The sequence below is a fragment of the Pseudomonas sp. JAI115 genome, from assembly GCF_014200835.1.
Lineage (GTDB): Bacteria > Pseudomonadota > Gammaproteobacteria > Pseudomonadales > Pseudomonadaceae > Aquipseudomonas > Aquipseudomonas putida_A.
Window position 1 is genome coordinate 1 of record NZ_JACHCY010000022.1, and the last position, 56,614, is coordinate 56,614.

Sequence of the window (56,614 nt, forward strand, 5' to 3'; positions counted from 1 at the left end):
CTTCAACAACTTCAACCACTTGCGCTTCCGATCTCTCGTTAGCGGGAGGCGAATTCTACAGCGTTACACGCCGCTGTCAACACCTCTTTTTCTCCACTTTCGACCGAGAAGATCGAACCGTCAAAAGAGCCAAACATCACCGCTCTTTCAACTCCCTCCAGGCTTCGATTAACTGAAGCAAGCCGCTGCCGAAAACTGCGTAACTCATTGAATTTCAAGAAGTTTTCCGTTTCGACTGCGCCGGAAGTGGGGCGAATTATAGACCTCCTGAATCTGCCGTCAACCGTTAATTTCAGTTTTATTGCAAAACCTGCTTTTTAGTCAGCAAACGCGGGATTCGACGCGCTATGGCAGGCACCCGCAGCAGCAAAAGCGCCGCCCCCACAAAGGCATAGATCGCCCACTCCTTGAGATCAGCACGCACGATCCACAACATATGAAGCAATCCCAGCCCCAGAATCACGTAGACCAACCGATGCAGTTTCTTCCAGCGCACACCTAAATGACGCTGGCTGTAGCGATTAGAGGTTACTGCCAACGCCAACAACCCGAGAAAACCCAGTGTGCCGACAATAATGTATGGCCGCTTACGCAACTCCACGCCCAACTGCGACCAGTCGAAGCCGAGGATAAACGCCATATAGCTGAACAAATGCAGAACCACATAGGCAAAACACCAAAGTCCCAACTGACGGCGCACAGCAATCCAGCCCGCCCACCCCGTCAATTTCTGCAACGGCGTCATGCTCAATGTAATCAACAGCAATACCAACGTCCCCAGCCCCAATCGATCAACCAGGACTTTGCCAGGATCCGGCCCGAGCAAATCGGCGAACGCTTGATAAAACCAGAGCAATGGCCAAATCGCCGCAGCGATAAAAACGCCTACACGCCAGAACGGATATCGCATCAGTAGTTCTTCCGCAGATCGAGCCCTGTATATAAAGAAGCGACTTCATCCGCGTAGCCGTTGAACATCTGCGTATCACGCACATTCGGCTTGAACAGACTGTTCGGTAGACGCCGCTCCCGCGCCTGAGTCCAGCGCGGGTGATCGACCGACGGATTCACATTGGCATAAAAACCGTATTCATCTGCCGCGATGCTCTGCCAAGTGGTCTTGGGCTGCTCGCTGACCAGACTGATCCGCACAATGGACTTCACACTTTTGAAGCCGTACTTCCACGGCACCACCAGACGCAACGGCGCACCGTTCTGATTCGGTAATTCGCGCCCATACATGCCAACCGCCAGAATCGCCAATGGATTCATCGCCTCGTCCAGACGCAGGCCTTCTACATATGGCCAGTCGATCAGGGCGAAACCTGAGCGCTGACCCGGCATGCTTTTGGGATCCTGCAGAGTCTCAAAGCGAATGTATTTGGCCTTAGAGGTCGGTTCGACCTGCTTGAGCAACGCAGAGATCGGAAAGCCAATCCACGGGATGACCATCGACCACGCCTCAACACAGCGAAGGCGATAGATACGCTCCTCCAACTGGTACGGCTTCATGAGGTCTTCCAGCGCGTAACGCCCTGGCTTACCCACCTCCCCGTCCACGACCACGCTCCACGGCTCGGTTTTCAGCGAACCGGCATTGGCCGCCGGATCACCCTTGTCGGTGCCGAACTCATAGAAGTTGTTGTAATGGGTCGCGTCTTTATAAGGCGTGATCGCCTCATCCTTGACGTTGACGGCGCCCCACTTGGTAGAAGGGAGCTTATCGGCAAACCAGGCAGGCGCTTTGCCCGGCTCGACATCGGCATAACGCGCCGCGTCTTCAGCGCTGGCCCAACGCGGCAGGCTGCTCACGGCGATACCGGCAGCGGTAGCTCCGAGCAATTGGCGACGAGAAAGATAAATGGATTCAGGCGTGACATCCAACTCATGGCAGTCGGACGCTTTGGGGATTTTGATCAGCATGGCAACTCCGCAGTTTTGGAGGACAGATGCACCCATAGACTGCGGAGTATGCGGGAAATTACATCATTCGGCGTTTTTGTGACGACGAAGACGCAACAGGTATTGCACAGGGCCGGAAGCGGCGTAACCGAGGAACACCAGCAGTAGAATTCGCGGTGGATCGCTGAACACCACGGCGAACACCAGCACCACGGCGAGGATCGCCACGAACGGCACGCGCCCCTTCAAGTCCAGCTCCTTGAAGCTGTTGTACTTGATGTTGCTGACCATCAGCATGCCGGCAGCCGCCACCATCAAGGCGACCAGGAACGACATCTTCGAACCCTGAATGCCGTAATCGCTGAACGCCCAGACGATACCCGCCACCACGCCTGCGGCCGCCGGGCTGGCCAGACCAATGAAATAGCGCTTGTCCGCAGTTCCGACCTGGGTATTGAAACGCGCCAGACGCAATGCTGCACCGGCGACATAGATGAAGGCGACCATCCAGCCGACCTTGCCCATGTCGCCCAATGCCCAGCCAAAGGCCAGCAGCGCCGGCGCTACACCGAACGCGACCATGTCCGACAACGAGTCATATTCGGCGCCGAAGGCACTTTGCGTATTGGTCATGCGCGCTACACGGCCATCAAGACCATCGAGCACCATGGCCACAAAAATCGCGATCGCGGCGAAGGCGAAATACTTGCTCGCATTCGCAGAGTCACCGGCGCTCAAGGCAGCCTGGGCACTCATCGAGTTGATGATGGAATAAAACCCTGCGAACAGGTTCGCAGTGGTGAACAGATTCGGCAGCAGATAGATACCACGATGCCGGACTTTACGACCTTCTGCGTCGTGCCCTTCCTCGACATGTTCATCGATGGGCAGCAGGCTTTCGGCGTCAGAAGCCTGGTTCGGCTCTTCGGGACGTTCGCTCATGGACATTACCTTGCAACGGTTTGGAAAGTTTCGACAGGTGCCTGTGACGACGGTTCGGCCACAAACGATGCAGCTTTATACCAGAACCATCGGTTTCAAACGAAAAAACGCGGCCGAGGCCGCGTTTTTCGTACAAGGATGACGACTTAGTTTTTGGCTTTGTCGACGATCTTGTTGGCACCGATCCACGGCATCATGGAGCGCAGTTGCTCGCCGATGATTTCGATACCGTGAGCGGCGTTGTTACGACGCTTGGCGGTCATCGAAGGGTAGCCGGTCGCGCCTTCGCTGATGAACATTTTGGCGTATTCGCCGTCCTGAATACGTTTCAGGGCGTTGCGCATGGCCTGACGGGATTCGGCGTTGATCACTTCCGGACCGGTCACGTACTCGCCGTATTCGGCGTTGTTGGAGATCGAGTAGTTCATGTTGGCGATACCGCCTTCGTACATGAGGTCAACGATCAGCTTCAGTTCGTGCAGGCATTCGAAGTAGGCCATTTCCGGCGCGTAGCCAGCTTCAACCAGAGTTTCGAAACCGGCTTTCACCAGCTCAACGGTACCGCCGCACAGTACGGCTTGTTCGCCGAACAGGTCGGTTTCGGTCTCGTCCTTGAAGGTGGTTTCGATGATGCCGGTGCGACCGCCACCCACGCCAGCTGCGTAGGACAGTGCAACGTTTTTGGCGTTGCCCGAAGCGTCCTGGTAGATCGCGATCAGGTCAGGGATACCGCCGCCCTTCACGAACTCGGAACGCACGGTGTGACCCGGCGCTTTCGGCGCGATCATGATCACGTCGAGGTCGGCACGCGGAACAACCTGGTTGTAGTGGATCGCGAAACCGTGGGAGAAGGCCAGGGTGGCGCCTTTCTTGATGTTCGGCTCGATTTCGTTCTTGTACAGCTGGGACTGGAATTCGTCCGGGGTCAGGATCATGACCAGGTCGGCGCCGGCAACAGCGGCGGCCACGTCGGTCACTTTCAGGCCGTGAGCTTCGGCTTTGGCAACGGTAGCCGAACCTTTACGCAGACCGACGGTTACGTCGACACCGGAATCTTTCAGGTTGCACGCTTGGGCGTGGCCCTGGGAACCGTAACCGATGATGGCAACTTTCTTGCCCTGGATGATCGACAGGTCGCAGTCTTTATCGTAGAAAACTTTCATGAATTTCCCCTATATATCCAGGCCGTTCAGGCCATTCGCTAATTTGGTTTAGATGCTGAGTACTTTGTCGCCGCGGGCAATGCCGGTCACGCCGCTACGGACGGTTTCCAGAATCGATGCGGTGCCGATGGACTGAATGAAGCTGTCGAGCTTGTCGCTGGTACCGGTCAGTTGAACGGTATACACGCTGGCGCTGACGTCGACGATCTGTCCACGGTAAATATCGGTGGTGCGTTTGATCTCGGCGCGCTGGGCGCCAGTGGCCTTGACCTTGACCAGCATCAGCTCGCGCTCGATGTGAGCGCTTTCCGACAGGTCCACCAGCTTGACCACTTCGATCAGCTTGTTCAGGTTTTTGGTGATCTGCTCGATGATTTCATCGTGGCCGACAGTGGTCAGCGTCAGACGCGACAGCGTCGGGTCTTCGGTTGGCGCCACCGTCAGGCTTTCAATGTTGTAGTTGCGCTGCGAGAACAGGCCGACTACGCGAGACAAAGCGCCGGGTTCGTTTTCCAGAAGCAGGGAAATAATGTGCCGCATGATTAAGTACGCTCCGTCTTGCTCAGCCACATATCGCGCATGGAGCCGTCTTTGATCTGCATCGGATAGACGTGCTCGCTGGTATCGACCGAAATATCGATCACCACCAGACGATCTTTCATGGCGAACGCCTCTTCCATCTTCGACTTCAAATCCTTCGAATCGGTGATGCGCACGCCGACGTGACCGTAGGCTTCAGCCAGTTTGACGAAGTCAGGCAGCGACTCCATATAAGAGTGCGAGTGACGGCTGCCGTAGCTCATGTCCTGCCACTGACGAACCATCCCCAGAACACCGTTGTTCAGGATGACGATTTTCACCGGCAAGCCATATTGCAGGCAGGTCGACAGCTCCTGGATGTTCATCTGGATGCTGCCTTCGCCAGTGACGCACGCAACGTCGTCATCCGGGAAGCTCAACTTGATGCCCATGGCCGCCGGGAAACCGAAGCCCATGGTGCCCAGGCCACCGGAGTTGATCCAGCGGTTCGGCTTGTTGAACGTGTAGTACTGCGCCGCGAACATCTGGTGCTGGCCCACGTCGGAAGTGATGAAGGCATCGCCCTTGGTCACTTCGCACAGGGTCTCGATCACGGTCTGCGGCTTGATCAGGCTGCCGTCGCCCTTTTCATAAGGGAACAAGCCGCGATCACCGCGCCACTCATCGACTTGCTTCCACCAACTGGCAACGGACTCCTTGTTCGGGGTCTCGCCGATTTCCTTGAGGATCGCGACCATTTCGGTCAGGACGCTCTCCACCGGGCCAACGATTGGCACGTCGGCCTTGATAGTCTTGGAGATCGAAGCCGGGTCGATGTCGATGTGGATGATCTTGGCGTTCGGGCAGAACTTCGCCGCGCCGTTGATCACACGGTCATCGAAACGCGCGCCGACAGCCAGGATCACGTCGGCATGGTGCATCGCCAGGTTGGCGGTGTAGCTGCCGTGCATGCCGAGCATGCCGATGAACTGCCGGTCGGTGCCAGGGAAACCGCCCAGGCCCATCAAGGTGTTGGTCACTGGCAGGTTGAGCATTTTCGCCAGTTCGGTCAGCGGTGCGGAACCGTTGCCGAGGATCACGCCGCCACCGGAATAGAGCACTGGGCGTTTGGCCGCCAGGAGCATTTCTGCCGCCTTGCGGATTTGCCCGGAGTGGCCGCGGACGGCCGGGCTGTAGGAACGCAGCTTGGCTTTTTTCGGGAAGATGTATTCGAACTTCTCGGCCGGGTTGGTCATGTCTTTCGGGATATCGACCACGACCGGGCCCGGACGACCGGATTGCGCCAGGTAGAAGGCCTTCTTCATGACTTCCGGGATTTCCGAGGCGTGCTTGATCATGAAGCTGTGCTTCACGATCGGCCGGGAGATACCGATCATGTCGGTTTCCTGGAACGCGTCGGTGCCGACCATGGTGCTTGGCACCTGACCGGAAATGATCACCATTGGAATCGAATCCATATAGGCGGTGGCGATTCCGGTGATGGCGTTTGTGGCGCCAGGACCTGATGTCACCAATACCACGCCGGCTTTACCGGTGGCACGGGCGTAGCCGTCAGCCATATGGGTAGCCGCTTGTTCGTGACGAACCAGGATGTGGGTCACTTCCGGTTCTTTGAACAGGGCATCGTAAACATGCAGGAGAGCACCACCCGGGTACCCGTAGATATATTTGACGCCTTCGTCACGCAAGAAGCGGACGAGCATCTCACCGCCAGATAAAAGCTCCACGTTGTTCACCTCTAAAACGCCAGAATACCGTCCACACAAAAGGGGCGGGTCTTAATAGGTTTACTTCTCGGCAGAGCATGAGCGACGGTGGTCGCCGACTACGTCAGCACTGACTGAGCAAGTATTGGGATCGTCCCAAGTGTTGCGGGCCTTTCCCACCCAGCGCGAGGTAACGCGTTGCGGGTGTAACAGGTCGACGCGGATATGCGCCTCATGATCTACCGAGTGGGTCTGCTTCTGGCAGTCCCTCTACAGCGGACTTTGGATTCTTCTGTTTCGCCCTCTCCAAGTCAAGCCGTCAATGTGCTTAATTGTGGGTAAGCACATGAGAACGCAAGAAAAAACCTGAAAACAGCTACTCTGTTAGCGTCAATTGCGCAATTTTGCCAAGGAATCAGCATGCGAACGCTTCTGTTAACTCTGCTGATCGGCCTCAGCCCCTGGTGCTCGGCCGCTCAGATCTACAAATGGGTAGATGCCCAGGGCGTCACGCACTTCGATGCGCAGCCACCGCAAGGGCTGCCGGCGACGACTGTGCAGACGCCCTCCTCGCCCCCAACGAAACCTGCCGCCATGCCTGGCAGTGGTGCGCTGGGCGATCAGAAAGCCATCGACGACAAGGTGAAGAAACAGGTGGCAGAGCAGCAGGCGCAGCTCAAGGCATTTTGCGAACAGGCACGGACGAACCTGGCGCAATTGCAGAACAATCCGCGTTTGAGGGAAGAAGTAGATGGGCAATTGCGGCGACTGGATGATGCGCAGCGTCAGGAGCGCATTGTCGAAGCGCAGAAGCAGATTGCGCAGAACTGCGAATAGACACCTGTAGGAGCTGCCGCAGGCTCGGGCCGCGATCGGACGATCTTTTGACCTTGCTTCCAAGAGCAGATCAAAAGATCGCAGCCTGCGGCAGCTCCTACAGGGAGATCGGCACTAGCGCGAGGCGGTAATCAGCAGGTCGAACTCTTTGAGCAGCACCTGCAGCTGTCGATCCTTGCCCTGCAGATTACGCTGGGCAAAGACCATTTCGGCCATTTCCTGAATGCCCGAGGCATTGGGCAACGGCAGATCCTGCTCAAGGATCATCTTCATCCGTGGCAGGAAGATCCACTGCAGCCATTGCTCGAAATCCAGCGTGTCGACCGAAAACGGCTCCACACTGCTCAAAGCCTCGGGGGACGGCTGGACCTCGTCCCACCAACCCTGCGCGCGCAGTTCACGCTCGATCAGCAGCAACTGATCGGCGATTTTCGGGAAACGGGAATCCATCACAGCGAAACCTTGGCCTTCTGACGAGCCAGCGCTGCGCCGGCGGAATCGCCTTGTTTCTCACGGGACTGCGCGATGATCTCCCATAGGTTGGCCTGCAAGTCCGGACGACCGTTGGCCATGGTCAGTGCACGACGGGCGAACTGCTCGGCCTGTGGCGCATCACCTTGAGCCATGCGTACTTGCGCCAGACGATAGAGCACTTGCGGCTCACGCGGGGCAACGCGTTGAGCGCGCTCCAGACTGGAAGACGCACCGTTGAGGTCGCCACCGGCCTGCTGCTGTTGCGCAGTGGTCAGCAAGGCGAGCACCGGGCCATCGAGCTGTTCGTCCGCCGACAGACCACCGCCACTGCTGGCCGAAGGAATCCCGCTTGGCGTTGAAGGCATGCTGTAGCTGCCGGAGTTGATCGGTGCCGACTCGACCGGCGACGGGTTGTACGGCCCTGCGGTGATTCCGCCGGAAGCCGGGCCCGGCACGATCGGCGAGGAGCTGATCGGCGCCGATGTTGTGGCGCCACCACCCGGCACCATCACCACCACGCCGGTATCGCCTTGCGGGATGGCCTGGGATTGCGCCTGGCCCTGGACTGGGCGTTTGACCGTCGTCTTGCGGAAACCGCCGTTGGCCGACAGCCGTTCGCTGTTGGACACGGCTGTGCCGGCGTCCACCACCGGGATCGAACCACGCTGTACGGTAGAGCAGCCACTGAGCAAAGCCACGGCAGTCACCGCCGGAATCAACCACTTGTTCACTTGAAACCCTCTTTGCTTAATTCATCCAGCCCTTGACCCAATCCATCACCGACTCCGGCGAGGCAGGCGTTTCGCTTGCACACGCGGCGCCGGGTGGCGGTTCGCTGCCGCGAATATACGGCATCTGCACCGCCCCCGGACAGTTGGCATCGGAGCCTTGCCCGGTACGCGAATCGACCCACGCCTGCACGACGTTGTCCGGCTGTGGCATGTCCAGCGGCAGCGGATCGGCCTTGCGCATGAAACTGGTCCAGACCTGCAATGCACCGGTCGCCCCGGTGAACGGGGTCTTGCCGTTGTCGTCGCGACCCAGCCAGACCACGGCCAGCAGATCCTGACTGAAACCGGCGAACCAGCTGTCACGCGAATCGTTACTGGTACCGGTCTTGCCGGCCAGCGTCAGGGTCTTGGGCAGCACGTTATAAACCGAGCTGCCGGTACCTTCACGCATCACCCGCTGCATGGCGTTCTGGATCAGGTAGATGGACGCCGGATCGAAACGCTGCTCGATCTGGAACGGATAACGCTTGAGCGGCTCGCCCTCGGCGGTCAGCACACTGCGAATCCCGCGCATCGGCGTATTGAAACCACCGTTGGCGAGGGTCTGATACATGGTCGCCACTTCGATCGGGGTCATGCCGCCAGCACCCAGCAACATCGACGGGAACGCCGGGAATTCCCGGGTCACGCCCAGACGCGCAAGGGTCTTGAGCACATTCGGCACACCGACTTCCAGACCCAGGCGCGAGGTCGACAGGTTGTACGAATGCGCCAGCCCTTGATAGAGGAAGACTGTGCCGTGGGAGCGACGGTCGTAGTTCTGTGGCTTCCACACCTGGCCGTCCGCGCCTTTGATCGACAGCGGATCATCCGACAGCCAACTGGTCAGCGTGTAACGGCTCGGTTTTTCCAGTGCGGTCAGATACACCGCTGGCTTGACCAGGGAACCGATCGGCCGCACGGCGTCCAGCGCCCGGTTGAAACCGGCATAACTGGCCTGACGACTACCGATCATCGCCTGCACTTCGCCGGTTTCCGGGTTGGTCACGACCATCGCCGCTTCCACGTCATCGGAGCCCTTGCGTCCAGCCAAGCGTTTAAAGGTGTCATTCACCGACGCTTCGGCCTTCATCTGCAGAATCGGGTCGAAACTGGTGAAGATCCGCAAGCCTTCTTCGGTCAAGTCCTCGTCGCGATAGTCTTCGCGCAACTGGCGTTTGACCAGATCGATAAAGCCCGGGAACGAGCTGTCGGCAAGCTTGCCGCGCGTGGTCACGCCCAAGGGCATTTTCTTCGCCGCTTCAACCTGTTCGGCAGTCGCCACGCCTTGCTGCTCAAGCACGTCGAGCACCAGGTTACGCCGTTCCAGCGCACGCTCGGGATTGCGGCGCGGGTTGTAGTAGGACGGACCTTTGACCATGCCGACCAGCAGCGCGACCTGATGCAGCTTCAGCTCGGAGAGTGGCTGACCGAAGAAGAACTGACTGGCCAGACCAAAGCCGTGCACGGCACGCTGACCGTCCTGGCCGACAAAGACTTCATTGAGGTAGGCCTCAAGGATTTCCTTTTTGTCGTAGTGCAGCTCCAGCAGCATCGCCATCATCGCTTCAGTGAGCTTACGGCTCAGGCTGCGCTCGTTGGTCAGGTAGAAGTTCTTCACCAGTTGCTGGGTCAGCGTACTGCCGCCCTGGGTCATCTTGCCGCCAGAGGTGTTGACCCAGATCGCCCGGGCAATCGATTTCGGCGACACGCCCCAGTGGCTGTAATAGTCCCGGTCTTCCACCGCGATCAAAGTATCGAGCAGGTACGGCGGCACCTGATCGAGCTTGATCAGGATGCGGTCTTCAAGGTTTTTCGGGTAAATGCCGCCGATCATCAGCGGCTCAAGCCGCACCACGGACAATTTACCGCCGTTGAGCCCGGAGAGCTCGGCCACATAGTCGCCAGAGAAACGCACGCGTACTGGCTGGGCTTTTTCCAGGCCTTCATAGAACTGGAAGCCGCGGGTATTCAGATCAACGGTATTGCCGTTGACGGCGGCAGCGCCGGGGCCATTGCTCACGGCTTCGCGGCGATAGCCCAGGGCATCGAGTTCGGTGAGGAAATCGTCCTTGCTCAGCTTTTGTCCGACGAACAGCTCAAGCGGACGCGCGTATACCTTGGCCGGGATGGTCCAGCGCTTGCCGGAGAACTTCTCCTGCACCACGGCATCGAGGTAAACGGCGAAGCCGGCCAGCACCACAAGGCCGACCAGACTGAGTTTAATGGCCCAGCTCAACCACGGGCTGAGGCCCTTGGAGACTGGTTTTTTCTTGGTACGGGGGGATCGAGTTCGAGTCATGGCGGCGGATTATACGCACTTTATTCATACTCAACAGGAGCGCTCCGAGGTTTGCGTCAGGCTGGCGAGCGGCCATAATGGCGACCTCGAATTTCCCAGTCTCTGAAGGATCGCCCGTGAGCCAGTCCCTGATCGCTGCCCTGCAAAACCCGGCCCTCTACCCGCACCCCGTCGAAGGGTTCCAGGTCATCGAAACCCATATCTCGTGGGTGATCCTCACCGGCCCGTTTGCTTATAAAGTGAAGAAGCCAGTGAATTTCGGCTTCCTTGACTTCACCGGCCTCGAATCCCGCGCTCATTTCTGTGCTGAAGAGCTGCGCCTGAACAAGCGTCTGACCGACGATTTGTATCTGGACGTGTTGCCAGTGACCGGCAGCGTTGATGCGCCACAACTGGGTGGCGACGGCCCGGTGATCGAATATGTGCTGAAGATGCGTCAATTCCCGCAGACCGGCCTGCTCAGCACCCTGCAAGCCAACGGTGAGCTGACCACCCAGCACATTGATGAAATGGCCGAGCAGATCGCCAAATTCCACCTCAGTGCGCCAAAAGTCCCGGCCGAGCACGACGCCGGTACCCCGGACAGCGTGATGGCCCCGGTGCGCCAGAACTTCGAGCAGATCCTGCCGTTCCTCAGCGACAAAAACGATCTGCTGCAACTCGAAGCCCTGCAAGCCTGGGCCGAAAGCAGCTTCGATCGTCTCAAGGCACTGTTCAGCCAGCGCAAGGCCGAGGGTTTCACTCGCGAATGCCACGGTGACATCCACCTGGGCAACGCCACTGTCATCAATGGCAAAGTGGTGATCTTCGACTGCATCGAGTTCAACGAACCGTTCCGCTTCACTGACGTCTGGGCCGACACCGGTTTCCTGGCGATGGACCTGGAAGACCGTGGCCTGAAATCCCTGGCCCGCCGCTTCATCAGCCAGTACCTGGAGCTGACCGGCGACTATCAAGGCTTGGAAGTGCTGAACTTCTATAAAGCCTACCGCGCACTGGTTCGCGCCAAAGTCGCGCTGTTCAGCATGCCGGCGGATGCCACACCAGTGCAGCGCGCAACCACCCTGCGCCAGTACCGCAACTACGCCAACCTGGCGGAAAGCTACAGCACCATTCCTTCGCGCTTCATGGCCATCACCCACGGCGTATCGGCTGTCGGCAAGAGCCACGTGGCGATGCGTCTGGTCGAAGCGCTGGGCGCGATTCGCCTGCGTTCCGACGTTGAGCGCAAGCGCCTGTTCGGCGAGCAAACCGTAGCCAACGACGTGCAGGCCGGGATTTACAGCGCCGACGCCAGCGTTGCCACCTATGCCCGCCTGCATGAGATTGCCGGAGTGATCCTGCACGCCGGTTTCCCGGTGGTGATCGATGCGACCTACCTCAAGCGCGAGCAACGCGACAACGCCGCTCAAGTGGCCGAGGCCACCGGCACGCCGTTCCTGATTCTCGACTGCAACGCACCGCAAGCCGTGATCGAGAGCTGGCTGGCGATTCGTCAGGCTGACAAGAAAGATCCTTCCGACGCCACGCTGGCGGTCATCGAGGCCCAGCAGGCCAGCCGCGAAGCGCTGACGCCAGAAGAAATTCTGCGCAGCAAACGCGTACAGACCAATGAAAGCGGGACCCTCGACACCGTAGTCGCACAGATCCGCCAGCGCCTGCCAGGCCTGTAAGAAACTATTTCGGCCGTGAAGCCCCCGCTTGCTTCACGGCCGTCAAATAGTGGCACTATACTGGCGTCATAAAACCAACAGGTGATGTGACATGAGCCAGCCGAAACTTCTCGACACCCCGCTTTATGCCCTGCTGCACAAAGACGACATCGCAGGCTTCAACAAAGAACGCCCGAACGACGGCCCGATCGACATGGTCGGTGGCGACTTCCGTGGTCTCGACTTGCGTGAACTGAACGCCGATGGCGTGGATTTCCGGGACGCCTACTTCCGCTCTGCCGATTTGCGTGGCATCGACTTCCGTAATGCATCACTCGAAGGCGCGAGCCTGGCCCATGCGCAGATTTCCGGCGCGTACTTCCCGCCGGAACTGAGTGCGGACGAGATCCTGATGTCGATGAATTTCGGCACCCGCCTGCGCTATCGTACTCGCTGATAATTTTTATCTTTCTCTGACCCGACGCCTTTCCCCTGTGGGAGCGGGCTTGCTCGCGAAGGCGTAGTGTCAGTCGATACATCTGTTGGCTGAAAGCCCCCCTTCTCGAGCAAGCCCGCTCCCACATTATCTAAGAGTTTCTTCCCTCCTTTCTGCGTTTACAGCCCCTTTCTTAGTAGCGTTTGCGTCTAATCCGACCAAACAACCACGCTTTTCCTACTGATGGCTACACTCCTGAGAAGATCGCCCACGCACCATTCGGCCGTCGCAAGGAGGCTTGATGAATGATGAACTGCAACACCTGAAGAATCTTGGCAAGACGTCGGCGCAGTGGCTGCATGCCGTGGGCATCCACAGCGCCTCGGACTTGCGTCGCCTGGGGGCGGTGGACGCCTATCGGGCCGTGCGTACCCGCGGGTTTCGCGCATCAAAGGTGTTGTTGTACGCGATCGAAGGGGCGCTGATGGATGTGCACTGGAACGACATCCCGGCCGAACGCAAAGACGCCTTGAACAAGCAGCTCGAAGCCATCTCCTCGCGTCACAAGAACTGAACAGGCGCTGACGGCCATGTATTTGCTCGGGGAACAATCGGCACCGGTCGATGCACTGATCAATCGTTTGCAGAGCTTGCCCGCGCGCTGGCTGGAAGGCCTTGCGCCGTGCGGGCGAGCCTTTGAGCCAGAAGTCTCTGACGACCTGATGGCGCAGCTCCCACACGATCAGCTGTTTCTGCTGACAGAAGGCGTGATCCACGGCTACATCGGCGGCCGTGCGTTGTTTTACTGGCAGGAAGGTGATCTGCTCGGTCTACAGCAAGGTGACGCCTGGGCCGATTGCCGACTGCGCAGCGAAGGGCCATCGCGCTTGTTGCCCTATCGGCGAACCGAACTGTTCCAGCATTTGTATGCCGAACCGGGCCGGGCCGAGCAATGGCTTGAGTATCTGCTGGGGCAGATGGCGCTGCTGGCTCACGCGGTGGCCGAACTGAAGCCACGGGAGTTTCGCAGCACCAATGGCTTCAAACGGGTCGAGAGTGGTGAGGTGTTGATCCGGCAGGGCGATGCCGCTGATCACGTCTTCGTGATCATTGAGGGGCATGCCGAAGCGTTTGTTGATGGGCACAAGGTCGGCGAAGTGCCCAAGGACGAGATTTTCGGCGCCATGGCGGTGTTCACCGGTGAACCGCGCAATGCCACTGTCATCGCTCACGAGCCAAGCACGGTGATGCTGATTCCAGGCGAGCAGTTTCTGAGCATGACCCGCAACAATCCGAAGATTGCCCACAGCCTGATTGAGAGCATGGCCCGGCGTATTGGCCAGCTCAATCAGCAGATCACGCAACTGAGCGCGGTGAAAGCTGCGCGTTAAGTCCCTTGTTTCCGGGACATTCCGGCCATTTGCACGACTAAATCAAGCAAATGGAAAAACAGTGGTTGACTCGCTAATGAGAATCGCTATGATTATCACAACTGGTCGCGAGATCAGTCGATATTCTGAAAAGCCCTTGGTTCGGACTCTCAGATTATCTCCTCATCAGGCTAATCACGGTTATTTGACCCGGTTTTTACCGGGTCTTTTTTTGCCTGTGGAAAAGTCATTGGCCAAATTGTTTGCGCATCTGTGCGCAGTAATCCTGCGCGGGCGTGGCCGGGGTGTACCAGACGTAATCGGCCATCGCCACAGTAACCTCGGCGCCCTGCTCGGCCAGCATCAGCACCGTTGGCGCTTGGGCTACGCCCAGATCCAGAACATGCAGCGGCACGCCAGCATCCTTGCGCGCATGCCAGGCACCCGCCAGCAGCAAGGCTGGCGTCGGCGCTGCCAGCAAACGTTCAGCCATGCGTCGATCACGCTGTTGCTGAACCGCGAGCATCGCCGGCATCTGCGATTTGGGCAGCAAGCCGCAATGTGAATCGCTGATCTGCTCAAGCAGCGCGGACTTCACCGATGCCGCATTGCTGCGAACTCCAATCAGGGCTGGCGACTGACGATAGAACGCGCGGATTTCACTGTCGTCCAGATTGGCCGCCAACAGTGGATAGCCTTGCGTGAGGGCGAACCGAACAATCGGTCCATAGAGATTCCAGTCCCAGCCATCCTGCCAGGCCAGTGCGGCGGGAAGATCAGTGGGGGGCGTTGCTGCGCGGCGAACTTGATCAACTTTCGGCTGTTGATTCCGCGTAAGCATCTCAAGCAGCAGACTGCCCTGAGGGCGCTGTTCCCCAAGCGCTTGCAGCAACCATAACTGCACGGCGTGGTGATCGGCATTGTCATGCTGTTCGCCGATGATCAGTTGGTGCGGCTTGGCCAGATGCGTCAGCAGTTCCTGAGCCGTCAACACCTGGCCGCTGTGCAGATCGCGAATCTCACCGCTGACCGGTGGCGGCGCAGCAACATGCTGACACCCCGCAAGCCACAATACGGCTACCAACCAGATCCCGCGCATAGCATCACCTCGATAGAAATCAGCGGGCGATGATCAGCGGATGCCCACGCTCCGGGTGCGGCTGCACCAATACCTCGAGACCGAACACAGCCTTGAGCGAGTCCGGTCGCAAGACTTGCTGCGGCGTATCCAGCGCCACCGGGCGCCCGCCTTCGAGCAGCAATACCCGATCACAATAGCGCGCCGCCAGATTCAGATCATGCAGGATGACCAGCACCGCCGCGCCACGATCGGCAAATTCGCGCACCGTTTGCAACGTGGTGTGTTGATGCAAGGGATCGAGCATCGAGGTCGGCTCATCCAGCAACAAGGTTTGCCCGACCTGCCCCGGCCATAACTGCGCCAGCACCCGCGCCAGATGGACACGCTGGCGCTCGCCGCCTGACAATGCCAGATAACTGCGCCCGCTCAGATGCCCGGCATCCGCAGCGGCCAGCGCTGCCGCAACGATCTCGTCGTCGCGCGCCCGACCGCTCTGATAAGGCAGACGGCCCATGCCGACCACTTCTTCCACGCGAAAGGCAAAATCCAGCGTCGACACCTGCGGCAACACCGCCAGGCGCTGAGCGCGCTGCGTACCTGTCCAGTGACTCAGCACCTTGTCGTCGAGCAACACCTCACCGTCACTGGCCGTCAGCTCACCGCACAAGGCACCGAGCAAGGTGCTTTTGCCGGCACCGTTCGGTCCGAGCACACCCAACACCTCACCGGGTTCAAGCTGCAGGGTGACGTCGCTGAGGACGGTCTTGCGTCCGCGACGGATGTGCAGATTGTGCGCACGCAGCATCAGGCACGACCTCGCAGCAACAGGTAGAGGAAGAACGGCGCGCCGATAAACGCCGTGACGATACCGATCGGCAACTCCGCCGGCGCCAGCGCCAGCCGCGCCACCAGATCCGCCAGCAACAACAGGCTCGCACCCGCCAGTACCGACGCTGGCAGCAACACCCGGTGATCGGGCCCGGCCAATAAACGCACCAGATGGGGCACCACCAGCCCGACGAAACCGATCATCCCGGCTGCCGCTACCGCCGCGCCAACACCCAGCGCAGTGCAAAACACCAATTCGCGCTTGAGCCGCTCGACATCGATCCCCAGGTGCCCGGCTTCGGACTCCCCGAGCAACAACGCATTCAGCGCCTTGGCACGCCGCGGCAACCACAGCGCGACGCCAGCGCTGATAATCAGCAACGGCCACAAACGCGCGTAACTGGCGCCATTGAGGCTGCCCAGATTCCAGAAAGTCAGCGTACGCAAAGTCGCGTCATCTGCCAGATAGGTGAACAACCCGACTGCCGAGCTGGCCAGCGCCGTCAGGGCAATCCCTGCCAGCAGCATGGTCGCGACATTGGTCTGGCCGTTGCGTCGCCCGAGTCGATAGACCAGCGCCGTCACCCCCAGCCCACCGAGAAATGCGCACGCCGATAACAGATACGGCCCAAACCACTCCGGCAAACCGCCAAAAAACGAACCGCCGACGATCGCAATCGCCGCCCCGAGTGCCGCGCCGCTGGACACCCCGACCAACCCGGGATCGGCCAGCGGATTGCGAAACAGGCCCTGCATCGCCACACCCGACAGTGCCAGCACACCGCCGACGGCCAGACCGAGCAAGGTCCGCGGCAGACGGATCTGCCCGAGGATCAGCTCGGCCTGCTCCAGACCGTCCGGCGCCAACGGCACACCGACCATGCGCAATGCAGCGCGTAACGTATCGAACAGCGGCAGGCTCACCGGCCCCAGCGCCAACGACAGCCAGATGGCCAGCAAACACAGAAGCGCCAGGCCGATAAACAGGCTTCGTGGTTTGACCAGTACGGTCATTGGCCGCTCGCGGTCGGGTAGATGCCGTCAGACAAATCCTTCAGTGCCGCCGGTAAACGCGGCCCGAGCCCGCCGACCAGCAGCGTCGGATCCAGCTCCAGCACCCGTCCGGCCTTGGCCGCGCGGCTTGAATTGAGAATGGGGTTTTCCTTGAACAGCGCAGCTTTCGCCGCCTCGCCGGTCAACGCCCGATCAGCGAACACCAGCACTTCAGGATCGAGCCCGGCCAGCGACTCCACGGAGAACGGCTTGTAACCGGTATGCGTCGCCAGGTTATGTCCGCCGGCCCGTTGCAGCAGCCAGTCGGCGGCAGTGTCCTTGCCGGCAATCAATGGCTTGCCGCCGGCATGCCCGATCAGCACCAGCACACCGGGCGCTTTATGTTTGGTCTGCAACTCGGCGACTCGGGCTTTCTGCGCGGTTAGCTGCTGTTGATAACTTTCCAGCAACTGCGCCGCCTGGGCTTGCGCGCCGAGCAACTGCCCCAGATGCGTGACGTTTTTTTCCAGGGTCGGCAGATCCGGCTGTGCCGAGAACAGTTCGACCCGCACCTTCGCGCTCTTCACCTGGGCGATGACCGGCGGCGGGCCCATTTCCTCGCTGCCGATGAGGATGTCCGGGCGCAGACTGAGAATGCCTTCTGCCGAGAGACTGCGTTGATAGCCGATGCTGGGCAGCTTCTTCAGCGATTGCGGATGCTGGCTGGTGGTGTCGACGCCGACCAGTTTAGATTCGCCACCCAATGCACTCACCCACTCCGAAAGCGCCCCACCGGCGCTGACCCAACGTTGTGGCAAATCGGCAGCTGTCGCCTGAAGGCTGGCGAGCAGTCCGACACACAGCACGGCAACGCGGGTAATCAGGCGCATACGCAGCTTTCCTTGAAAAGTTTTCCCGGGCAGCGAACCGGCGGGCCAAGTATCCTTGGCGGCGGTTGCGCACAGTGGGCGAAGGCGGCCATTTGATAATTGTTTGCATTTAAACGTCAAGCTCGGACATTTCCTGAAACGAGCAGACATTTGAGGATAGCCATGAAGTTTTTGTGCGCCGGCGCCGATCTCGCTGAGGCGGGCAGCCGCGGTTTCGACATCGACGGCAATAAACTGTTTGCCGTGCGCCGCAATGGTCAGGCCTATGTTTATCTCAACCGTTGCCCGCATCGCGGCGTCGGTCTGGAATGGCACCCCGACCAGTTTCTCGACCCGAGCAACAGCCTGATCCAGTGCGCCACCCACGGCGCACTGTTTCTGATCGAGGACGGCGAATGCGTCGCCGGGCCCTGCGCCGGGCAATCCCTGACCGCCATCCCCTGCCGCGAAGATGCCAAAGGGTTGTGGATAGATATTTAACCGTTGAGCAAAACGTCCAGCCGCCGGTCGATCACCATCTCTTCGTGGTTCAAACACACGCCGTAGGCCAACACCTCGACCCCGCACGCCACCGCTTCACGCAGGGCATCGGCGTAGGCCGAATCGATTTCCTCGGCCGGCCGCACCGCCTCGATCCCGCTGAGATTGACGCAATACAACTGCACCGCACGAATACCGTCACGGGCCAAATGCGCCAGTTCACGCAGGTGCTTGGCACCGCGCTGGGTGACCGCATCGGGAAACGCGGCCACGTTGGTTCCCTCGAAGCCTAACGTGACGCTTTTTACTTCCACGTAGGTCGGGCCACTCGGGTATTCGAGGCGAAAATCGATACGGCTCTTTTCCTGACCGTACGCCACTTCACGCTTAAGCGTCGTAAAGCCGTTCAACTCGCTGATGACTCCGGCTTGCAGCGCCTCCTCAACCAAGGCGTTGGCGCGGCCGGTATTCACGCAGAACAGCCGGCCCTGCGGCGTTTCCCCGATTTCCCAAGTGCCGGGCAGTTTGCGCTTCGGGTCGTTTGAGCGACTGAACCACACCTGCCCGCCCTCGACCTGGCAGTTGAGCATCGAACCGGTGTTCGGGCAGTGAAGGGTCAACAGCTCGCCATTGACCGTTTCAACATCAGCCAGAAAACGTTTATAGCGGCGAATCAGCCGCGCCTCTTCCAGAGCCGGATAAAAACGCATCAGGCTTGCCAGCTCTTCAAACCGCGAGCGATGCGTTCCACCGCTTCCTGTAAGCGAGGGAGGTTTTGCGTGTAGGCAAAACGCACATGATGGCCCGCTTGATAACGACCGAAATCCAGCCCCGGGGTAAAGGCGACGTGCTCGGTTTCGAGGAAATGCCGGCAGAACGCGAAGGCATCACCGCCGAACTGGCTGATATCGGCGTACAAGTAAAACGCCCCTTCAGGCTCGACGGCGATATTGAAACCCAACTCGCGCAACGCCGGCAGCAGGAAGTCGCGGCGGCGGCCAAATTCGGCGCGGCGCTCTTCGAGAATGCTGATGGTGTCCGGCTCGAAACAGGCCAGTGCGGCATGCTGCGCCATGCTCGGCGCGCTGATATAGAGATTCTGCGCGAGTTTTTCCAGCTCACTGACGGCCGCATCCGGCGCCACCAGCCAGCCGAGACGCCAACCGGTCATGCCGAAATATTTGGAGAAACTATTGAGGACAAAGGCGCTGTCATCGACTTCCAGCACGCTGGCGGCATCGGTGCCGTAAGTCAGGCCGTGGTAGATCTCGTCCACCACCAGATGCCCGTGCCGCGCCTTGATCGCTGTGGATAACCCGGCCAGTTCATCGCGGGTCAGGATGGTCCCGGTGGGGTTGGCTGGCGACGCCACCAAGGCACCAACGCTGTCGTGGTCCCAGTGCCGCGCCACCAGATCCGGAGTCAGTTGGTAACGCACGTCCGGCCCGACCGGGACCAGTTGTGCCGCGCCTTCGACCAGACGCAGGAAGTGCCGGTTGCACGGGTAGCCCGGATCCGCCAGCAGCCAGTGTTTGCCGGGATCGACAAGCAAGGCACTGGCCAGCAACAGCGCACCGGAGCCACCCGGCGTGATCAGGATCCGTCGTGGATCGATGTTCAAACCGTAACGTGTCTGATAGAACCCGGAAATCGCCTCGCGCAACTCGGGAATACCCCGCGCGGCGGTGTAGCGGGTCTTGCCCGCCGTCAGCGCAGCCTGCCCGGCACGGATGATCGGCTCGGCGGTGGTGAAGTCCGGCTCGCCGATTTCCAGGTGGATCACGTCGTGACCTTCGGCCTGCAGTTCGTTGGCCCGCGCCAGCAGCGCCATCACATGGAACGGTTCGATCGCACGACTGCGCGCACTGTAGGGCTGAGCCATTGGCCTTCCTTCGACGGGGAAAAAGAAACGATTCTACCCATCTGCCGGAACGAGCGAGAACCCGTCGCGGTCACAGCCTCAAGAACGCTGGACTGTAACGATATGAGCGTACGCTCCAGGATTGACTAAAATCAGTGATTGAACAGGCTTTCAACAGCGCCAGACACGGCTTGCCAGACTTCTGCAAGCGCCACCCGCCGGGGCCTCGACATCCGGGAGTAGCGCAGGCCGAATTGATCTGGTAAGTTCGCCCGCTTGCAGCCGCAGGGCCGGCAGGTGTCGGTGATGGAGCAATCCTGCGCAATGGATTACAAGAGTAGAGGCGGTCCATTTCATGCCCACCCAAGCAAAGCAACAGCAGCAAGTGACGATCAGCGGCTTCGAACCTTACGTTCCGAAGGAAGGCGAGGAGTACATGGGCGCCCCGATGCGCGCGCACTTCACCAAGATCCTGAACAAGTGGAAACAGGACTTGATGCAGGAAGTCGACCGTACTGTTGATCACATGAAAGACGAAGCGGCCAACTTCCCTGACCCGGCCGACCGTGCCAGCCAGGAAGAAGAATTCGCCCTCGAGCTGCGCGCCCGCGACCGCGAGCGCAAACTGATCAAGAAGATCGACAAGACCCTCGAACTGATCCAGGACGAAGAGTACGGTTGGTGCGAGTCCTGCGGCATCGAAATCGGCGTCAAGCGCCTCGAGGCCCGTCCTACTGCGGATCTGTGCATCGACTGCAAGACCCTGGCGGAAATCAAGGAAAAGCAGGTCGGCAAGTAATCTCGACCTGAACGAAAAACGGAGCGTGCGAACGCTCCGTTTTTGTTTCTGCCTTTTGCCATTTGCCCTTGTGGGAGCGAGCCTGCTCGCGAAAACAGTGTGTCATTCAACATTTAATCGTCTGACACTAAGCTTTCGCGAGCAGGCTCGCTCCCACAAGTTGACCTGCGTACAGCCTGAAAAGTAGTTTCGTTTCCATGACTGCCAAAACCGCTTCCGCCTACATCGGCCGCTTCGCCCCGACCCCCAGTGGCCACCTGCACTTCGGTTCGCTGGTTGCCGCCCTCGCCTCTTATCTCGACGCACGCGCGGTCGGCGGGCGCTGGCTGGTGCGTATGGAAGATCTCGATCCACCCCGGGAAGAGCCCGGCGCGCAGGCGGCCATTCTCAAAGCGCTGGAAAGCTACGGTTTCGAATGGGACGGCGAAATGGTGCGCCAGAGTGACCGGCACGACGCCTACGCCGAAGTCCTCAACAGTCTGTTCAATCACGGCCTGGCCTACGCCTGCACCTGTTCGCGCAAGCAACTGGAGCCGTATCACGGCATTTACCCGGGCTTGTGCCGCAATGCCGGGCATGAGCAGCAAGACGCGGCGATCCGCCTGCGCGTGCCGGAACTGGAATACCACTTCATCGACCGCGTGCAGGGCGAGTTCCGCCAGCATCTGGGGCGCGACGTCGGCGATTTCGTGATTCGCCGCCGCGACGGCCTCTACGCCTATCAACTGGCCGTGGTGCTGGATGACGCCTGGCAAGGCATCACCGACATCGTGCGCGGTGCCGACCTACTCGATTCCACGCCGCGCCAGCTCTACCTGCAAGAACTGTTGGGCCTGCGTCAGCCGCGCTATCTGCACTTGCCATTGATCACGCAGCCGGACGGCAACAAGCTCGGCAAATCCTACCGTTCGCCGCCGCTTGAGTCCGATCAGGCCACGCCGCTGCTGTTGCGGGCCTTGCGTGCGCTGGGGCAAAACCCCGGTGCCGAGCTGGCGCATGCCACCCCCGAGGAATTGCTCAAATGGGGCGCAGCCCACTGGGATGCGACAAAGATCCCGCGCACACTGACCCTGCCCGAAGCGCAACTGCAATGACGACACTTGCAGTGGCGCGCCCATCCGTTACCATCGCCGCACGTTTTCGGGCACGCGCATAAAAAAGAGAGGCCGGGATGTACATCTATCGCTTGGTCCTGCTTCTGGTCGTGGGAATCTATCTGTTTTCGCCAGCCATCATGGATTGGTGGATCGACGCCACGGGCGCCTGGTATCGGCCGTATCTGCTCTGGTTGATCCTGATTGTCGTGACCTTCATCCTGCAGAGCCAAAAAGATGCCGATGAGCTTTAGCCTGACCCAGATGATCCTGGTCAGCGCCGCGTACCTGACGGTGCTGTTCGGCGTCGCCTGGATCAGCGAACGGGGCATGATCCCGCGAGCGATCATTCGCCACCCGCTGACCTACACCCTGTCGCTGGGGGTCTACGCCAGTGCGTGGGCATTTTACGGCACCGTGGGCCTGGCCTATCAGTACGGCTACGGCTTTCTCTCCAGTTACCTCGGGGTGTCCGGCGCGTTTCTGCTGGCGCCGGTGCTGCTGTATCCGATCCTGAAAATCACCCGCACCTATCAACTGTCGTCGCTGGCGGACCTGTTCGCTTTCCGCTTTCGCAGCACCTGGGCCGGCGCGCTGACCACGATCTTCATGCTGATCGGCGTACTGCCGTTGCTGGCGTTGCAGATTCAGGCGGTGGCCGATTCCATCGGCATCCTGACGGGCGAACCGATCCAGAGCCGCGTCGCGCTGGCGTTCTGTGCGCTGATCATTCTGTTCACGATCTTCTTCGGCTCCCGGCATATCGCCACCCGCGAGAAACACGAAGGGCTGGTGTTCGCGATTGCCTTCGAATCGGTGATCAAACTGATCGCCCTCGGCGGCGTCGGCCTCTATGCGCTGTACGGCGTGTTCGACGGCCCGCAACAGCTTGAACTGTGGTTGCTGCAAAACCAGACCGCCCTCGCCGCGCTGCACACGCCGCTGCAGGAAGGGCCGTGGCGCACGCTGTTGCTGGTGTTCTTCGCCTCGGCGATCGTGATGCCGCACATGTACCACATGACCTTCACCGAAAACCTCAACCCGCGCTCGCTGGTCAGCGCCAGCTGGGGACTGCCGCTGTTCCTGTTGCTGATGAGTCTGGCGGTGCCGTTGATTCTCTGGGCCGGCCTGAAACTCGGCGCCACCACTGACCCGGAATACTTCACCCTCGGCATCGGCATTGCCGCCAACAGCAAACCGCTGGCCTTGCTGGCGTACGTCGGCGGACTGTCGGCCGCCAGTGGCCTGATCATCGTCACCACCCTGGCGCTGTCCGGCATGGCGCTGAACCACTTGGTGCTGCCGCTGTACCAGCCACCGGCCGAAGGCAATATCTACCGCTGGCTGAAGTGGACCCGCCGGGCGTTGATCGTCGCGATCATCATGGCCGGTTTCTGCTTTTACCTGATGCTCGGCGCCGGACAGGACCTGGCCAACCTTGGCATCGTCGCCTTCGTCGCGACCCTGCAATTCCTGCCCGGCGTGCTCTCGGTGCTGTACTGGCCGACCGCCAACCGTCGCGGCTTTATCGCCGGCCTGCTGGCGGGGATTCTGGTGTGGGTGGTGACCATGCTGTTGCCGCTGGTCGGCAACCTGCAGGGTTTCTACATCCCCCTGTTGAACATGATTTACGTGCTGGACGACACCAGTTGGCACATGGCGGCCATCGCCTCGCTGGCAGCCAACGTATTGATGTTCACGCTGATCTCGCTGTTCACCAACGCCAGCCCTGAAGAGGCCAGCGCCGCCGAAGCCTGCGCGGTGGATAACGTGCGTCGCCCGCAACGCCGCGAACTGCACGCTGCTTCACCCCAGGAATTCGCCACGCAACTGGCAAAACCGCTGGGCGCCAAGGCAGCGCAGAAAGAAGTCGAACAGGCCCTGCGTGATCTCTATCTGCCGTTCGACGAACGCCGTCCTTATGCGCTGCGCCGCTTGCGCGACCGGATCGAAGCCAACCTCTCCGGCCTGATGGGCCCGAGTGTGGCGCAGGACATGGTCGAAACCTTCCTGCCGTACAAGGCCGGCGGCGAAAACTATGTGACCGAAGACATCCACTTCATCGAAAGCCGCCTCGAGGATTACCACTCGCGCCTCACCGGGCTGGCCGCCGAACTCGACGCCTTGCGCCGCTACCACCGCCAGACCCTGCAGGAGCTGCCAATGGGCGTCTGCTCGCTGGCCAAGGATCAAGAGATCCTGATGTGGAACAAAGCCATGGAAGAACTCACCGGCATCGCCGCGCAACGCGTGGTCGGCTCGCGCCTGAGCACCATCGCCAATCCGTGGAAGCAGTTGCTGCAAGGCTTCATCAACCTGCCCGACGAGCATTTGCATAAACAGCACCTGGCCCTCGACGGCCAGACCCGCTGGCTGAATCTGCACAAAGCGGCGATCGATGAACCGTTGGCACCGGGCAACAGCGGCCTGGTGCTGCTGGTGGAAGACCTGACCGAAACACAGATGCTCGAAGACAAACTGGTGCACTCCGAGCGACTGGCGAGCATCGGCCGACTGGCGGCGGGTGTGGCCCACGAAATCGGCAACCCGATCACCGGCATCGCCTGTCTGGCGCAGAACCTGCGCGAAGAGCGTGAAGAAGATGGCGAACTGACGGAAATCAGCGGGCAGATCCTCGAACAGACCAAGCGCGTGTCGCGCATCGTGCAGTCGCTGATGAGCTTCGCCCACGCCGGCAGCCACCAGCACAGCGACGAGCCGGTGTGTCTGGCTGAAGTCGCGCAGGACGCGATTGGCCTGCTGGCACTCAACCGGCGCAACTTCGAAGTGCAGTTCTACAACCTGTGCGACCCCGATCACTGGGTCGAAGGCGATCCGCAGCGGCTCGCGCAGGTGCTGATCAATCTACTCTCCAATGCCCGCGACGCCTCGCCGCCGCACAGTGCCGTACGGGTCAAGAGTGAAGCCGGCGAACACACGGTCGATCTGATCGTCGAAGACGAAGGCAGTGGTATTCCGCAGAACATCATGGACCGATTGTTCGAACCTTTCTTCACCACCAAGGATCCGGGTGAAGGTACCGGTCTGGGCCTTGCACTGGTCTATTCCATCGTTGAAGAGCATTATGGACAAATCACCATCGACAGCCCGGCTGATGTACAAAGCCAGCGCGGCACCCGTATCCGGGTGACCTTACCGCGTCATGTCGAAGCGACGTCCGCTGTGAACTGAGACCGTCGAGAGTATCGAATCAATGCCGCACATTTTGATCGTCGAAGACGAAACCATTATCCGCTCCGCCTTGCGCCGCCTGCTGGAACGTAACCAGTATCAGGTCAGCGAAGCCGGTTCTGTGCAGGAAGCACACGAACGCTTCAGTATTCCCACATTCGATCTGATCGTCAGCGACCTGCGCCTGCCTGGCGCCCCCGGCACAGAGCTGATCAAGCTTGGCCAGGGCAAACCGGTGCTGATCATGACCAGCTACGCCAGCCTGCGCTCGGCGGTCGACTCGATGAAGATGGGCGCGGTGGACTACATCGCCAAGCCTTTCGATCACGATGAAATGCTTCAGGCGGTCGCGCGGATCCTGCGTGATCACCAGTCGACGCCTGCCGCCGGCGAAGTGCCTGCCGGCAAAGCAGCCAATGGCAGCGGCAAGTCGTCTGTCGACAACAGCAACGGCGAGATCGGCATCATTGGCTCGTGCCCGCCGATGCAGGATCTGTACAGCAAGATCCGCAAGGTCGCACCGACCGATTCCAATGTCCTGATCCAGGGCGAGTCCGGCACCGGTAAAGAGCTGGTGGCCCGCGCCCTGCATAACCTGTCCAAGCGTGCCAAGGCACCGATGATTTCGGTGAACTGCGCTGCCATTCCGGAAAGCCTGATCGAGTCCGAACTGTTCGGCCACGAAAAAGGCGCGTTCACTGGCGCCAGCGCCGGTCGCGCCGGTCTGGTGGAAGCGGCGGACGGCGGCACGCTGTTCCTCGACGAGATCGGCGAACTGCCGCTCGAAGCCCAGGCCCGTCTGCTGCGCGTGCTGCAGGAAGGCGAGATTCGCCGCGTGGGGTCGGTGCAGTCGCAAAAGGTCGATGTGCGTTTGATCGCCGCGACCCACCGTGACCTCAAGAGCCTGGCGAAAATCGGCCAGTTCCGTGAAGACCTGTATTACCGCCTGCACGTAATTGCCCTGAAATTGCCGGCCCTGCGTGAACGTGGCGCCGACGTCAACGAAATCGCCACCGCGTTCCTCGCTCGCCAGAGTGCGCGCATCAACCGTACCGACCTGAAATTTGCCGCCGACGCCGAACAGGCCATCCGGCACTATTCCTGGCCGGGTAACGTGCGCGAGCTGGAAAACGCAGTCGAGCGCGCAGTGATCCTGAGCGAAAGCCCGGAAATCTCTGCCGACCTGCTGGGCATCGACATCGAGTTGAGCGATCTGGAAGACGACGAGTTCATCGGCTTGCCTGCGCAAACCGCAGGTAACACCAGCAACAGCAGCCATGAGCCGACCGAAGACCTGTCGCTGGAAGATTACTTCCAGCACTTCGTTCTTGAGCATCAGGACCACATGACCGAGACCGAACTGGCGCGCAAACTGGGCGTCAGCCGCAAGTGCCTGTGGGAACGCCGTCAGCGCCTGGGCATTCCACGGCGCAAGACCGGGGTCGCCAGCGAGAGCTGAACGTTACCTGTCGAGTGTGCGCGTAACGCTTGAAGATGTGAAAAAACTGTTACCTCAGTCCTTTCACGTAACAGAAGCCGGGGTTATCGGTAACGAAACCCCGGCTTTTTTTCGCCCCGAGAAAACCGTTATATCGACCTAACCCCTTGTTTTATTGGGCTTCGCAAAAGTTGGCACGGCACCTGCTATATGTTTGGTACAAGAACAATAACAAGCAATGCACAAGACAATAAAAATAAGACGAATCGACTCACGCACAATAAAAACAAGACGGCGAGAGGCGCAGCTAACTGATTCTTTTGGAGAGGCGTTGTATTTGGGGCTAGCCCCACGACCAGGCCGAGAACAACAAAAACTGTCCTAAGACAGAGCCTGTACTGGTTGGATCGCAAGATCACTGCAACACAGCGACCAAAGCAATCCGTTTGCTCTTGGCTCCCGATTGGGAGGGTCATGAAGGAAAAGCTTCATGGCGAGGGCACTCAACAAAAACAAGAAGCCCGAATCAATAATAAAAAGAGCACGCAACTACTTCTGGGGGAGCTTCGGCTCCCCTTGTAGTTTCTTCCCCCCCCCGCAAAAACCCGCCCCCAAAGCCTTTAGCCTGCGACTTACAGCGCAAATCCGCTGCGTCCTACACCATCCCCCGACTAAATGCTAGAATCTGCGCCCATCATGCGGTCATTCTTTGGTATGGCCGAACATTCCTTCAAACAGTGCATCCCATGCTGAAGAAGCTGTTCCAGTCATTCCGAACTCCCGTGCGTCGTACGCAACACATCCGCAGCACCCCTGAAGTGCTCAACAGCGGCCAACATTCGCTGCAGAAGGGGCAATTCAGCCGCTATGCGGTCAATATCGTCGAACGCTTGCAGGGCGCCGGCTACCAGGCCTATCTGGTCGGTGGTTGCGTGCGTGACATGCTGTTGGGCATCACGCCCAAGGACTTCGACGTCGCCACCAGCGCCACCCCCGAGCAAGTCCGTGCCGAATTCCGCAATGCGCGGATCATCGGTCGCCGCTTCAAACTGGTGCATATCCATTTCGGTCGCGAAATCATCGAAGTCGCGACCTTCCGCGCCAATCACCCGGTCAATGAAGACGACGAGGACAGCAACCAGTCTTCGCGCAACGAGAGCGGGCGGATTCTGCGCGACAACGTCTACGGCACCCTGGAAGAAGACGCGCAACGCCGCGACTTCACCATCAACGCCCTGTATTACGATCCGGTCAGCGAGCGCATTCTCGATTACGCCAACGGCGTACACGACATCCGCAATCACCTGATCCGCCTGATCGGCGATCCGAAACAGCGTTACCAGGAAGACCCGGTGCGCATGCTGCGTGCCGTGCGTTTCGCCGCCAAGCTGAATTTCGGCATCGAAAAACACACCGTGCAGCCGATCCGCGAACTGGCGCCGATGCTGCGCGAAATCCCGTCGGCCCGCCTGTTCGAGGAAGTGCTCAAGCTGTTCCTCTCCGGCCATGGCGCGATCACGTTCGAGATGCTGGTCGATCTGCAACTGTTCGCCCCGCTGTTCCCGGCCAGTGCCGACGCACTGGAGCACAACCCGGAATACACCCACACGCTGATCAGCGAAGCGCTGACCAACACCGACCTGCGCATCAAGCAGAACAAACCGGTAACCCCGGCATTCCTGTTTGCCGCCCTGCTCTGGCCTGCCCTGCCGGCCCGCGTGTTGCGTCTGCAAGAGCGTGGCATGCCGCCGATTCCGGCGATGCAGGAAGGTGCGCACGAGCTGATCGCCGAGCAGTGCCAGCGCATCGCCATTCCAAAGCGCTTCACCATGCCGATCCGCGAGATCTGGGACATGCAGGAACGCCTGCCACGCCGCAGCGGCAAGCGCGCCGACCTGCTGCTGGACAATCCACGTTTCCGCGCCGGTTACGATTTCCTGCTGTTACGTGAAAGCGCTGGCGAGCAGACCGATGGCCTGGGCGAATGGTGGACGGATTATCAGGACGCCAACGACAGCGAGCGTCGCGAGATGATTCGCGAACTCAGCGGCAAGGGTGATGACGCCAGCGGCGCGCCGCGCAAACGTCGCCGCAGCAGCGGTTCCAAGCGCAAGCGCGCCGGAGCTCCGAGCGCATCGGGCGAATAAGGCATGGAACGCATCTATATTGGCCTGGGCAGCAACCTCGCTGACCCGGCCGAACAATTGCGCAGCGCGCTCAGCGCGCTGGGGCATTTGCCGCAGACTTCCCTTGCTGGTGTTTCGGCGTTCTATCAAAGCGATTCACTGCTGCCGGGACAACCGCGTTACACCAACGCGGTCGCCGCCCTCGACAGTGATCTCGCGCCGCTCGATTTGCTCGATGCGCTGCAAGCCATCGAGAACGACCAGGGCCGCGAACGCCTCGAACGCTGGGGCCCGCGCACGCTTGATCTGGACATCCTGTTGTTCGGCGATCGCCTGATCGACGAGCCACGCCTGAAAGTCCCGCATTATCAGATTCAAGAACGGGCGTTCGTGCTCTATCCCCTGGCCGAACTGGCTCCCGAGGATCTGCGCCTGGCCGATGGCCGCGCGCTGTCCGATCTGCTCGCCGCCTGCCCCTTCGTAGGCCTCGAACGCCTCCCGACAGATTGATTACAATCCCCTGTGGGAGCGAGCCTGCTCGCGAAAGCGGTGTGTCATTCAACACTGCGTTGACTGATCCGTCGCCTTCGCGAGCAGGCTCGCTCCCACATTGGTTTATTGCATACGCTGGATTTTGTCGGACAAAAAACCCGCCAATCAGCCCCGCCGCGCCGCTGAATCGCATCAGTAACGCCGGTAACACTCCCCTCGTAACAATGCGGTAACACACGCAATTGACTTCCGCTTGGCTCCTCACGACTATAGGCGTCCCGCTGCCGCCAACCCGGCACATACGGGCGCAATCCAGGCCTTATAAGCACGACAAAAGAGCGTGCGCCTGAGTAGACGAAGAATCACGCGCGTTACTCGCAGTAGTTTCCAGAGCGCCTGAACGAGGATTTTTTACATGCCAGCCATCACCCTGACCACGCTCCAGAGCCTCAAGCAGAAAGGTGAAAAGATCACCATGCTGACCTGCTATGACGCGACCTTCGCCCACGCCTGCAACGAGGCCGGTGTCGAAGTGCTGCTGGTGGGCGACTCCCTCGGCATGGTTCTGCAAGGGCACGACAGCACCTTGCCGGTGACCATCGCAGAAATGGCCTACCACACCGCCTGCGTCAAACGCGGCAACACCGACGCCCTGATCCTGGCCGACCTGCCGTTCATGGCCAACGCCACTATTGAGCAAACCCTGACCAACAGCGCCACGCTGATGCAGGCCGGCGCGCACATGATCAAGGTCGAAGGTGCGCTGTGGCTGGCGGAGTCGATCCGCCTGCTGGCCGAGCGCGGTGTGCCGGTCTGCGCGCACATGGGCCTGACGCCACAAGCGGTGAACATTCTTGGCGGCTACAAAGTGCAGGGCCGCAACGAGAACCAGGCGCGGCAGATGCGTGCCGACGCGATCTCGCTCGAGCAGGCTGGCGTCGCCATGCTGCTGCTCGAATGCGTGCCGAGCGAACTGGCCGCCGAAATCAGCCAGGCGGTGAAGATTCCGGTCATCGGCATCGGCGCCGGTAGCGATACCGACGGCCAGGTACTGGTGCTGCACGACATGCTCGGCCTGTCGATCACTGGCCGCGTACCGAAATTTGTCAAGAACTTCATGCAGGGTCAGGACAGCATCCAGTCCGCACTGAAGGCCTACGTCAACGAAGTCAAAGGCGTTACTTTCCCTGGGATCGAACACGGATTCTCTGCATGAACACCGTTAAAACCGTACGCGAACTTCGCGCCGCCGTGGCGCGCGCCCGCAGTGAAGGCAAGCGCATCGGCTTCGTGCCGACCATGGGCAACCTGCACAGCGGCCATATCGCGCTGATCACCAAAGCCACTCAGCGCGTGGATTTCGTGGTCGCGAGCATTTTCGTCAACCCGCTGCAGTTCGGCGCCGGTGAAGACCTCGACAAGTACCCGCGCACCCTGGCGGCGGATCAGGAAAAGCTGCTGCAAGCCGGCTGCCACTTGCTGTTCGCCCCGACCGTCGAAGAGATGTACCCCGACGGCATGGCCGGGCAGACCCGGGTCAGCGTTCCGCAACTGTCCGAAGGCCTGTGCGGCGCCAGCCGCCCGGGGCACTTCGAGGGCGTGGCGACGGTGGTCAGCAAGCTGTTCAACATGGTTCAGCCGGATCTGGCGATATTCGGCCAGAAAGACTTCCAGCAACTGGCGGTAATCCGCGCGCTGGTGCATGACCTGAACATGCCGATCCAGATCATCGGCGAACCCACCGTGCGTGCGGCCGATGGCCTGGCGCTGTCGTCGCGCAACGGCTTCCTCAGCGAAGATCAACGCGCGGTGGCGCCAGTGGTCTACCGCACCCTGAGCACGATTGCCGAGTCGATCAAACACGGTGAGCGCGACTACCCGGCGCTGATCGCAGCCCAGGTGCAACAGCTGGAAGCCGCCGGCCTGCGTCCGGATTACCTGGAAATCCGTCATGCCCTGACCTTGCGTCCGGCGACGGCAGAAGACCGCGATCTGGTGATTCTGGTGGCGGCGTTCCTCGGCACCACGCGGTTGATCGACAACCTGCACCTGAACCTCGATAGCCCGACTTAAAAAACAGCGCAATACCCCTGTGGGAGCGAGCCTGCTCGCGAATGCGATCTGTCAGCTGACAACGATGTCGACTGTTCCGACGCTTTCGCGAGCAGGCTCGCTCCCACAGTGGTTTCTGGTGTCCACACAGACCATATTGCCGCCCCCAAAGCCTTCGGGCACACTGCCCGCCGTTTGCTTCCAACCCGGGAAATCCCTCATGCACGCCATCATGCTCAAGGCCAAACTGCACCGCGCCGAAGTCACTCACGCGGTACTCGATTACGAAGGTTCCTGCGCCATCGATGGCGAGTGGCTGGACTTGTCCGGCATCCGTGAGTACGAGCAGATCCAGATCTATAACGTCGACAATGGCGAGCGCTTCACCACCTACGCGATTCGTGGCGAAGAAGGTTCGCGGATGATTTCGGTCAATGGCGCAGCCGCGCACAAAGCCAAGGTCGGCGACCGCGTGATCATTTGCGCCTACGCCCATTACAGCGAAGCGGAACTGGTCAATTTCAAGCCGCGCATGCTGTACATGGCACCGGGCAATGAGCTCAGCCACACCAGCAACGCCATTCCGGTTCAGGTGGCCTGAGCCGCTTCGACGCGTCACTCCCCTTCCGTTGGTCGGCCCGTTCCCGGTATTGATGTTAAAAAAGTACAGGGAACAGGTCAGAAGAAGTCAAGACAGATCGCAGCGCGAGGTTTACTGTATTCGCCCTGCGTTGAAAAATCGTGTCGACGCATTTGACCCTCGCCCAAACATGGCGTATCGGTCTGTTCTGTGTTCAAAAGGCCGTTCAAGTAAAAAGGAAAACCGCAGCGATGGCGTACTACCGCACTCCTCATGACGTTACCGCTCTGCCTGCCTGGCAAGCGTTGAAAGATCACCGCCAAGCCATGCAGGATTTCAGCATGCGCGAAGCCTTCAACGCCGATCCGCAGCGCTTCAATCAATTCACGCTCAGCAGCTGCGGACTGTTTCTCGATTATTCGAAGAACCTGATCAACGCCGAAACCCGCAACCTGCTGGTGGGTCTGGCCAATGAAGTCGATCTGAAAGGCGCGATCAAAGCGCTGTTCGACGGCGAAATCGTCAACGCCTCCGAAGGCCGCCCGGCGCTGCACACAGCCCTGCGCCGTCCGGTCGGCGACAAGCTGTCGGTCAACGGCGTCAACGTGATGCCGGAAGTGCACAAGGTGCTGAACCAGATCACGGATCTGGTCGGCCGCATCCACGACGGTCTGTGGCGTGGTTACACCGAGAAGCCGATCACTGACGTGGTCAACATCGGCATCGGTGGTTCGTTCCTCGGCCCGGAGCTGGTCTCCGAAGCGCTGTTGTCCTACGCGCAGAAAGGCGTGCGTTGCCATTACCTGGCGAACATCGACGGCAGTGAGTTCCACGAACTGACGCAAAAGTTGCGCGCCGAAACCACACTGTTCATTGTTTCGTCGAAATCCTTCAACACCCTCGAAACCCTGAAGAACGCTCAGGCCGCCCGCGCCTGGTATCTGGCTCAGGGTGGTTCGGAAGCCGAGCTGTATCGCCACTTCATCGCGGTATCGAGCAACAACGCTGCGGCCGTTGCGTTCGGCATCCGTGAAGAAAACATCTTCCCGATGTGGGACTGGGTAGGCGGTCGTTACTCGCTGTGGTCGGCCATCGGTCTGCCGATTGCTTTGGCCATCGGCATGTCCAACTTCAAGGAACTGCTGTCCGGTGCCTACACCATGGACCAGCATTTCCAGAGCGCACCGTTCGAACAGAACATGCCGGTGCTGCTGGCCCTGCTCGGCGTCTGGTACGGCAACTTCTGGGGCGCGCAAAGCCACGCGATCCTGCCGTACGACCACTACCTGCGTAACATCACCAAGCACTTGCAACAGCTGGACATGGAATCCAACGGCAAGAGCGTGCGTCAGGACGGCACCTCGGTGTCGACCGATACCGGCCCGGTGATCTGGGGTGGCGTCGGCTGCAACGGTCAACACGCGTATCACCAGTTGCTGCACCAGGGCACCCAGCTGATCCCGGCCGATTTCATCGTGCCGATCGTCAGCTTCAACCCGGTCTCCGACCACCATCAGTGGCTGTACGCCAACTGCCTGTCGCAGAGCCAGGCGCTGATGCTCGGCAAGACCCTGCCGGAAGCCGAAGCCGAACTGCGCGAAAAAGGCATGAGCGAAGAGCAGGTGCACAAACTCGCACCGCACAAGGTGATCCCGGGCAACCGTCCGAGCAACACCATTGTGGTCGAGCGCATCAGCCCACGGCGTCTCGGCGCGCTGGTCGCCATGTATGAGCACAAAGTGTTCGTGCAGAGCGTGGTCTGGGGCATCAACGCCTTCGACCAGTGGGGCGTGGAACTGGGCAAGGAACTGGGCAAAGGCGTTTACAACCGTCTGGTCGGCAGCGATGAAACCGTTGCTGACGATGCTTCTACCCAGGGCCTGATCAACTACTTCCGCGGTCGTCACCGCGGGTGATGTGAATGGGTTGCCCACAATTCCTGTGGGCAACCCATTTCCAATGTGGGAGCGAGCCTGCTCGCGAATGCGGTGTGTCATTCAGCATCTTTGTGACTGATACACCGCATTCGCGAGCAGGCTCGCTCCCACAGTTGTTTTAGGGATGACTTGAACCTCCGGGCCGCTCGGCGCATCTTTATTCCTGTCGCACAACAAGAATAAGGAACCGTCATGTTCGATATCAGCACGTTCCCCAAAGCCGATGCCGTCCGCCGGGCTGCGCAGTTGAGTCAGGACGACTACAAGCGTCTGTACCGCGAATCGATTGAACACCCCAGCGCCTTCTGGGCCGAACAGGCCACCCGCTTCCTCGACTGGAGCACACCGTGGCAGACCGTTCAGCGTTACGACCTGAAAACCGGTGAAGCGTCCTGGTTTGCCGGCGGCCAACTGAACGTCAGTTACAACTGCATCGACCGCCACCTCGCCCAGCGCGGCGAGCAGACCGCGATCCTCTGGGAAGGCGACGACCCTGCCGAATCAGCGCAGATCACCTACAAAAAACTTCACCATCACGTCTGCCGCCTGGCCAATGTGCTGAAAAGCCGTGGGGTGAAAAAAGGTGATCGGGTGTGCATCTACATGCCGATGATCCCCGAGGCGGCCTACGCCATGCTCGCCTGCGCGCGAATCGGCGCGATTCACTCGGTGGTGTTTGGCGGTTTCTCCCCGGACTCATTGCGTGACCGCATTCTCGACGCCGACTGCCGCACGGTGATCACCGCCGATGAAGGCGTACGCGGCGGCAAGTTCGTGCCACTCAAGCACAACGTCGACAAGGCCCTGCAAAACTGCCCGGACGTCAGCACCGTCGTTGTAGTCGAGCGCAGCCAAGGCAAAGTCGATTGGGTCGAAGGCCGTGACCTCTGGTATCACCAGGCCGTGCGCGACGTCAGCGATGATTGCCCGCCTGAGCCGATGGACGCCGAGGATCCGCTGTTCATCCTCTACACCTCCGGCAGCACCGGCAAACCCAAAGGCGTGCTGCACACCACCGGCGGCTACCTGCTGCAGGCGGCGATGACCTTCAAATACGTGCTCGATTACCGCGAGGGCGAGGTGTTCTGGTGCACCGCCGACGTCGGCTGGGTCACCGGCCACAGTTACATCGTCTACGGCCCGCTGGCCAACGGCGCGACCACGCTGATCTTCGAAGGCGTGCCGAGTTATCCGAGCACCTCGCGCTTTTGGCAGGTGATCGACAAACACAAAGTGAACATCTTCTACACCGCACCGACCGCCCTGCGTGCGCTGATGCGCGAAGGTGCCGGGCCGCTGCAGGAAACGTCGCGCCAAAGCCTCAGATTACTCGGCAGTGTCGGTGAGCCAATCAACCCGGAAGCGTGGGAATGGTATTTCAACGTGGTCGGCGAGCAGCGCTGCCCGATTGTCGATACCTGGTGGCAGACCGAAACCGGCGGCATTATGCTCAGCCCGCTGGTCAGTGCGCAGCGGATCAAACCGGGTTGCGCCACGCAGCCGATGTTCGGCGTGCAACCGGTGCTGCTCGATGAGCACGGCAAGGAGATCAAAGGCGCCGGCAGCGGCGTGCTGGCGATCAAATCCAGCTGGCCGGCGCAGATCCGCAGCGTCTACGGCGATCCGCAAAGAATGGTCGACACCTATTTCAAACCCTACCCCGGCTACTACTTCACCGGTGACGGCGCACGCCGCGACGAGGACGGCGATTACTGGATTACCGGGCGCATCGACGACGTGATCAACGTCTCCGGCCACCGCATCGGCACCGCCGAAGTGGAAAGCGCGCTGGTGCTGCACGACAGCATCGCCGAAGCCGCCGTGGTCGGTTACCCGCACGACGTCAAAGGCCAGGGCATCTATGCCTTCGTCACCCCCATGAACGGCGTCGAGCCGAGCGATGAGCTGAAGAAAGAACTGCTGGCCCACGTCAGCAAGGAAATCGGCAGCTTCGCCAAACCGGACCTGATCCAGTGGGCGCCGGCCTTGCCGAAAACCCGTTCAGGCAAGATCATGCGGCGGATCCTGCGCAAAATCGCCTGCAACGAACTCGACAGCCTCGGCGACACCTCGACCCTGGCCGACCCGAGCGTAGTACAAGGGTTGATCGACAAACGCCTGAATCAGTAACGTCCCCGGCGCGGTCAACCGGCCGCGCCCGTCCACCACCAATGAGTTGTCATGGAATTCATCCGCAGCCGCATCGAAAACCAACTCATGAGCCTGACCGGGCTGTCCCTCGGTCAGCTCGACCTGGAAAACCCCAAGGGCGATCCCGGGCTGTTCGGGCCGAACTCGGTCAGTTGGCAAGTGCATGGCGATTTCAGCAGCATGCTGATCGGCGGCATCAGCGCGTTGTTGCTGCAAGCCCTGCATCCGCTGGCGCTGGCCGGGGTCTGGGACCATTCGAATTTTCGTCAGGACATGCTCGGCCGTCTGCGCCGCACCAGCCAGTTTGTTTCCGGCACCACCTTCGGCTCGCGCCGCGACGCCGAATGGCTGATCGACAAAGTGCGCACCATTCACCTGCAAGTGGTCGGTACCGCGCCGGATGGCCGGCCGTATGCCGCCAGCGATCCGGACCTGCTGACCTGGGTGCATGTGGCCGAAGTCAGCAACTTCCTCGCCGCGCATTTGCGTTACCGCAACCCGCACTTGTCGGGGACGGATCAGGACCGTTACTACGCGGAAATCGCCGTGGTCGCCGAGCGCCTGGGTGCGCGGCATGTGCCGAAATCGCGGCAGGCCGTGGCTGACTATCTGCAAGGCATGCGCCCGCAACTGCTCTGTGATGACCGCAGCCGCGAAGTCCTGCGCCTGCTGCTCGACGCCCCGGCACCGAGCGTGCTGGCCCGTCCATTTGGCGACCTGATGATGAAGGCCGGCATCGACCTGCTGCCGGACTGGGCAAGCGCCATGTTCGGCATACGGCAGAATCCGCTGCAACGCCAGTTGATCCGAGCCAGCGTGAAGCGCAGCGCGCCGATGCTGCGCTGGGCGATGCGCAACGGGTCGGTGCAACGGGCCAAACGCCGAATGGGACTGCTGACCTAAAAGCTTCGCGAGCAGGCTCGCTCCCACAGGAGATTTGATTTGCAGCATAGATCCTGTGTGGGAGCGAGCCTGCTCGCGAAGGGCGCAACTCGATTGCCCGCCAAGCTGCTAAACTCCCGCGCCCCCATTCTCATCAGCAAGGCGCACGCATGTCTTCCTTGAATCAGGCGCTGCGCGCCGCCCTCGATAAACGCCAGAATCTGCTCGCTGAGCTGCACAGCCAGGGCACTGATTGCTATCGGCTGTTCCATGGCAGCCAGGAAGGCGCCGGTGGCCTGACCGTCGACCGCTACGGTCCGCAATTGCTGGTGCAGAGTTTTCACCAGACACTGGAGCGTGACGACCTGCTGCAACTGCACGCCATGGTCAATCAGACCCTGGGCTTTGAAACGCTGCTGGTCTACAACGACCGCTCCCGGGGCAACTCGCGGATCGACCGCGAAGACAGCGTCTACAAAGCTGACGCCGCCGCGCTGGCGGATCTGGTCGGTCACGAATGGGGCCTGAACTATCGCGTGCGCGGGCGGCATGCCGGGCAGGATCCGCTGCTGTTTCTCGACCTGCGCAACACTCGCGGCTGGGTCAAGGATCACACCAAGGGCAAAAGTGTGCTCAACCTCTTTGCCTACACCTGTGGCGTCGGCCTGAGTGCCGCTGCCGGTGGCGCGCGCGAGGTGTGTAACCTCGACTTCGCCGAAGGCAATCTGGCAGTCGGCCGAGAAAACGGCCTGCTCAACCCGCAATTGCCCGAGATGCAATTCATCCAGTCCGATTACTTCCCGGCGATCCGTCAGCTCGCCGGCCTGCCGATCAGCCAGCGGCGCGGGCAGAAACTGCCGAGCTATCAGCGCCTCGACCAGCGCCAATACGATCTGGTGCTGCTCGATCCACCGGCCTGGGCCAAGAGCGCCTTCGGCACCGTCGACCTGCTGCGCGACTATCAGAGCCTGCTCAAGCCGGCGCTGCTGACCACCGCTGACAACGGCGTGCTGATCTGCTGCAACAACCTGGCAAAAGTCAGCATGGACGACTGGCGCGAACAGGTCCTGCGTTGTGCCGAGAAAGCCGGGCGACCGGTGCGCGAATGGAGCGTGATGACTCCGGGCGCGGATTTCCCGTCGCTGGACCAACAGCCACCGCTGAAAACCCTGATCCTGCAGTTGTAACCCTCCTCTGTGGCTGACAGCTGCCCACTGTGGGAGCGAGCCTGCTCGCGAAAGCGGTGTATCAGCCACCAGACAGGGTGACTGATAGAACGCCTTCGCGAGCAGGCTCGCTCCCACAGGGTTTTGTGTTGCTGCAGAACAATCTGAACAATCCTGCCCCCCACGAGGTACTTCGGAACCAGAATCGCGTGCCATACTCCAAGGCACTCCGATTCAGAGATGACGCCGCACATGCCCAAAGGATTGATTCGCGCGATTGGCGCCTTGTTGACTGCTCTGGCCCTCTACAGCCTGCTGGGGTTTCTGATTTTGCCGGGCATCGCCCTGCGTATCGCCAACCAGCAACTGGCGAACTACGCCACGGTGCCGGCGCATATCCAGCGCATCGAACTCAATCCGTTCAGCCTGGAAGTCACCCTGTGGGGCTTGGTCGTCGGTGAGCCGGGCAAGGAGCAGGTCGGCTTCGAGCGGCTGTACGCCAACCTGCAACTCGACAGCCTGTGGACCAAGGCGCTGCACCTGGCCGATATCGAGCTGGACAAGCCCAAGACCGAAATCCTCTTCGCCAAAGACGGCCAGCTCAATCTGCTGGGCCTGTTCAAGATTCCCGCCAGCGAACCGACCCCGGCCGATCCGAATGCCAAGCCGTTCCCGCTGCGCATCGATCGCATCCAGCTGGCCGGTGGCAATGTACATTTCCAGGACGCCCGTCCGAGTGAACCGATCGAGTTCATCTACGACAAGCTCGACTTCGAGCTGAAAAACCTCAGCACTCTGCCCGACGATAACGCCGACATGACCCTGGTCGCCGCCGGCCCGGCCGGTGGGCAGATCGACTGGAAGGGCAACTTCAGCCTGATCCCGTTCACCTCCGAAGGCACCTTGAAAGTCACCGACGGCAAGATGAAATCATTCTGGCCTTACGTGCGTGACGCGCTGCCGCTGGTACTCGAAGACGGCGTGCTGAATCTCAGCACCGAGTACAAACTGAATCTGTCGAAAGAAACCGAACTGCTGTTGAACAACGTCGCGGTGAGCATTGCGCCGTTCGCGATCAAGGCGCCGGACGGGCGCCCATTGGCGAAACTTGAACGCCTCGACGTCAGCGAAACCTCGCTGGACCTGGCCAAACAGCAAGTAGTGGTCGGCAAGATCCGCAGCAACAAACTGGAAACCTGGGCCGCGCTCGAAGCCGACGGCCAGCTCGACTGGCAGAAGCTGTTCGCCAGCCAGCCATCGAAACCTGCCGCCAAGGCCGCCGCCGAACCCAAGACCACTCCGGCCGCCGCCGACTCGCCGAAAGAGCCGGCCGCGCCGAGCAAGCCCTGGCAAGTTCTGCTCAAAGACGTCCAGCTACGCAACTACACCGTGCATCTCGCCGACCGTTCGGCCAACCCGCCGGTGGCGCTGGATGTGACGCCGCTGAACATTGATCTGCAGGATTTCGACAGCCTCAACGGTTCGCCCTTCAAGGTCAGGCTCGACAGCGGCTTGGGCAAACAAGGCAAGATCAACGCCGATGGCGTGGTCAACCTCGCGCCGGTCACCGCCCAGCTCAATGTGAAAACCCAGGACATCGACCTGCGGGTTGCACAGTCCTACATCAATCCGTTCATTCGCCTTGAGCTGCGCAGCGGCATGCTCGGCAGCGACCTCAAGGTCAACCTCAAGAGCACCGCCCCCCTGGCACTCGGCGTGACCGGGCGCGCGCAGATCGATCAACTGCACACCCTCGACACCCTGAAAACCCGCGACTTCCTCAAGTGGCAGCAAGTGGTGGTTGAAGGCATCAACTATCAACACGGTGACAGCCTGTCGATCGACAAGGTCAACCTGTTCCAGCCCTATGTGCGTTTCATGATCAACGATGACCGCACCACCAACATCGACGACCTGCTGATCCCGCAGCCCGCCGACAATGGTGCGAAAACCGCAGCGGCGAAACCGGCCAGTAAAGACAAACCACTGGGCATTCACATCGGCGCGATTGCGATCAACGACGGCTCGGCCAACTTCGCCGACTTCAGCCTGACGCCGAATTTCGCTACGGCGGTCCAACAGCTCAACGGCCAGATCGGCACCATCGACAGTCGTCAGGCGAAACCGGCCAGCGTCGACATCAAGGGCAAGGTCGACCGCTATGCCCCGGTGACCATCAAAGGCGCGGTCAATCCATTCGACCCGATGGCCAGCCTCGACATCGCCACCAGTTTCAAACGCGTCGAGCTGACTACCCTGACCCCGTATTCCGGCAAGTTCGCCGGTTACCGCATCCGCAAGGGCCGGCTCAACCTCGACCTGCATTACCTGATCACCAAGGGCCAGTTGAAGGCTGAAAACAAAGTGGTGGTCGAGCAACTGCAACTCGGTGAAAAAGTCGACAGCCCGGATGCCGTGAGCCTGCCGCTGAAACTGGCGATTGCCCTGCTCAAGGACGTCGATGGCAAGATTTCCATCGAACTGCCGGTGACCGGCGACCTCAACAACCCGCAGTTCAGCGTGATGCCGATTGTCTGGCAGACCCTGCGCAACCTGATCGTCAAGGCCGCCGCCGCACCGTTCAAGATGATTGGCGGGCTGATCAACGGTGGCGGCTCCGAAGACCTCGGTACCGTGTCCTTTGCTGCGGGCTCAAGCGATTTGAGCAAGGATGCCGAAGCAGCGTTGGATAAACTGTCCCAAGCCCTTAAGGAACGTCCAGCCCTGCGTCTGGAAATCGAAGGCACTGCCGCACAGAGCAGCGACGGCCCGTTGATTGCCGAGCAGCGTCTGGAGCGCGAATACCAGTACAACTACTACAAGATGCTCCAGCGCCGTGGCGACAAGGTGCCGGCCCAGGCTTCCCTGTTGCAAGTGCCGGAGAACGAGAAAGGCCCGCTGCTCGAAGGCATTTACCGTACTCGACTGAAAACCCAGCCACCGGCCGAATGGAAAGATCTGGGCAAGGAAGAACGCACGGCGAAAATGCGTGATGGTGTGATCAAGTTCTGGAGTTCCAGCGATGTACTGCTGCGGCAGTTGGGTCAGGAACGCGCCAGCAGCATCAAGGACTATCTGGTCGACAAAGGTCAACTGGCCGATGATCGGGTGTACTTCATCGATGCCAATCTGGGCGAAGCCGAGAGCGATGGCCGAGTGGTGACGCAAATGCACCTGGACGCCGAATGATGAACCACAAGTGGCTGCTTGCGCTGATGCTGGTGCTCGCCGCCAGCCCGGCTCTGGCCTCTGACACGCTGCGTTGTGGCAGTCAGTTGGTCAGCCTCGGTGACCGCGCCAGCGAAGTACTGCAGAAGTGTGGCGAACCGGTCAGCCGCGATGTCCTCGGCTACAAGCGCAGCGCCAACCGCCGCGAAGAATTTCAGGTCGAGGAATGGACCTACGGCCCGAGCAACGGCATGTATCAATACCTGCGCTTTGAAGGCAATCGCCTGCGGCAGATCAACAGCAAGCGCGGTAATTGAACCAAAACCTATATCCCTGTGGGAGCGGGCTTGCTCGCGAATGCGGTGGGTCAGTTAATGAATATGCCTGCTGACACACCGCATTCGCGAGCAAGCCCGCTCCCACATTTCGTTTTTTATCACCTGAAAATAGAACAGGCCCCGACACAAGTGCCGGGGCCCGTAATGGTCACATCCGTGTGACCGTTCGCATGAACTCTAAAGTTGCGGCAGACGTATTGCTCGGCCCGTCTGTCGCGTCTTCTCCCGGTCCAGGCGAGAAGTCATGCCTTACTCGGCTTTCAGGCCGTCAGCGGAGACCGCTTTGACGCCTTTGATTTTCTTGGTGATGTTCACAGCGGTGGTTTTCTGAGCTTCGGTGACAGCGACGTCAGAAGACAGGGAAACCACACCCTTGTTGGTTTCGACTTTGATGTCGGTACCAGGAATGCCTTTTTCGGTTACCAGGTCGCTTTTGACTTTGGTAGTGATCCAGGTATCGGAAGTAGCTTCTTTAGCCTTGGTCATTTCACCAGCAGCCAGAGTCATTGGAGCCTGAGTAGCCTGGGTGGATTGTGCGAAAGCACCGGAAGCCATGGTCAGGGTCAGCGCGGTAGCAGCAGCGGCAGTGATAGCGAACTTCTTCATACGAGTAACTCCTGTTTTTCTGGAAAGTCTGCTGGTTGTCTTGTCAGCAGGGTTACTGGGTATATTGCGAAGGCTGTGCCAACTTTTCGAAAGACAATAAATCCTTTTAAATCAATGATTTACGAATTAAGCAAATTTTCGGAATCATGCAATTTGCATGACAAGTGCATTATCGACATGCAAGTTGCGGCTTTTCGGAAAGTTCCTAACACGCTGAAATTCTTGAAGCTTTTTTCCAGCGTCAAAAGACAAAAAAATGCCCCGCAAAGCGGGGCATTTTCCTTCAGACCATCGCATCAAGTGCCGCTGGCGGTGCAGCCTTTTGGCGAATAGTCAGCATTGACTGTTGTGGCGCAGGTCCACACACCAGAGGTGTTGCCTGTTGCGGCACCCGAACGGCTGAGTGTGATGGTTTTGCCCAATACCGGACCCGGTGCGTTCACCAATGTGCAAGTAATCGAGCCGGCACCGGTCGAGGCAGTTCCCGACGCCGCCAGCGTGCAGTTGGAGGTAGTGGCTGAAGCGCCCCCCGCCACCAGTGTCAGCGTAGGGTCAGTACCTTGATTAATGGTGTCCTCGAACGGCACCTTCAGCGCACTGATTTCGGCCAGACCTGCCGTCACTTTCGAACGCGCCTGGTATTTTGAGTATTGCGGCAAGGCGATGGTCGCCAGAATACCGATGATCGCCACCACGATCAGCAGCTCGATCAGAGTGAAACCTTTTTGGTTGTTCATAGACAGGCTCTCCATGCATGAGTCGGAATCTCATGATCTGCAAAGGGCTCAGCATAGGCCGTGCCAACCGCTTGCAGACCCCGCACGCTCGGCATAAAGGTGCCGTGTCGCGCTTTCCTACAACCCGTAACCGCACTATCTGACACTTTTTGTCACCTGTACCGGGCGTGTTTGGCGCTGTCACTTGACTAGGCTATAAGTCATGAACTGTCAGCATCCGGAATCCCCATGAATGACATCGCTCTGAGCGGTCTGGCCAAGCAATTGGTGCAGGCCGAACTGCTTACGGAAAAAAGCGCCCAGCAGGCCTGGCAACAGGCGCAGCGCAATCGGCTGTCGCTGGTCAGCTACCTGGTGCAGAACAAACTGGTGAAGAGCTCACAGGTGGCCGAGATCGCTTCCGAGCATTTCGGTATGGCCTTCATGGACCTCAATTGCCTGGACAAGGAAACCCAGCCCAAAGGCCTGGTCAGTGAAAAACTGGTGCGCCAGCATCACGCCCTGCCCTTGTGGCGCCGTGGCAACAAGCTGTTCGTGGGCATTTCCGACCCGAGCAATCATCAGGCGATCAATGACATTCAGTTCAGCACCGGGCTGAGCACCGAAGCCATTCTGGTGGAGGACGACAAGCTCACCGAGGCCATCGAGAAATTCTTCGACACCCACGCCAGCGGCCTCGAAGAAATGGCCGACGTCGATCTCGACGGCGTGGATGTCGAGTCCGTCGACGACAGCCGCCAGGACGCCATCGGCGGACTCGACGCCGATGACGCGCCGGTCGTGCGTTTCGTGCACAAGATGCTGCTCGACGCGATCAAGAGTGGCTCCTCTGACCTGCACTTCGAACCTTACGAAAAGACCTTCCGGGTGCGGGTGCGCACCGATGGCATCCTGCGCGAGGTGGCCAAACCGCCGATCCAGTTGGCCGGGCGAATCGCCGCACGCCTGAAAGTCATGGCTAGCCTCGACATCTCGGAACGGCGCAAACCCCAGGACGGGCGGATCAAGATGCGCCTGTCGAAGACCAAGTCCATCGACTTCCGGGTCAACACTTTGCCGACCCTATGGGGCGAAAAAGTGGTGATCCGGATCCTCGATCCGTCCAGCGCGCAGATCGGCATCGATGCATTGGGTTACGAACCGGCGCAGAAAGAACTGTACATGGCCGCGCTCAAGCAGCCCCAAGGGATGATTCTGGTAACCGGGCCAACGGGTTCGGGGAAAACCGTATCGCTGTACACCGGCCTGAATCTTCTCAACACCGTCGACATCAACATTTCCACCGCCGAAGACCCGGTGGAAATCAACATGGAAGGCATCAACCAGGTCAACGTCAATCCGAAACAGGGGCTGGATTTTGCTCAGGCCCTGCGTTCGTTTCTGCGGCAGGATCCGGACGTGATCATGGTCGGGGAAATCCGTGACCTGGAAACCGCCGAAATCGCGATCAAGGCCGCGCAGACCGGCCACCTGGTGCTGTCCACGCTGCACACCAACAGCGCCGCTGAGACTCTGACCCGCCTGCACAACATGGGCATTCCCGGGTTCAACATCGCCACCTCGGTCAGCCTGATCATCGCCCAGCGCCTGGCGCGCAAGCTGTGCAGCCACTGCAAGAAACCGATCGAGATCCCCCGCGAAACACTGATCAAGGAAGGTTTCCCGCCGGAACAGATCGGCAGTTTCACGATCTATGAGCCGGTCGGTTGCGACCTCTGCAACGGCGGCTACAAGGGACGCGTGGGGATTTACGAAGTGGTGAAAAACACTCCTGACCTGCAACGGCTGATCATGGCCGAAGGCAATTCGCTGGAAATCGACAGCCAGATGCGTCGCGACGGCTTCGACGACCTGCGCACCTCCGGCCTGCACAAGGCCATGCAAGGCATCACCAGCCTGGAAGAAATCAACCGGGTCACCAAGGACTGAACATGGCGGTCAAGGCAGCGAAAATCAGCATCTACGCCTGGGAAGGCACGGATCGCAAAGGCAGCAAAGTCACGGGCGAGTTGAGCGGGCAGAACCCCGCGCTGATCAAGGCTCAACTGCGCAAGCAAGGAATCAATCCGGGCAAGGTACGGAAGAAATCCACCTCCCTGCTCAGCCTCGGCAAACGCATCAAGGCCCAGGACATCGCCCTGTTCACCCGGCAGATGGCAACCATGATGAAAGCCGGCGTACCGCTGCTGCAGTCGTTCGACATCATTGGCGAAGGCTTCGACAACCCGGCGATGCGCAAACTGGTAGACGAGGTGAAGCAAGAGGTGGCGGCCGGCAACAGCTTCGCCGCCGCACTGCGCAAGAAACCGCAGTATTTCGATGAGCTGTATTGCAACCTGGTGGATGCCGGCGAGCAATCCGGCGCCCTCGATACGTTGCTTGAGCGGGTCGCGACCTATAAGGAAAAAAGCGAAGCGCTCAAGGCCAAGATCAAGAAAGCCCTGACCTACCCCAGCGCCGTGGTGCTGGTGGCAATGGTCGTTACCGGGATTCTGCTGGTAAAAGTGGTGCCGCAGTTTCAATCGGTATTTTCCGGCTTCGGCGCCGAATTGCCGGCCTTCACCCTGATGGTGATCAGTATCTCGGAGTTCATGCAGCAATGGTGGTGGGCGGTGCTTGGTGCGCTGATCGCGGCGGTGTTCGGCATCCGCCATGCGCTGAAGAAGTCCCAGGCATTGCGCGACCGCAAAGACACCTGGCTGCTGAAGCTGCCGCTGGTGGGCACGCTGATGTACAAATCGGCGGTGGCGCGATTCGCCCGCACCCTGTCGACCACCTTCGCCGCTGGCGTACCGCTGGTGGAAGCACTGGATTCGGTGGCCGGCGCCACCGGCAACGTGGTGTTCAAACGTGCCGTGCTGCGTATCCGCCAGGACGTCGCCACCGGCATGCAGCTGAATTTTTCCATGCGCAGCACCGGAGTCTTCCCGAACATGGCGGTGCAGATGACCGCCATCGGTGAGGAATCGGGCGCGCTGGATGACATGCTCGACAAGGTCGCCGGTTTTTATGAAGAGGAAGTGGATAACATGGTCGACAACCTCACCAGCCTGATGGAGCCGTTCGTCATGGTGGTGCTCGGGGTCATCGTCGGCGGGCTGGTCGTGGCCATGTACCTGCCGATCTTCCAGCTTGGCTCAGCGATCTGACATGCCTATCGACGAACTCTTCAGTCTGTATCCGCTGGCCTTTGTGTGCACCGCCCTGCTGCTGGGTCTGGTGGTCGGTAGTTTTCTCAATGTACTGGTCTGGCGCCTGCCGAAAATGCTCGAGCGCGATTGGCGCCAGCAGGCGCAGGACGTCCTCGGCCTGCCAAGCGAAACGCCACTGCCGACCTACAACCTGATGCTGCCGCACTCCCAGTGCCCACACTGCGGCCACCGGATTCGGGCTTGGGAAAACATTCCGCTGCTCAGTTACCTGGTGCTGCGCGGACGCTGTTCGGCGTGTGCCGCGCCCATCAGCAAACGTTATCCTCTGACCGAACTGGCCTGCGGCCTGCTCTCGGCATTCGTCGCCTGGCATCTGGGGTTCGGCTGGCCGGCTGGTCTGTTGATCGTCCTCACTTGGGGGCTGCTGGCGATGAGCCTGATCGACACCGAACATCAACTGCTGCCCGATGTGCTGGTGTTGCCGTTGTTGTGGCTGGGGCTGATCGTCAACAGTTTCGGGCTGTTCGTCTCGCTGAACGCGGCGTTGTGGGGTGCGGTGGCCGGTTACATGGCGCTGTGGTCAGTGTTCTGGCTGTTCAAGCTGCTGACCGGCAAGGACGGCATCGGCCACGGCGATTTCAAGCTGCTGGCGCTGCTCGGGGCCTGGGGCGGCTGGCAGATTCTGCCGCTGACGATCCTGCTGTCATCGCTGGTGGGGGCGATTGTCGGGGTGGTTCTACTGCGTCTGCGTGAGCAGAAAACCTCGACGCCGATGCCCTTCGGCCCGTATCTGGCAATTGTCGGCTGGATTGCCTTGCTCTGGGGTGGTCAAATAACCGACTTCTATTGGCAGTTTGTCGGTTTGAAATGAATACCCCTGTGGAAAAACCCTGGATTCTCGGCCTGACCGGCGGCATCGGCAGCGGCAAAAGCGCCGCGGCCCAGCACTTCATCGATCTCGGGATCCATGTGGTCGACGCCGATCACGCAGCGCGCTGGGTGGTCGAGCCGGGGCGTCCGGCACTGGCGAAGATTGCTGAACACTTCGGTTCCGGTGTCCTGCAAGCCGATGGCACGCTGGACCGTGCGGCCCTGCGCAAGTTGATCTTTGAAGTGCCTGAAGAACGCCGCTGGCTCGAAGCCCTGCTGCATCCGTTGATCGCCGAGGAAATCGCTCACCATCTGGCGCTGGCAAAATCGCCTTACGCGATTCTGGTTTCACCGTTGCTGATCGAATCCGGGCAGTACGCGATGACTCAAAGAATTCTGGTGATCGACGCCCCGCAACAACTGCAGATCGAACGCACCTTGCAGCGTGACCAGACCAGCGAACAGCAGGTCCAGGCGATCCTCAAGGCCCAGTCCAGCCGTGAAGACCGCGTGAGCCGTGCCGATGATGTGGTGGTCAACGACCGCGACCTCGCCTCGTTGCACAGCGAAGTCGAGCGCCTGCATCACTTTTACCTGACTTTATCCGGAGGCCAGTCATGAGCCCTACCACCGTCGAATGCCCAACCTGCGGCGCCCCCGTGGAATTTACCCCCGAGAACAAATTCCGCCCGTTCTGCTCCGATCGCTGCAAGCTGATCGACCTCGGCGCCTGGGCGTCCGAAGAGCACAAGATTCCGGTCGCCCCGGATGCCGAAGACGAAATATTCTCCGGCGATTTCGACCCGCGTCACTGATCGCGATCAGGGCCGCATGAAGCCGTAGTCCTGATCGTCGTCGAGGTTTTCCGCGAGAAAGCGCAACTCGTCGGCCAGGTCTTCGGCGTTGCGCACCGTCTTGCTCTGCTGCACCACCGCGCTGAGCAAGGCGCGCAAACTCAGGCCCGGATCGAAGCCCACCTCCAGCGCCATGTCCAGACTCTGCCGCGTCTCCTGCCTCGCCCACTCGTAAACACTCATGCCGCTGCTCCTGAAGGAATTTGGCCGAGCATGAAATGCCGCGTGGATGACGGATTTGATGTGGATCAAGACTTGGGGTCGTCGTCCTTCCACGGCGCCGAAAGGTAGCGGGTGCGGTTGAAGGTTTCCAGCCACTCGGGGCTGAACACCACCAGCGCGCTGATCACCATGCCGTTGATAAAGGCTTCGGGAAAGATCAGCAGCCACAGGTAGCCGATAAAATCTTCCAGCCATTCCGGCATGGCAAACAGGCCGTCGTACCACAGCAGGCCCAGACTCAGCGTCAGACACAGCAATGCGGACAACGCTGCGGCAAAGAACCCGGAACAGAAGATGTACACAAACGGATTACGCGGCTGGGCGCGCTCGACCACCATCGCCACGCACTCGGTGATCAACACCGGCAACAGGATCAGCAACGTACCGTTGACCCCGACCGCCGCCAGATCCTGACGTCCGAGCAACACCAGCCCGAGCTGCGCCACCAGCCCGCCGATGATCGCCAGCGGCCAGTCGAGCAGCAACGTCACGGCGGTCATGCCGATGAAGTGATAAGAAACCCCGGTGTCGAAATCCCTGCGCACCATCCACAGCAGAAACAAGGCGAACACAGTGCCGAACAGCAGATGCTGACGACGACTGTCGCTGAACAACTCGACCCACGGCGCACGACAGATCGCCCACAACAGCACCGGCAGGTAAATCAGCCAGCCGAGTGTCAGGCTCGTCGAGGACAGCAGTTCTGCACCGATCATGAATCCCTTACCTTCTCCATGGGTTTGATTCCTTCATCGGAGTCTACACCGCCCTCTTCCAGGCATCAGCCGATGCAAAGCTTTCTGCTTGTCGCATTTGAACGCTAAGCTTGGCCTATGGATGACTCAGATTACTTACGCCTGCTGACCATCGCGGCCGAGCAAGCCAACGCGTTCCTGTCCAATGCCCGCAAATGGGAGCGTGAGCGTTGGGTCTGCCAGCGCCTGCTGCAAGGCTTGAACATTCCCTACCGTGTCGATGAGTTCGCCCCCGCCGGCGAGCCGCCGGACGTGCTGTTTCGCGATGCCAATTTCGAAGTGTTCTTCGTTCTCGATGAAGGGCGCCGGCTCAACGACGAATGGCGCGATGAACTGCAACGCCGCCGCAGTGCGTTTTCCCTCAGCCAGTTGGTGCGTCGTGAAGCCAAGCCACGGCGGATCCCGGCCAATGAGTTCTTGCTGCGACTGGCGCCGACCTTGCGCAAAAAAGCGCACAACTACAAGGAACGCGGCATGGATCTGGGCGAACTGGACATCATTGCCTTCGCCAGCCTCAAGCGCGAGGTGCTGGACCTCAACAGCCACTTTCCACCGCCCACCGAGTATCTGCGTCAGGGTTGGCGCTCGCTGTCGCTGGTCGGCCCGACCTTCGCCCGGGTGCTGTTCGCCCATCCCGATGCGCCGGACTTTCTGCGCAGCAACCTCGGTCGCAGTATCGTCTTCGATGTCGGGATCAGCCTGTGACGCCGCTGCAGCAGTTGATTGCCGACGTCCCGCAGACTGGCCGCGTACGCTGGATCGGCGTGCGCCCCGAGTCTCGCGGCCCGATGATCGAGCTAGACGCCGTCGAGGCACGGCTCGAAGCCGGATTGACCGGTGACCACGCCCGCCCCGGCGTGCGCAACGCGCGGCAAGTAACGTTGATTCAGTTCGAACACCTGGCGGTCATCAGCGCGTTGATGGGCCGGCCTGAAGATCAACCCGTGAGGCCTGAAGACCTGCGGCGCAATCTGGTCATCAGCGGCATCAATCTGTTTAGTCTGAAGGGTCGGCGCTTTCGCATCGGTCAGGCAATATTCGAGACCACCGGTTGGTGCCAGCCCTGCGCGCGCCTGCAAAACGACCTCGGTCCCGGCACCTTTCAAGCGGTGCGCGGGCATGGCGGAATTACCGCGCGGGTGTTACAAAGCGGGATCATTCGCCTCGACGACGGTGTGTCTGTCGAACCGGTTCCGGACAGCGGCTATGCTGCGTTCAACCCCGGTTGAAAACCGCTGTAGCTTCTGCACATTCAGCAACGTCTACCTGACGAGGCCTTTATGACCAGCCGCCTGAACCCCGAAGACCAAAAGCATGTCGAAGAGTACCTGCAGTTGTCCCAACACCGTGTCGAGCGCCGGCCTTTCCGGCCTTGGATGCTCCTGGTGCTGGTGCTGGCAGTGACCATTGGTCTGGGCCTGCTGAGCCGACTTATCAGTTACCTGACGCTATGAGCAGCATTGCGCTCGCGAAGGTGATTGCACCGATTTCCTTTAAAAACCTTGCGAGTTATCCCTATGTCCCATCGTATTGTTATTGTCGGCGGCGGCGCCGGCGGTCTGGAGTTGGCTACCCGTCTGGGTAAGACTCTGGGCAAGCGCGGCACGGCCAGTGTGATGCTGGTCGACGCGAACCTGACGCACATCTGGAAGCCTCTGCTGCACGAAGTGGCCGCCGGATCGCTGAACTCTTCCGAGGATGAACTCAACTATGTTGCCCAGGCGAAATGGAACCACTTCGAGTTCCAGCTGGGGCGCATGAGCGGGCTTGATCGCGCGCAGAAAAAAATCCAGCTGGCCGCCACCTACGACGAGAACGGCGTAGAGCTGGTTCCCGCGCGTGAAGTAGCCTACGACTCGCTGGTGATCAGCGTCGGCAGCACCACCAACGATTTCGGCACCCAGGGCGCAGCGCAGCACTGCCTGTTCCTCGACACCCGCAAACAGGCCGAACGCTTTCACCAACAATTGCTCAATCACTACCTGCGCGCACATGCCGGGCAGACCGATGTGATCGAACAGATCAGCGTGGCGATCGTTGGTGCCGGCGCCACAGGCGTCGAGCTGGCGGCAGAACTGCACAACGCCGCACATGAACTGGCCGCTTACGGCCTCGACCGGATCAAACCGGAGAACATGCACATCACCCTGATCGAAGCCGGCCCACGGGTGTTGCCAGCCCTGCCGGAGCGCATCAGCAGCCCGGTGCACAAGACTCTGGAGAAACTCGGGGTCAACGTGATGACCAACGCTTCGGTCAGCGAAGTGACCGCCGACAGCCTGATCACCGCCGATGGCAACGTGATCAAGGCCAGCCTGAAAGTCTGGGCTGCCGGGATTCGCGCGCCGGGTTTCCTCAAGGACATCGACGGTCTGGAAACCAACCGTATCAATCAACTGCAAGTGCTGCCGACGTTGCAGACCACCCGCGACGAAAACATTTTCGCCTTCGGTGACTGCGCCGCCTGCCCGCAACCGGGTTCGGATCGCAACGTGCCGCCGCGTGCGCAAGCCGCGCACCAACAAGCTTCGTTGCTGGCCAAGTCGCTGAAGCTGCGTATCGAAGGCAAAACCCTGCCGGAGTACAAGTACACCGACTACGGCTCGCTGATTTCGCTGTCGCGTTTTTCGGCTGTGGGTAACTTGATGGGTAACCTGACCGGCAGTGTGATGCTGGAGGGCTGGCTGGCGCGGATGTTTTACGTGTCGCTGTACCGCATGCACCAGATGGCACTGTACGGACCGTTCCGCACGGCGATGCTGATGCTGGGCAGCAAGATCGGTCGCGGCACCGAGCCACGCTTGAAGCTGCATTGATCTAAAACTGTGGGAGCGGGCTTGCTCGCGAAGAGGTTGTGTCATTCAACATTCATGTCGACTGATACACAGCTTTTCGCGAGCAAGCCCGCTCCCACATTGTTTTGCGCAGCTCAAAAATCCAGCAATCGATCTCTGCACATCAGAGCTGGAAGCGCCGCACCATGCCTTGCAGCGCGTTGGCCAGTTGCGACAGTTGGTGACTCGACGCGCTGGTCTGATCGGCACCCGCTGCCGAACGCACCGACAGGTCGCGAATGTTCACCAGATTACGATCCACTTCCCGCGCGACTTGCGCCTGCTCCTCCGCCGCACTGGCAATCACCAGATTGCGCTCATGAATCTCATGCACTGACGCGGTGATGGTTTCCAGCGCCTCCCCCGCGCGCTCGGCCAACGCCAGCGTGGATGTGGCCCGCGCAGCGCTGGCCTGCATCGAATCCAGCGCCAGGCTTGAACCGGTGCGTATGCCCTGCACCATCTGCTCGATCTCCTGCGTCGATTGCTGAGTGCGATAGGCCAGCGCCCGCACCTCATCGGCTACCACCGCAAAACCGCGTCCGCTCTCCCCTGCGCGTGCTGCCTCAATGGCCGCGTTGAGCGCAAGCAGGTTGGTCTGCTCGGCAATCGCACGGATGACATCCAGCACTTTGCCGATGTCCTGTGACTGGTTGGCCAGCGATTGCACCAACTCGCCGGTGTGCTGCACATCGCTGGCCAGTGCATTGATCGCCGATGCGGTGTCACTGACCCGCGCCTGCCCCAGTTGCGCCGACTCACTGGATTGGTGGGTGGCATCGGACGTCGACACCGCGTTGCGCGCGACTTCTTCAACCGCCGTGGTCATTTCATTGACCGCCGTGGCGGCCTGTTCGATTTCGTTGTTCTGCTGCTGCAGGCCTTGTGTGCTGTCGAGCGTCACCGCGTTGAGCTCATCGGCAGCGGTCGCCAGTTGCGTGGCCGAACCGCTGATGCCTTGCAGCGTTTCCCGCAGGTTCTGCTGCATGGTTGCCAGCGCCTTGAGCAAACGGCTGACTTCATCGTTACCGTGGGTTTCGATCGGTCGGGTCAGGTCGCCTTGGGCCACACTTTCGGCAGCGCTGACGGCGCTGCTCAGCGGACGGACGATGCTGCGGGTGAGCAACATCGCCAGCGCCACCGTGGCCAGCGCCGCCAGCGCGATGAACAGACTGACGATGGTGCGTGAGGTCTGATAGTGGTCAGCGGATTTCTGACTTTCCGCGGCAACCTGCCTGGCGAAAAGATCCGCGAGGTCATTGAGCTGCTTGCCGGAGCCGTCGACCACGGTCTTCATATCAACCAGCAACAGTTTGGTCAGCTCGTCACGCTGGCCTTGATCGGCCAGGGTGAAGGATTGCGCGATGCCGGTGCGATACGCGGCGAAGGTTTTTTTGAACTGGCCATAGAGCTGCTGGCCTTCCACCGTGGTGACCAGTTTGTCGTAGGCGGCGATCTTCTCGCTCAGCTCCTTGTCGCGGGTATCCATCTGGCTGCGGTAAGTCGCGACGTTCTTCGGATCCTGATCAAGCGCCATGCGCAGGGAAATCGTGCGGATCCGCAACATCAGCTCGCGAATCTCGTCACCGCCGCGAATGCTCGGCAACCACTGGCTCTCGACCGCGACCTCACTGTCACGGATGCTCGACATCTGCCCCAAGGCGAATACCCCAAGCAGCGCCACCAGGACCGCGATCAGGGCAAAACCCAATGCGGCACGTGGTGCAATATTCAACTGACGAAGCAACATGACGGACGCCCTTATTCTTGTATTGGCCAGATTGAAGGGGCGAACAGCGGCAGTCCCCTCTCGTTAGCGGGCTATCGGCAAGTTGTACGATGACTTGAAGGGAATTGTCTTTCGCGAGGACAAAAAAAATCCCCGTATCTTTCGATACGAGGATTTTTAATATGGTCGGGGTAAGGGGATTCGAACTCCTGACATCCTGCTCCCAAAGCAGGCGCGCTACCGGACTGCGCTATACCCCGGTAAAAAAAAGGCGACCTTTCAAAGATCGCCTTCTTCGATCAGCGCTTTTGGCCTCTGATCTTAAGATTCGATCCCAGTGTTACCTGGTTTCAAAAATGGTGGGTCGTGTGGGATTCGAACCTACGACCAATTGGTTAAAAGCCAACTGCTCTACCAACTGAGCTAACGACCCAAAAATGGTCGGGGTAAGGGGATTCGAACTCCTGACATCCTGCTCCCAAAGCAGGCGCGCTACCGGACTGCGCTATACCCCGGTTTGAAATTGGCTCCGTGACCAGGACTCGAACCTGGGACCCAATGATTAACAGTCATTTGCTCTACCGACTGAGCTATCACGGAACTACATATTTCAATTTACAACGGTGAAACTTACAGCTCTTAGACTTCCGTTCGCATCGCTGCGTTCGTGTGTCTGAGGCGCGCTATTCTACAACCTAGAACACCTCTGTCAACCCCCTAAATCGCTTTCAAGTTAATGATTTGCAACTTATTTCAGATTTCAGCTCAGTGAGCTGAGATGCTGCGGGTGACTGACTGCGGGGCGCACTTTACAAGCCTTTTCCTTAGACTTCAACAGCCTAACGAAAAAAAGGCCTCGCAAAGCGAGGCCTTCCTTATTTCATTGGCGTTGCCGCTCAGTCGAAAACGATTTCGTCGTTCACGACCTTGCCGGTTGCTGTATCGCCCGGCAGGAAATGCCCCGACAGGATCAACTGCGCCAACGGGTTTTCGATCCAGCGCTGGATCGCACGTTTGAGTGGACGTGCGCCATAAACCGGGTCGTAACCAACGGCAATCAGCTTGTCCATCGCTTCCGGACTCAGTTCCAGCTTCAGCTCGCGCTCGGCCAGACGACTGCGCAGACGGCCCAACTGGATCTCGGTAATCCCCGCGATCTGATCCCGCGCCAGTGGCTCGAAGATCACTACTTCGTCGACCCGGTTGATGAACTCCGGACGGAAGTGCGACGTCAGCGCATCCATCACCGCTGCACGCTGGGCCTCACGGTCACCGACCAGTTCCTGGATCTGCGACGAACCGAGGTTCGAGGTCATGACGATCACGGTATTGCGGAAATCCACCGTGCGTCCGTGGCTGTCGGTCAGCCGTCCATCCTCCAGCACTTGCAGCAGGATGTTGAATACATCCGGATGCGCTTTCTCGACCTCGTCCAGCAGGATCACCGAGTAAGGCTTGCGGCGTACCGCTTCGGTCAGGTAACCACCCTCCTCGTAACCCACGTAGCCTGGTGGCGCACCGATCAGCCGCGCCACGGAATGTTTCTCCATGAACTCGGACATGTCGATCCGCACCATTGCCTCTTCGGTATCAAAGAGGAATTCGGCCAGCGCCTTGCACAGCTCGGTTTTACCGACACCGGTCGGGCCGAGGAACATGAACGAGCCGCTCGGACGATTCGGATCCGCCAGTCCGGCACGCGAGCGCCGTACCGCGTTGGCGACCGCAACCACCGCTTCGTCCTGACCAATCACGCGCTGGTGCAGCAGACTTTCCATCTTCATCAGCTTGTCGCGCTCGCCTTCGAGCATTTTCGACACTGGAATACCGGTCCACTTCGAAACGACTTCGGCGATTTCCTCTTCAGTCACCTTGCTGCGCAGCAACTGGTTTTCGCTCTTGCCGTGTTGGTCGACCATTTGCAGGCTGCGCTCCAGATCCGGGATCACCCCGTACTGCAATTCGGCCATGCGGTTGAGGTCGCCTTTACGACGCGCCGCTTCCAGTTCCTGCCGCGACTGCTCGATCTTCTGCTGAATCTGCGCCGAACCCTGTACCTCGGCTTTTTCCGAGTTCCAGATTTCTTCCAGATCCGAGTACTCACGTTCGAGGCGGACGATTTCTTCCTGAAGTTTTTCCAGGCGTTTCATCGCCGCTTCATCGCTTTCTTTCTTCAGGGCCTGAGATTCAACCTTGAGCTGAATCAGGCGACGCTCCAGACGATCGAGCACTTCCGGCTTGGAGTCGATCTCCATGCGAATACGGCTGGCGGCCTCGTCAATCAGGTCGATGGCCTTGTCCGGCAACTGCCGGTCAGTGATGTAGCGATGGCTGAGCTTGGCCGCGGCGATGATCGCGCCGTCGGTGATCGCCACTTTATGGTGAACCTCATAACGCTCCTTGAGGCCACGCAGGATGGCGATGGTGTCTTCTTCGCTCGGCTCGTCCACCAGCACTTTCTGGAAACGCCGCTCAAGCGCCGCATCCTTCTCTATATATTGGCGATACTCGTTGAGCGTGGTAGCGCCGACGCAGTGCAGCTCACCGCGCGCCAGTGCCGGTTTGAGCATGTTGCCGGCATCCATCGAGCCTTCGCCCTTACCGGCGCCGACCATGGTGTGCAGCTCGTCGATGAACAGAATGATCTGCCCTTCCTGCTTCGACAGTTCGTTGAGCAGCGCTTTCAGGCGTTCCTCGAACTCACCGCGATACTTGGCACCGGCAATCAGCGCGCCCATGTCCAACGACAGCAGACGTTTGCCCTTGAGGCCGTCCGGCACTTCGCCGTTGATAATGCGCTGGGCCAGACCTTCGGCGATCGCGGTTTTACCCACGCCAGGTTCGCCGATCAGCACCGGGTTGTTCTTGGTGCGACGCTGCAGAACCTGAATGGTGCGGCGGATTTCGTCGTCACGGCCGATCACCGGATCGAGCTTGCCGTCTTCAGCGCGCTTGGTCAGGTCGACGGTGTATTTGTCCAGCGCCTGACGCGACTCTTCGTGATTGGCGTCATTTACCGCCTCACCACCGCGCAGGTTGTTGATCGCGTTTTCCAGGGCTTTTTTGCTCACGCCCTGGCCGAGCAGCAATTTGCCGAGTTTGCTGTTCTCGTCCATCGCGGCGAGCAGCACCAGCTCGCTGGAAATGAACTGGTCGCCCTTCTGCTGGGCCAGGCGGTCGGCCTGATTGAGCAGGCGCGCCAGATCCTGCGAC

53 protein-coding genes, 4 tRNA genes and 1 pseudogene (1 of these 58 cut by a window edge) are annotated in these 56,614 nt (G+C 60.0%); 31 read left to right on the plus strand and 27 right to left on the minus strand.

Annotated features, from left to right (window positions below; all coding sequences use genetic code 11):
* Positions 1 to 38 precede the first annotated feature (38 nt).
* The 7 genes from HDC30_RS27635 to HDC30_RS27665 form a co-directional block, all read right to left on the minus strand.
* A complete protein-coding gene (locus tag HDC30_RS27635) occupies positions 39 to 218 on the minus strand; it encodes a hypothetical protein (RefSeq protein WP_183785993.1) in 180 nt (59 codons plus the stop codon).
* 80 nt (positions 219 to 298) lie between these two features.
* A complete protein-coding gene (msrQ, locus tag HDC30_RS27640; RefSeq protein ID WP_115988897.1) occupies positions 299 to 910 on the minus strand; it encodes a protein-methionine-sulfoxide reductase heme-binding subunit MsrQ in 612 nt (203 codons plus the stop codon).
* Positions 910 to 1,923, minus strand: a complete 1,014-nt coding sequence (msrP, locus tag HDC30_RS27645) for a protein-methionine-sulfoxide reductase catalytic subunit MsrP (protein WP_183785995.1) — start codon at positions 1,921 to 1,923, stop codon at positions 910 to 912. The genes msrQ and msrP overlap by 1 nt, the downstream gene beginning before the upstream one ends.
* A gap of 63 nt (positions 1,924 to 1,986) precedes the next feature.
* The gene (gene pssA, locus HDC30_RS27650; protein WP_027614080.1) at positions 1,987 to 2,844 is read right to left on the minus strand and encodes a CDP-diacylglycerol--serine O-phosphatidyltransferase; all 858 of its coding nucleotides are present in this window, start codon (positions 2,842 to 2,844) and stop codon (positions 1,987 to 1,989) included.
* Positions 2,845 to 2,990: 146 nt separating this feature from the next.
* Positions 2,991 to 4,007 (minus strand): ketol-acid reductoisomerase, encoded by a 1,017-nt coding sequence (gene ilvC, locus HDC30_RS27655; protein WP_007959661.1) that lies wholly within the window; start codon positions 4,005 to 4,007, stop codon positions 2,991 to 2,993.
* A gap of 48 nt (positions 4,008 to 4,055) precedes the next feature.
* Positions 4,056 to 4,547 carry an acetolactate synthase small subunit gene (gene ilvN, locus HDC30_RS27660; protein ID WP_003205610.1) on the minus strand — a complete coding sequence of 164 codons (492 nt, stop codon included), beginning with the start codon at positions 4,545 to 4,547 and terminating at the stop codon, positions 4,056 to 4,058.
* A gap of 2 nt (positions 4,548 to 4,549) precedes the next feature.
* Positions 4,550 to 6,274 carry an acetolactate synthase 3 large subunit gene (locus HDC30_RS27665; protein WP_027614081.1) on the minus strand — a complete coding sequence of 575 codons (1,725 nt, stop codon included), beginning with the start codon at positions 6,272 to 6,274 and terminating at the stop codon, positions 4,550 to 4,552.
* A 399-nt stretch (positions 6,275 to 6,673) separates the two neighbouring features.
* Here HDC30_RS27665 and HDC30_RS27670 point away from each other — a divergent pair, with 399 nt between their 5' ends.
* Complete coding sequence (locus HDC30_RS27670) at positions 6,674 to 7,090, plus strand: DUF4124 domain-containing protein (protein ID WP_183785997.1); 417 nt, start codon at positions 6,674 to 6,676, stop codon at positions 7,088 to 7,090.
* A 114-nt stretch (positions 7,091 to 7,204) separates the two neighbouring features.
* Here the strand turns inward: HDC30_RS27670 and HDC30_RS27675 are convergent, their stop codons facing one another.
* From HDC30_RS27675 to mrcB, 3 genes are read right to left on the minus strand one after another with little or no spacing between them, the layout of a single operon-like run.
* On the minus strand, positions 7,205 to 7,540 hold the full coding sequence (locus tag HDC30_RS27675) for a YqcC family protein (protein WP_183785999.1): 336 nt from the start codon (positions 7,538 to 7,540) through the stop codon (positions 7,205 to 7,207).
* Positions 7,540 to 8,295 carry a tetratricopeptide repeat protein gene (locus HDC30_RS27680; RefSeq protein WP_150367921.1) on the minus strand — a complete coding sequence of 252 codons (756 nt, stop codon included), beginning with the start codon at positions 8,293 to 8,295 and terminating at the stop codon, positions 7,540 to 7,542. The genes HDC30_RS27675 and HDC30_RS27680 overlap by 1 nt, the downstream gene beginning before the upstream one ends.
* 16 nt (positions 8,296 to 8,311) lie before the next feature.
* Positions 8,312 to 10,636, minus strand: a complete 2,325-nt coding sequence (mrcB, locus tag HDC30_RS27685) for a penicillin-binding protein 1B (RefSeq protein ID WP_183786001.1) — start codon at positions 10,634 to 10,636, stop codon at positions 8,312 to 8,314.
* Positions 10,637 to 10,752: 116 nt separating this feature from the next.
* Here mrcB and HDC30_RS27690 point away from each other — a divergent pair, with 116 nt between their 5' ends.
* The 4 genes from HDC30_RS27690 (at position 10,753) to HDC30_RS27705 (ending at position 14,115) form a co-directional block, all read left to right on the plus strand.
* On the plus strand, positions 10,753 to 12,309 hold the full coding sequence (locus HDC30_RS27690) for a bifunctional aminoglycoside phosphotransferase/ATP-binding protein (protein WP_183786003.1): 1,557 nt from the start codon (positions 10,753 to 10,755) through the stop codon (positions 12,307 to 12,309).
* Positions 12,310 to 12,400: 91 nt separating this feature from the next.
* Positions 12,401 to 12,745, plus strand: coding sequence for a pentapeptide repeat-containing protein (locus HDC30_RS27695; protein ID WP_003228227.1), 345 nt, complete (start codon positions 12,401 to 12,403; stop codon positions 12,743 to 12,745).
* Positions 12,746 to 13,025: 280 nt separating this feature from the next.
* A complete protein-coding gene (locus HDC30_RS27700) occupies positions 13,026 to 13,298 on the plus strand; it encodes a TfoX/Sxy family protein (protein ID WP_003228231.1) in 273 nt (90 codons plus the stop codon).
* 16 nt (positions 13,299 to 13,314) lie between these two features.
* Positions 13,315 to 14,115, plus strand: coding sequence for a Crp/Fnr family transcriptional regulator (locus HDC30_RS27705; RefSeq protein ID WP_183786005.1), 801 nt, complete (start codon positions 13,315 to 13,317; stop codon positions 14,113 to 14,115).
* Between the two features lie 226 nt (positions 14,116 to 14,341).
* Here the strand turns inward: HDC30_RS27705 and HDC30_RS27710 are convergent, their stop codons facing one another.
* From HDC30_RS27710 to HDC30_RS27725, 4 genes are read right to left on the minus strand one after another with little or no spacing between them, the layout of a single operon-like run.
* Positions 14,342 to 15,193, minus strand: coding sequence for a ChaN family lipoprotein (locus HDC30_RS27710; RefSeq protein WP_183786007.1), 852 nt, complete (start codon positions 15,191 to 15,193; stop codon positions 14,342 to 14,344).
* 19 nt (positions 15,194 to 15,212) lie between these two features.
* A complete protein-coding gene (locus tag HDC30_RS27715; RefSeq protein ID WP_183786009.1) occupies positions 15,213 to 15,980 on the minus strand; it encodes a heme ABC transporter ATP-binding protein in 768 nt (255 codons plus the stop codon).
* On the minus strand, positions 15,980 to 16,963 hold the full coding sequence (locus HDC30_RS27720; protein WP_183786040.1) for an iron ABC transporter permease: 984 nt from the start codon (positions 16,961 to 16,963) through the stop codon (positions 15,980 to 15,982). Before HDC30_RS27720 ends, HDC30_RS27715 begins: the two co-directional genes overlap by 1 nt.
* A gap of 50 nt (positions 16,964 to 17,013) precedes the next feature.
* Positions 17,014 to 17,886 (minus strand): hemin ABC transporter substrate-binding protein, encoded by an 873-nt coding sequence (locus HDC30_RS27725; protein WP_183786011.1) that lies wholly within the window; start codon positions 17,884 to 17,886, stop codon positions 17,014 to 17,016.
* A gap of 162 nt (positions 17,887 to 18,048) precedes the next feature.
* Here HDC30_RS27725 and HDC30_RS27730 point away from each other — a divergent pair, with 162 nt between their 5' ends.
* Entirely contained in the window at positions 18,049 to 18,366 is a 318-nt protein-coding gene (locus HDC30_RS27730) for a Rieske (2Fe-2S) protein (protein ID WP_183786012.1), read from the plus strand.
* On the opposite strand, the gene sfsA is transcribed toward HDC30_RS27730, so the two are convergent.
* Together sfsA and HDC30_RS27740 are read right to left on the minus strand one after the other, a co-directional pair.
* Positions 18,363 to 19,076 carry a DNA/RNA nuclease SfsA gene (sfsA, locus tag HDC30_RS27735; protein WP_097089198.1) on the minus strand — a complete coding sequence of 238 codons (714 nt, stop codon included), beginning with the start codon at positions 19,074 to 19,076 and terminating at the stop codon, positions 18,363 to 18,365. The two genes, HDC30_RS27730 and sfsA, sit on opposite strands and share 4 nt — an antisense overlap.
* Complete coding sequence (locus HDC30_RS27740) at positions 19,076 to 20,248, minus strand: pyridoxal phosphate-dependent aminotransferase (protein WP_097089200.1); 1,173 nt, start codon at positions 20,246 to 20,248, stop codon at positions 19,076 to 19,078. The genes sfsA and HDC30_RS27740 overlap by 1 nt, the downstream gene beginning before the upstream one ends.
* A gap of 334 nt (positions 20,249 to 20,582) precedes the next feature.
* Here HDC30_RS27740 and dksA point away from each other — a divergent pair, with 334 nt between their 5' ends.
* From dksA to HDC30_RS27820, 16 genes are all read left to right on the plus strand, one after another.
* Positions 20,583 to 21,026: an RNA polymerase-binding protein DksA gene (dksA, locus tag HDC30_RS27745; RefSeq protein ID WP_027614094.1), complete on the plus strand. Its 444-nt coding sequence runs from the start codon at positions 20,583 to 20,585 to the stop codon at positions 21,024 to 21,026.
* A gap of 197 nt (positions 21,027 to 21,223) precedes the next feature.
* Positions 21,224 to 22,120 carry a tRNA glutamyl-Q(34) synthetase GluQRS gene (gene gluQRS / locus HDC30_RS27750; RefSeq protein WP_096797550.1) on the plus strand — a complete coding sequence of 299 codons (897 nt, stop codon included), beginning with the start codon at positions 21,224 to 21,226 and terminating at the stop codon, positions 22,118 to 22,120.
* Between the two features lie 77 nt (positions 22,121 to 22,197).
* Entirely contained in the window at positions 22,198 to 22,374 is a 177-nt protein-coding gene (locus HDC30_RS27755; RefSeq protein WP_003176118.1) for a hypothetical protein, read from the plus strand.
* On the plus strand, positions 22,358 to 25,312 hold the full coding sequence (locus tag HDC30_RS27760) for a sensor histidine kinase (protein WP_027614096.1): 2,955 nt from the start codon (positions 22,358 to 22,360) through the stop codon (positions 25,310 to 25,312). The genes HDC30_RS27755 and HDC30_RS27760 overlap by 17 nt, the downstream gene beginning before the upstream one ends.
* Before the next feature lie 22 nt (positions 25,313 to 25,334).
* The gene (locus tag HDC30_RS27765; RefSeq protein WP_183786014.1) at positions 25,335 to 26,771 is read left to right on the plus strand and encodes a sigma-54 dependent transcriptional regulator; all 1,437 of its coding nucleotides are present in this window, start codon (positions 25,335 to 25,337) and stop codon (positions 26,769 to 26,771) included.
* 725 nt (positions 26,772 to 27,496) lie between these two features.
* Positions 27,497 to 28,897 carry a polynucleotide adenylyltransferase PcnB gene (locus HDC30_RS27770; RefSeq protein ID WP_007963895.1) on the plus strand — a complete coding sequence of 467 codons (1,401 nt, stop codon included), beginning with the start codon at positions 27,497 to 27,499 and terminating at the stop codon, positions 28,895 to 28,897.
* A 3-nt stretch (positions 28,898 to 28,900) separates the two neighbouring features.
* Entirely contained in the window at positions 28,901 to 29,386 is a 486-nt protein-coding gene (folK, locus tag HDC30_RS27775) for a 2-amino-4-hydroxy-6-hydroxymethyldihydropteridine diphosphokinase (RefSeq protein ID WP_150367928.1), read from the plus strand.
* A 397-nt stretch (positions 29,387 to 29,783) separates the two neighbouring features.
* Entirely contained in the window at positions 29,784 to 30,584 is an 801-nt protein-coding gene (gene panB, locus HDC30_RS27780) for a 3-methyl-2-oxobutanoate hydroxymethyltransferase (RefSeq protein ID WP_097089208.1), read from the plus strand.
* On the plus strand, positions 30,581 to 31,441 hold the full coding sequence (panC, locus tag HDC30_RS27785) for a pantoate--beta-alanine ligase (protein ID WP_097089210.1): 861 nt from the start codon (positions 30,581 to 30,583) through the stop codon (positions 31,439 to 31,441). Before panB ends, panC begins: the two co-directional genes overlap by 4 nt.
* Positions 31,442 to 31,640: 199 nt before the next feature.
* Entirely contained in the window at positions 31,641 to 32,021 is a 381-nt protein-coding gene (gene panD, locus HDC30_RS27790) for an aspartate 1-decarboxylase (RefSeq protein WP_007963888.1), read from the plus strand.
* Between the two features lie 230 nt (positions 32,022 to 32,251).
* On the plus strand, positions 32,252 to 33,916 hold the full coding sequence (gene pgi / locus HDC30_RS27795) for a glucose-6-phosphate isomerase (protein ID WP_027614102.1): 1,665 nt from the start codon (positions 32,252 to 32,254) through the stop codon (positions 33,914 to 33,916).
* 213 nt (positions 33,917 to 34,129) lie between these two features.
* Entirely contained in the window at positions 34,130 to 36,067 is a 1,938-nt protein-coding gene (gene acs / locus HDC30_RS27800) for an acetate--CoA ligase (RefSeq protein WP_150367930.1), read from the plus strand.
* 51 nt (positions 36,068 to 36,118) lie between these two features.
* Positions 36,119 to 36,991, plus strand: a complete 873-nt coding sequence (locus HDC30_RS27805; protein WP_183786016.1) for an oxygenase MpaB family protein — start codon at positions 36,119 to 36,121, stop codon at positions 36,989 to 36,991.
* A gap of 149 nt (positions 36,992 to 37,140) precedes the next feature.
* Positions 37,141 to 38,157, plus strand: coding sequence for a class I SAM-dependent rRNA methyltransferase (locus tag HDC30_RS27810; RefSeq protein ID WP_183786018.1), 1,017 nt, complete (start codon positions 37,141 to 37,143; stop codon positions 38,155 to 38,157).
* Between the two features lie 219 nt (positions 38,158 to 38,376).
* The gene (locus HDC30_RS27815) at positions 38,377 to 41,325 is read left to right on the plus strand and encodes a DUF748 domain-containing protein (RefSeq protein WP_183786020.1); all 2,949 of its coding nucleotides are present in this window, start codon (positions 38,377 to 38,379) and stop codon (positions 41,323 to 41,325) included.
* Positions 41,325 to 41,621: a DUF2845 domain-containing protein gene (locus HDC30_RS27820; RefSeq protein WP_027614107.1), complete on the plus strand. Its 297-nt coding sequence runs from the start codon at positions 41,325 to 41,327 to the stop codon at positions 41,619 to 41,621. Before HDC30_RS27815 ends, HDC30_RS27820 begins: the two co-directional genes overlap by 1 nt.
* 270 nt (positions 41,622 to 41,891) lie before the next feature.
* On the opposite strand, the gene HDC30_RS27825 is transcribed toward HDC30_RS27820, so the two are convergent.
* The gene (locus HDC30_RS27825) at positions 41,892 to 42,248 is read right to left on the minus strand and encodes a BON domain-containing protein (protein WP_007963876.1); all 357 of its coding nucleotides are present in this window, start codon (positions 42,246 to 42,248) and stop codon (positions 41,892 to 41,894) included.
* A 296-nt stretch (positions 42,249 to 42,544) separates the two neighbouring features.
* Positions 42,545 to 42,985: a pilin gene (locus HDC30_RS27830; protein WP_027614108.1), complete on the minus strand. Its 441-nt coding sequence runs from the start codon at positions 42,983 to 42,985 to the stop codon at positions 42,545 to 42,547.
* Between the two features lie 228 nt (positions 42,986 to 43,213).
* On the opposite strand from HDC30_RS27830, the gene pilB reads away from it, so the two are divergent.
* Genes pilB through yacG form a run of 5 tightly spaced genes read left to right on the plus strand, consistent with a single transcriptional unit; the run spans position 43,214 to position 47,822 of the window.
* The gene (pilB, locus tag HDC30_RS27835; protein WP_183786022.1) at positions 43,214 to 44,914 is read left to right on the plus strand and encodes a type IV-A pilus assembly ATPase PilB; all 1,701 of its coding nucleotides are present in this window, start codon (positions 43,214 to 43,216) and stop codon (positions 44,912 to 44,914) included.
* 2 nt (positions 44,915 to 44,916) lie between these two features.
* Positions 44,917 to 46,134, plus strand: a complete 1,218-nt coding sequence (locus HDC30_RS27840; protein ID WP_096795218.1) for a type II secretion system F family protein — start codon at positions 44,917 to 44,919, stop codon at positions 46,132 to 46,134.
* Between the two features lies 1 nt (position 46,135).
* Entirely contained in the window at positions 46,136 to 47,008 is an 873-nt protein-coding gene (locus HDC30_RS27845) for an A24 family peptidase (RefSeq protein ID WP_183786024.1), read from the plus strand.
* On the plus strand, positions 47,005 to 47,628 hold the full coding sequence (coaE, locus tag HDC30_RS27850) for a dephospho-CoA kinase (RefSeq protein ID WP_183786026.1): 624 nt from the start codon (positions 47,005 to 47,007) through the stop codon (positions 47,626 to 47,628). Before HDC30_RS27845 ends, coaE begins: the two co-directional genes overlap by 4 nt.
* Positions 47,625 to 47,822, plus strand: a complete 198-nt coding sequence (gene yacG, locus HDC30_RS27855) for a DNA gyrase inhibitor YacG (protein ID WP_183786028.1) — start codon at positions 47,625 to 47,627, stop codon at positions 47,820 to 47,822. Before coaE ends, yacG begins: the two co-directional genes overlap by 4 nt.
* Positions 47,823 to 47,828: 6 nt before the next feature.
* Here the strand turns inward: yacG and HDC30_RS27860 are convergent, their stop codons facing one another.
* Entirely contained in the window at positions 47,829 to 48,044 is a 216-nt protein-coding gene (locus HDC30_RS27860; protein ID WP_003228298.1) for a hypothetical protein, read from the minus strand.
* A gap of 65 nt (positions 48,045 to 48,109) precedes the next feature.
* Positions 48,110 to 48,799, minus strand: coding sequence for an energy-coupling factor ABC transporter permease (locus HDC30_RS27865; protein WP_183786030.1), 690 nt, complete (start codon positions 48,797 to 48,799; stop codon positions 48,110 to 48,112).
* Positions 48,800 to 48,916: 117 nt separating this feature from the next.
* Between HDC30_RS27865 and HDC30_RS27870 the strand changes: the two genes are divergently transcribed.
* From HDC30_RS27870 to HDC30_RS27885, 4 genes are all read left to right on the plus strand, one after another.
* Positions 48,917 to 49,543, plus strand: a complete 627-nt coding sequence (locus tag HDC30_RS27870) for a DUF1780 domain-containing protein (protein WP_025108806.1) — start codon at positions 48,917 to 48,919, stop codon at positions 49,541 to 49,543.
* Entirely contained in the window at positions 49,540 to 50,067 is a 528-nt protein-coding gene (locus tag HDC30_RS27875; protein WP_027614114.1) for an MOSC domain-containing protein, read from the plus strand. Before HDC30_RS27870 ends, HDC30_RS27875 begins: the two co-directional genes overlap by 4 nt.
* A 51-nt stretch (positions 50,068 to 50,118) precedes the next feature.
* A complete protein-coding gene (locus tag HDC30_RS27880; RefSeq protein WP_003228304.1) occupies positions 50,119 to 50,292 on the plus strand; it encodes a DUF3094 family protein in 174 nt (57 codons plus the stop codon).
* 63 nt (positions 50,293 to 50,355) lie between these two features.
* Positions 50,356 to 51,654, plus strand: coding sequence for an NAD(P)/FAD-dependent oxidoreductase (locus HDC30_RS27885; protein ID WP_150367937.1), 1,299 nt, complete (start codon positions 50,356 to 50,358; stop codon positions 51,652 to 51,654).
* 142 nt (positions 51,655 to 51,796) lie between these two features.
* On the opposite strand, the gene HDC30_RS29670 is transcribed toward HDC30_RS27885, so the two are convergent.
* The 7 genes and pseudogenes from HDC30_RS29670 to clpB all read right to left on the minus strand — a co-directional run.
* Positions 51,797 to 52,660, minus strand: a complete 864-nt coding sequence (locus HDC30_RS29670; RefSeq protein WP_409347927.1) for a methyl-accepting chemotaxis protein — start codon at positions 52,658 to 52,660, stop codon at positions 51,797 to 51,799.
* Positions 52,652 to 53,422: pseudogene (locus HDC30_RS29675) on the minus strand (MCP four helix bundle domain-containing protein); the annotation flags it as partial. The gene HDC30_RS29670 and the pseudogene HDC30_RS29675, both read right to left, overlap by 9 nt.
* A 162-nt stretch (positions 53,423 to 53,584) precedes the next feature.
* Positions 53,585 to 53,661: transfer RNA gene (locus HDC30_RS27895), tRNA-Pro, on the minus strand.
* A gap of 97 nt (positions 53,662 to 53,758) precedes the next feature.
* Positions 53,759 to 53,834 (minus strand) — tRNA-Lys (locus tag HDC30_RS27900).
* Positions 53,835 to 53,839: 5 nt separating this feature from the next.
* Positions 53,840 to 53,916: transfer RNA gene (locus HDC30_RS27905), tRNA-Pro, on the minus strand.
* A 9-nt stretch (positions 53,917 to 53,925) separates the two neighbouring features.
* Positions 53,926 to 54,001 (minus strand) — tRNA-Asn (locus HDC30_RS27910).
* 296 nt (positions 54,002 to 54,297) lie between these two features.
* Positions 54,298 to 56,614, minus strand: partial view of an ATP-dependent chaperone ClpB gene (gene clpB, locus HDC30_RS27915; protein WP_007963856.1) — the 3' portion only. The gene runs 248 nt beyond the window's last position; only the last 2,317 of its 2,565 coding nucleotides appear in the window; its start codon lies off the right edge, out of view — the gene reads right to left on this strand; the stop codon is at positions 54,298 to 54,300.

What these genes read in the sequence shown, in the direction of transcription:
- msrQ (WP_115988897.1), bottom strand. Translation starts at nt 910, where the DNA reads ATGCGATATCCGTTCTGGCGTGTAGGCGTTTTTATCGCTGCGGCGATT.
- msrP (WP_183785995.1), bottom strand. Translation starts at nt 1,923, where the DNA reads ATGCTGATCAAAATCCCCAAAGCGTCCGACTGCCATGAGTTGGATGTC.
- pssA (WP_027614080.1), bottom strand. Translation starts at nt 2,844, where the DNA reads ATGAGCGAACGTCCCGAAGAGCCGAACCAGGCTTCTGACGCCGAAAGC.
- ilvC (WP_007959661.1), bottom strand. Translation starts at nt 4,007, where the DNA reads ATGAAAGTTTTCTACGATAAAGACTGCGACCTGTCGATCATCCAGGGC.
- ilvN (WP_003205610.1), bottom strand. Translation starts at nt 4,547, where the DNA reads ATGCGGCACATTATTTCCCTGCTTCTGGAAAACGAACCCGGCGCTTTG.
- HDC30_RS27670 (WP_183785997.1), top strand. Translation starts at nt 6,674, where the DNA reads ATGCGAACGCTTCTGTTAACTCTGCTGATCGGCCTCAGCCCCTGGTGC.
- HDC30_RS27675 (WP_183785999.1), bottom strand. Translation starts at nt 7,540, where the DNA reads ATGGATTCCCGTTTCCCGAAAATCGCCGATCAGTTGCTGCTGATCGAG.
- mrcB (WP_183786001.1), bottom strand. Translation starts at nt 10,636, where the DNA reads ATGACTCGAACTCGATCCCCCCGTACCAAGAAAAAACCAGTCTCCAAG.
- HDC30_RS27695 (WP_003228227.1), top strand. Translation starts at nt 12,401, where the DNA reads ATGAGCCAGCCGAAACTTCTCGACACCCCGCTTTATGCCCTGCTGCAC.
- HDC30_RS27700 (WP_003228231.1), top strand. Translation starts at nt 13,026, where the DNA reads ATGAATGATGAACTGCAACACCTGAAGAATCTTGGCAAGACGTCGGCG.
- HDC30_RS27705 (WP_183786005.1), top strand. Translation starts at nt 13,315, where the DNA reads ATGTATTTGCTCGGGGAACAATCGGCACCGGTCGATGCACTGATCAAT.
- HDC30_RS27710 (WP_183786007.1), bottom strand. Translation starts at nt 15,193, where the DNA reads ATGCGCGGGATCTGGTTGGTAGCCGTATTGTGGCTTGCGGGGTGTCAG.
- HDC30_RS27715 (WP_183786009.1), bottom strand. Translation starts at nt 15,980, where the DNA reads ATGCTGCGTGCGCACAATCTGCACATCCGTCGCGGACGCAAGACCGTC.
- HDC30_RS27725 (WP_183786011.1), bottom strand. Translation starts at nt 17,886, where the DNA reads ATGCGCCTGATTACCCGCGTTGCCGTGCTGTGTGTCGGACTGCTCGCC.
- HDC30_RS27730 (WP_183786012.1), top strand. Translation starts at nt 18,049, where the DNA reads ATGAAGTTTTTGTGCGCCGGCGCCGATCTCGCTGAGGCGGGCAGCCGC.
- sfsA (WP_097089198.1), bottom strand. Translation starts at nt 19,076, where the DNA reads ATGCGTTTTTATCCGGCTCTGGAAGAGGCGCGGCTGATTCGCCGCTAT.
- HDC30_RS27740 (WP_097089200.1), bottom strand. Translation starts at nt 20,248, where the DNA reads ATGGCTCAGCCCTACAGTGCGCGCAGTCGTGCGATCGAACCGTTCCAT.
- dksA (WP_027614094.1), top strand. Translation starts at nt 20,583, where the DNA reads ATGCCCACCCAAGCAAAGCAACAGCAGCAAGTGACGATCAGCGGCTTC.
- gluQRS (WP_096797550.1), top strand. Translation starts at nt 21,224, where the DNA reads ATGACTGCCAAAACCGCTTCCGCCTACATCGGCCGCTTCGCCCCGACC.
- HDC30_RS27755 (WP_003176118.1), top strand. Translation starts at nt 22,198, where the DNA reads ATGTACATCTATCGCTTGGTCCTGCTTCTGGTCGTGGGAATCTATCTG.
- HDC30_RS27760 (WP_027614096.1), top strand. Translation starts at nt 22,358, where the DNA reads ATGCCGATGAGCTTTAGCCTGACCCAGATGATCCTGGTCAGCGCCGCG.
- HDC30_RS27765 (WP_183786014.1), top strand. Translation starts at nt 25,335, where the DNA reads ATGCCGCACATTTTGATCGTCGAAGACGAAACCATTATCCGCTCCGCC.
- HDC30_RS27770 (WP_007963895.1), top strand. Translation starts at nt 27,497, where the DNA reads ATGCTGAAGAAGCTGTTCCAGTCATTCCGAACTCCCGTGCGTCGTACG.
- folK (WP_150367928.1), top strand. Translation starts at nt 28,901, where the DNA reads ATGGAACGCATCTATATTGGCCTGGGCAGCAACCTCGCTGACCCGGCC.
- panB (WP_097089208.1), top strand. Translation starts at nt 29,784, where the DNA reads ATGCCAGCCATCACCCTGACCACGCTCCAGAGCCTCAAGCAGAAAGGT.
- panC (WP_097089210.1), top strand. Translation starts at nt 30,581, where the DNA reads ATGAACACCGTTAAAACCGTACGCGAACTTCGCGCCGCCGTGGCGCGC.
- panD (WP_007963888.1), top strand. Translation starts at nt 31,641, where the DNA reads ATGCACGCCATCATGCTCAAGGCCAAACTGCACCGCGCCGAAGTCACT.
- pgi (WP_027614102.1), top strand. Translation starts at nt 32,252, where the DNA reads ATGGCGTACTACCGCACTCCTCATGACGTTACCGCTCTGCCTGCCTGG.
- acs (WP_150367930.1), top strand. Translation starts at nt 34,130, where the DNA reads ATGTTCGATATCAGCACGTTCCCCAAAGCCGATGCCGTCCGCCGGGCT.
- HDC30_RS27805 (WP_183786016.1), top strand. Translation starts at nt 36,119, where the DNA reads ATGGAATTCATCCGCAGCCGCATCGAAAACCAACTCATGAGCCTGACC.
- HDC30_RS27810 (WP_183786018.1), top strand. Translation starts at nt 37,141, where the DNA reads ATGTCTTCCTTGAATCAGGCGCTGCGCGCCGCCCTCGATAAACGCCAG.
- HDC30_RS27815 (WP_183786020.1), top strand. Translation starts at nt 38,377, where the DNA reads ATGACGCCGCACATGCCCAAAGGATTGATTCGCGCGATTGGCGCCTTG.
- HDC30_RS27820 (WP_027614107.1), top strand. Translation starts at nt 41,325, where the DNA reads ATGAACCACAAGTGGCTGCTTGCGCTGATGCTGGTGCTCGCCGCCAGC.
- HDC30_RS27825 (WP_007963876.1), bottom strand. Translation starts at nt 42,248, where the DNA reads ATGAAGAAGTTCGCTATCACTGCCGCTGCTGCTACCGCGCTGACCCTG.
- HDC30_RS27830 (WP_027614108.1), bottom strand. Translation starts at nt 42,985, where the DNA reads ATGAACAACCAAAAAGGTTTCACTCTGATCGAGCTGCTGATCGTGGTG.
- pilB (WP_183786022.1), top strand. Translation starts at nt 43,214, where the DNA reads ATGAATGACATCGCTCTGAGCGGTCTGGCCAAGCAATTGGTGCAGGCC.
- HDC30_RS27840 (WP_096795218.1), top strand. Translation starts at nt 44,917, where the DNA reads ATGGCGGTCAAGGCAGCGAAAATCAGCATCTACGCCTGGGAAGGCACG.
- HDC30_RS27845 (WP_183786024.1), top strand. Translation starts at nt 46,136, where the DNA reads ATGCCTATCGACGAACTCTTCAGTCTGTATCCGCTGGCCTTTGTGTGC.
- coaE (WP_183786026.1), top strand. Translation starts at nt 47,005, where the DNA reads ATGAATACCCCTGTGGAAAAACCCTGGATTCTCGGCCTGACCGGCGGC.
- yacG (WP_183786028.1), top strand. Translation starts at nt 47,625, where the DNA reads ATGAGCCCTACCACCGTCGAATGCCCAACCTGCGGCGCCCCCGTGGAA.
- HDC30_RS27860 (WP_003228298.1), bottom strand. Translation starts at nt 48,044, where the DNA reads ATGAGTGTTTACGAGTGGGCGAGGCAGGAGACGCGGCAGAGTCTGGAC.
- HDC30_RS27865 (WP_183786030.1), bottom strand. Translation starts at nt 48,799, where the DNA reads ATGATCGGTGCAGAACTGCTGTCCTCGACGAGCCTGACACTCGGCTGG.
- HDC30_RS27870 (WP_025108806.1), top strand. Translation starts at nt 48,917, where the DNA reads ATGGATGACTCAGATTACTTACGCCTGCTGACCATCGCGGCCGAGCAA.
- HDC30_RS27880 (WP_003228304.1), top strand. Translation starts at nt 50,119, where the DNA reads ATGACCAGCCGCCTGAACCCCGAAGACCAAAAGCATGTCGAAGAGTAC.
- HDC30_RS27885 (WP_150367937.1), top strand. Translation starts at nt 50,356, where the DNA reads ATGTCCCATCGTATTGTTATTGTCGGCGGCGGCGCCGGCGGTCTGGAG.
- HDC30_RS29670 (WP_409347927.1), bottom strand. Translation starts at nt 52,660, where the DNA reads ATGCAGCAGAACCTGCGGGAAACGCTGCAAGGCATCAGCGGTTCGGCC.